The sequence below is a fragment of the Phycisphaerae bacterium genome, assembly GCA_028714855.1.
Taxonomy (GTDB): Bacteria; Planctomycetota; Phycisphaerae; order Sedimentisphaerales; family Anaerobacaceae; genus CAIYOL01.
The window spans coordinates 1-57,671 of sequence record JAQTLP010000006.1 but is presented as its reverse complement, the minus strand read 5'-3'; the positions used below and the strand labels follow the sequence as shown (position 1 = coordinate 57,671).

Sequence of the window (57,671 nt, the reverse complement as noted above, 5' to 3'; positions counted from 1 at the left end):
GTAAAACTCTTCGCTGCTGGTGCAGCCGGCCAATTGAATTAAAAGCAGCATACACAGCACAGGCAAAACGTGTTTTAGTTGTTCGTTTTTCATGTTTTCTGCTTGTTTTCTCATATAGTTTTTTCGCCTGCACAAGCCCGAATCCCGGCCGCCGAAAATTTGATAATATGATCAATCATTTCAGCAAAATCAAAAATCGGCAGGTTGCTTCCGTTACTTTGGCCAAACATAGTTCTTATCCTTACTGCGTGTATCAGTTGCCCGACAATTGAAAATACTATCAGAGCTACTCGTGATTCATCCAGGCCGGGGCAGGTTTTAAGCAGAGCTTTCTGCATGGCGCCCAAAGTGGGTTTAATCACCTCATCGGCGAACATATTCGGCGGCAGGTGTCTATCCAGCATTTCCCGCATCATAAGTTTGAGGAGTCGGCTACTTCCGGTTTTGTTCACTAATGGGCCGATGAATGTTTCTGCGAAGGACTTCAACAGGTCTTCCAGACTGGGAGAACTCTGGTTATTTGACATTACTTTTTCGATGCCTGCGAGCTGGTTGTTTCGCAGCAAAAGTAGATTACGACGCCAGACATCGGCATACAATTTTTCTTTGCTGCCGAAATGGTAATTGACCGCAGCGACATTGCAGTTGGCCTCAGCGGTTATATCACGGACACTGGTATCAGCGAAGCCGTGTTCACTGAACAATTTCTCAGCTGCATCGAGTAGCCGGTCTCGTATATCCTTTGTCACAACCTCATTTTCAGTCTGAAAACTGGCATTTTGGTCTGCCATGAGATTCTCCTTAAACGGTCGTTTCAAACTAAAGTATAAAACAAATGTTTGGTTTGGTCAAGCGTTTTTTGAATATTTTTGGATAATTCAAAAAAGTGGGTTTTTGGGGCGAGGAGGTGGCAGAAATTTGATTTGACTGGGCGGAAAAGATTGATTATTTTAAAGGGCAGATGGTTTAATGTGGAACGGGAAAACAGGCTAATTGAGGTAAAAAATGGATATTACATATAAAATACTTATTGGAGTGGTAGCAATATTAATAGTGGGGTGGATAGGATATGGAATATGGTGGTATAGAGTGCTGCAGGAAGAGAAAAAACAGCCGAATAGGAAGACGGAACACTTGGAAAAGGTGAAAAAGTCGTTCGAAGATTATGCAAAAAAGATGGCGGAGTATAAATTAAAGCCGCATGAACGAAAAGAGAAGGACCCTCACGACTGGAGTTGAGATGTTAAAAGGGGACATTTAGGCAGTGTGGGGTAGCATCAAACGCGCAAGTTTACGTTTTTAGGCGGGTGTAAAATGGTAGAAATTGCTAAAAAGCGCTGAAAATGCGCGCAAAAGTGAGACAAAATGCGCGGGAAATGGTTGAAAATGGTAGGCAATTTCTTACCCCCCTGCGCATTTGATTGAAATTTTTTGTCGGCCACAAAAAGGCACAAAAAACGCGCAGAAAATTGACCACAGATGGACACGGATTGACACAGATTTTTGGATGCTGATCGCGATGGTTACGCAGAGGGATCTTCGTGGATCTTAGAGCCTAAGCGCAGCGTAGTGAGCAGGCCAGCAATAAAGCCAAATAAAAAAGTGAGCATTAACAAAAATGCTATCGGCATAGTAGTCTTGGCAAAAAGGATCTTGGTCTCCACAGACTGAGTGTTTTGTAAAGTGACTATCAGGACCAACAGTAATACAACCGCAATCGCAATTATTTTAAACTTTTTCATCGTCGGCCTTTCTTGAAATTTCCGCTTTGTTTCGAGGCATAAAAGTATAAGATAAGATAATAAGATGAGCAAGGTAAATCATCAATAATTATTAGTATGTAAGGTGTGAGAGCACAAGGCGGTTTAGTCGTTAGTTGAAGGAACCGCCGGGGGCGGTTTTTTTCAGTAGGTGGTAATGCCATATAGCGCCGATACCATTGGTGGGGGTTTTGAAAGCCATATATTTTCACTATGTGTCAATGCCATATAGCGCCGATACCATTGGTGGGGTTTTGAAAGCCATATATTTTCACTATGTGGCAATGCCATATAGCGCGGACAGTCGTTGAGGATTTTAAGATGCCGGGATTTCAGTAGGTGGCAATGCCATATAGTGAGGATAGACGCATAGATTTTTTTGACGCGGATTTTGGAGTTTGTGGGTTTTCGAGGTCAGGAAGATTCATTTATGATTTACGATTTATGATTTTGGATTTTGGGAGGAATTGGTTTGAAAGGTGTGAAAGGATTTAAGATTTAAAATTTGAGATTTCAGGGCAACCGGCAATAAACCCTGCCATCAAGATGGCAGGGCTAACCAAACCATAGATTCCAGATAACGACTTTCTTGGGTCTTTGCTGCGCTACGAGGGTCGAAACAGGGGTTTTAAGGGCTAAAACACACAATATCAGGTAAAAACCGGCTAAAGGTGCATAAAATAATAGCCGACTAAATCGAAAAGAGCCGCAAAGCGAAAACGGCTCGCAGTATGTTATGGGGGTAGAACAGGGGGTCTGTGGCTATACGCGATATTAAGACTTGCGCCTGTTTTCCTGTCATTTAGATAGAACAAGGGGGTCAATATGGTTATGCGCGAAATCACCGACAAACAAGTGGAGGAGATGCTGCGTGAAAGCGAGGAAAGGTTAAGAGAGGCCCAGAAAATGGCGTATTTGGGCTATTGGGTATGGGATATCAAAACAGGTAATGTGCAATGGTCGGAAGAAGTATTCCGAATTTTTCATCTCGACCCGAAAGAATTCACTCCCCAAATCGATTCGATTATGAAATTATCCCCATGGCCAGAGGACCACAATCGCGACAAGGAATTGATTGAAAAGGCGACGAAAAGTCGTGAAATCGGCACTTACGAACAACGGTTTCTTTATCCGGATAAAAGTATCGGATATTACTACTCAACTTTCCAGGGCAGGTATGATGCCGAAGGCAATCTTACAGTCATTGTCGGCACTGTTCAGGATATCACCGAACGCAAGCGTGCGGAAGACTTACTTAAAGACAGCGAAGTGAGATTCAGAGAACTGTTCGAACATATGAGCAGCGCCGTCGCGGTATACGAGCCGGAAAACGACGGAGACGATTTTATTTTTAAAGACTGCAACCAGGCTCTTTTGAACATTGAAAAAGTCAATAAGGAAGAGATCATAGGAAGAAGGGTAACGGAGGTTTTCCCGAGCGTAAAAGAGTTTGGGATATTCGAGGTATTTAAACGAGTATATATCACAGGAAATGCGGAGCATTTTCCAGTCGGCTTATACAAGGATGAGAGGATTTCCGGCTGGAAAGAAAACTATATTTACAAATTACCATGCGGGGAAATAGTTGCTGTTTATGATGATGTTACCGAGCGCAAGCAGGCGGAAGAGGCGATGAAAACCTCGGAGGTCCGGTATCGCCGGCTCTTTGAGACGGCGCAAGACGGAATTTTGATACTCAATGCCGAGACGGGGACGATAGTAGATGTGAATCCGTTCCTGGTCGAGATGCTGGGCTTCTCGCACGAACAGTTTGTGGGAAAGGCAATCTGGGAGATAGGTCTTTTTAAGGATATCGCCTCCAACAAAGACAAATTCGCGGAATTGCAGCAGAAGAAATACGTCCGTTACGAGGATTTGCCTCTGGAGACGGCTGGCGGGCAGCAGATTGAGGTGGAGTTCGTCAGCAACATCTATACAGTGGACCACCATAAGGTGATACAGTGCAACATCCGGGACATCACCGAGCGCAAGCAACTGGAAAAAGAGCTAAAAGACAATGTAGAGATGAAATCGAAGTTTATCTCTATGGCTTCACATGAACTGCGAAGCCCACTCGGCGTTATCAAAGAGGGCATAAATCTTGTTTTAGAGGGCTTGGCAGGGGGTGTTAATGATGAGCAGAGGGACCTTCTGGCTACCGCGAAAAGGAACACCGACAGACTGGGACGCCTGATAAATAATGTTTTGGATTTTCAGAAAATAGATTCGGGGAAAATGGGGTTTGATACCCGGGAAAACGATATTAATGAAGCGGTGCTGGAAGTCAATAAAACCATGAGTCTTGCGGCAAAAGAAAAGGGCCTGGATTTGGTGGTAGTCGCAGACAACGGCATACCCAGGACAGAGTTTGACAAAGACAAGATTATTCAGGTGCTTACTAATTTGGTGAGTAATGCCATAAAATATACTGAAAAGGGAAGCATTACTATCAGCACGAAGCAGGAAGATAATGCGGTGCATGTAATCGTGCAGGATACCGGCATTGGTATTAAAGCCGAAGATATACAAAAGCTTTTTCAGGCCTTCGAGCAATTAGACAGCACGAGAGACAAAAAAGGAGGCGGTACGGGCCTGGGGCTGGCGATTTCTAAAGAGATAATTCTCGCGCACAAAGGCAGAATCTGGGCAGAGTCAGAACCCGGTAAAGGGTCGGCATTTCATTTTAGTATTCCCATGAAGATTGAGGAGAAAAAGAAAATCGGAGAGATTCTTGTCGAAGAAGGAAAAATCAGCGAAGGCGATTTAAAAAAGGTATTGGAAAAGCAAGAAAAGCAGGAATGATTTTTGTTTGTCGTATGCCGTAAAAATATTAAGCGAACAGGATTGGCTATTTCATAAAAAGGAGAATTCTATGTATAAAAAGATACTGGTTGTTGACGACGAGAACGACCTGCTGAAAGTTACATTACTTAGATTAAAGAAGACAGGTTATGAGGTATTCGGCTGTGCAGACGGGCAGGGGGTATTGGATATGGCGCGCCAAATTATACCCGATTTGATAATTCTTGATGTATATCTTCCGGTGATTAACGGCGACGATGTTGCCAGGATATTGAGGAAGGACGACGAGTTAAAGCATATCCCTGTAATTTTAATCTCTGCCAGCACCAGGGCTCTTGACGAAAAAGCATGGGGGTGCGGAGCGGACGCTTATCTTACCAAACCGTTTGAACCTGAAGAGCTGGTCGGCCTGGTAAAAGAGGTTCTGGCATAAGATGGGGGCAAAATAAACAAGCTGAAATACCAGTGTAAGAACTAAAAATTAACAAGGATTTAACCGGAAAGGTGATATTACGAGGAAATCGCTTATTCTTATTGTCGACGACGACGAAGACGCCCTGCAGATGCTTGGTAAAAGATTAACATCTGAAGGGTATTCTGTTATTACTGCGGCTAACGGCACGAACGCGATAGCTTTAGCAAAATCGCAGCACCCTGACATTATTATACTTGATATGCTATTGCCGGATATCCACGCGGGAGAAGTAACTGCGATACTCAAGGATGAAGAGCAAACCAGAGACATCCCAATAATATTTTTAAGCGGCTTTTTTTCAAAGGCGGAAGAGGCGAAAAAAGGGCACTTAATAAACGGTCAAATGATGTTCGCCAAGCCATATGACATCCAGGAATTGCGAATCGCCATTGAAGAGCTTGTACAGGAAAAGAAAACATCCTTAAAGGACGAGAAACAACCTTCAAAGGACATAAAGATACTGCTTGTCGATGATGAAAAAGATTTTTTGCACGTGTTAGATTCGCGATTAAAGGCGAGCGGCTATGATTTGGCTTTCGCAATGGACGGCCTGTCGGCAATTACCGTTGCGAAGGAAGAAACACCAGACCTGATTATTCTCGATATTGGTTTACCCGCGGGAGACGGCTTTTATGTTATGCAGCGGCTGTCCGCGATTGCTCAAACAGCTTTCATACCTGTAATAATCGCCACTAGTCAAGATGATCCAGCCGTCAGGAAGCGTGCACTTGAAGCCGGAGCAAAGGCCTTCCTGCAGAAACCTATCGATAAAGATGAGCTTTTAGATGCTATTGAAAAGGTGTTCGCCGCTCAGAAAGAATACTGAAGAATTGTTGAGCCATGTATAGGGAAGAAAGCCAGGTTTTACTGTTCGAACCGGATGAGATGATGCAGAATTTAGCCGACTACATCTCGTCAGTAGAGAGGGTACACCTTAATATCACTGACAACATAGACATGAGAATAGCCAGAATGCTGCCTGAATATATAGCAAAACGGTTCTGTCTTGTTGCGGTCCGAGAGAAGGAAAACCGCGTTGTAGTAGCTATGGCAAATCCTCTCGATTTGGTTGCGTGTGATACGGTTAGAATAAAGCTTAACCGCGAAATTACAATTGCCGTCAGTTCCAAGGAGGAAATTCTTAATGCCATAGAAGCGATTTATCATGACATTGATATGGAAGAGCAGCAATTGCATAGTTTGACAAAACCCGAAGAAAGAAAATGCGATGCCATAGAAGCTGTTAGAATCGAAGCAGAGGCGATGAAATCGCCCGTTATTCAGTTTGTTGATTTAATGTTAAAACGAGCGGTCAAAAATCGGGCAAGCGATATACATATCGAACCTCAGGCAAATTCAATGATTATTCGCATGCGAATCGATGGTGCGCTTCGGAAAACGGCAGTGCCTCCGGAGGAGATGCAAGCGGCGGTGGTTGTCAGGATAAAAGTTTTATCCAACATGAATATTGCCGAGCGCAGGCTGCCGCAGGACGGGAGATTTAAGGTGAAAGTGAAGGATAGAGAGATAGATATAAGGGTCGCAACAATCCCTGCAAAATACGGGGAAAAAGTCGTTATGAGACTGCTGGACCCGACGGCGGTAAAGCTCGATATAAATCAACTCGGATTTGAATCTAAACTTCTTGAAGAATTTAAGGGCGCATTGTCCCAGCCGCACGGCATTATAATTGTTACAGGGCCTACCGGCAGCGGCAAAAGCACCACATTATATTCGGCATTGAATTACCTCAAAAATCCGAAGAAGAATATTACTACTGTCGAAGACCCCATTGAGTACAGCATGCCCGAGATTAACCAAGTCCAGGTGAAGCCGGAAATCGGGCTTGATTTTGCATCGAGCCTGCGTGCCATCCTGAGACAAGACCCCGATATTATCCTGATAGGCGAAATTAGAGACAAAGAAACAGTTGATATTGCTATACAAGCATCTTTAACGGGGCACCTGGTTTTAAGCACGTTTCATACAAACGACGCACCGGCCGCGATAACAAGATTGATATTTATGGGTGCAGAGCCGTATTTGCTGTCTTCCTCACTGAATCTAATCATTGCTCAACGACTTATAAGGAAAATTTGTGAGCATTGCAAAATTCAGATAGAGCTTCCTGAAGAAGTTATAAAACAATTAAAGATTACACCTGAACAAACCAGCAGCGCCGTATTTTGTCGAGGCAGAGGCTGCAAAACATGTGAGGGGACAGGCTTTCTTGGCAGATTACCGATATTCGAGTTTTTACCCATAGATGATGATATGAGGATGGAGCTGCTTGGCCGTGCAGATGAGTCAGAAATGAGAGCCCTGGCTCTCAGAAAAGGTTACGGCGGATTATTTGAGGATGGAATCAGTAAAGTGTTACAGGGCCTTACTACCGTCGAAGAAGTGCTTGGCGCGGTACACACAAAAGGCATGAATGTTTAAGGGATTTTCGCTCAAGGAGCAAAGTTATGAAGAAGATATTGGTTGTCGATGATGAAAAAGATATGTTGTTAGTACTTGAGAAAAGATTAATAGCTGAGGGCTACTCCGTTATCACCACCACTAAAGGCAGGAACGCTGTAAGTTTAGCAAAATCGCACCATCCTGATCTTGTTATACTTGATGTGGTAATGCCGGGAATGGATGGCGGGGAGGTGGCGGAGAAACTGAAGGAGCATCCATTAACCAGAAGTATTCCCGTGATATTCTTAACGGCACTGCTGACAAAAACGGAGGAATTCCGGGGAGACCACACAATTAGCAACAATATCACTTTTGCAAAACCCGTTAATATAGCAGAATTGCTGGCTCGAATAAAAGAGCTTCTATGCAGTGCGGCGACCTCGTAAGTTAAGTACGCCGGGCGGTCAATTGATTATGCAAAGGTAGAAGTATCTTCGAGCAGTTTTCTTGTGAAGTCGAGGAACTGAGCGGCATAAGCGCCGTTTGCAATTTTGTGGTCCACCGAAAGCGTCATATTCATTAACTTTCGTATCGAAACATTACCATTATCCGGGACGCAGACGTTGGTTGTTTGGCCGATGCCGAGGATGCTGCACTGGCCGGGGATGACTATCGGAATAAAGGAGTATATTCCAAAAGCACCGAGATTGCTGATGGTAATGCATGCGCCTTCGAGGTCGGTGAGCAGTAATTTTTCGTTGCGGGCCTTTTCGATAAGGGCGGCTGAGTCCGCGGCGATTTGCATTATATTCTTTTTCTGAACGTCTTTTATAACAGGGACGACGAGGCCATCCGGGGTCGAAACGGCCAGCCCAATATTAATGGAAGGGGGGAGATTTATGGCATTGCCGGCCAATTGGCCTGTCATAAGCGGAAATTTCTGCAGCCCCGTTGCAACGGCTTTTATAATAAAATCATTATAGGTAATTTTCATGTCGGCGGATTTGTTTAATTGGTCCCGCAGCTCGACCATGGCGGTAACATCGGCCCTTGCGGTCAGATAGAAGCAGGGGAGCTCTCTTTTCGATTTGAGCATTCTATCGGCGATTAATTTTTGCTTCTTTGTCAGGGGTATTATTTTTCCGACTTTGACTTCTGCCTTAATGTCGGGTGTTCCAGCAGTTGCAGCGGGGGCGTAGACGGGCTGCGTGGCTGGTTTTGCGGCAACGGCGGTTTTGAGTGAATCAAGAAAACTATGGGGGACCTTCTCATCTTTACCGCCGAGCACAATTAGCGGCTCACCGACAGGGACAGTCCGGCCGACTTCGACAAGAATATATTTTACAAAGCCGTCGGCGGGTGATTCCATCTCGAGGGTCGTTTTGTCGATTTCTATCTCGAAAACACAATCGCCTTTCCTGACCTCGTCGCCGATTTTGACGGGGCAGTCAACAATCGTCCCTTCTTCCATCGTTTGGCCGAATTGTGGTAGTCTGATTTCCTTTGCCATTTATCAAACCTCGTATTACGTATTAGTTATACAACAGGAGAGGCATCATTTGCCAGTTTTTTTCGGAAAGCATCGGCCTCCCAGCGGTTAATAAAGTCCTGCTCAGGTTTATTCAAAGCGAGAATGCCGCCGAAACGGGACGCATTGGTGCGGATAACGAAGGAGTTTTTAACAATGTCCCTGACGGCAGGAGCGATTTTATCTATTGCAGCAACGAACAGTCCGGCGCCTTTAACCAGAAAAGCAGCAGGGGGATTTTTACCTTTTTTGATTAACCGGTTCAATCTGCGTGCGATTCTTTTCGGATTACAATCCTCTATCCACATTGCCGGGCCGTTGGCGTAAAGCAATTCATCAGGCGTCAAGGCCGGCGGAGAAAGCCGCTTCCGTGCATTTTTTTTGTGCCAAAACGCCGCGATTTCGTCGTCGTAAAAATAACTTATCGCAGCGCAGCAGCCGGTCGCATTATAGAGCGCATCGTGAATACACGATTTTATTTCAGCAATGATTTGCTGATTTGGCGGTTTTGTCCTCGTGGCTTTGGGGTATTTTAATTTGCCGGCACATCGATTTATGACTCTGCGCAGCAGTCGCAGAGCGGCGTTGGGGCTATCGGCGGAAATAATAAGTCCATGCTTCTGCAGAAAAAGGACGGAAGGTTTTACGCCGAATCGATTCTGATAATCAGCGTTCAATTTCGCAAATTTATTTGCGAGTGTAAAGCCGGGGTGTGCATAAGGGACCCAAAGGGGAGGAAACTTTTCATTTTTAAACAGTTTTTCGAGCTCGGCCCGGCCGTTTTTGGCACAGGCGAAAGACAAGACCGCAACGGGATGCAAATGAATCACGCACTTGCCGAGCATAGCGTGCAGGTGCGCTTCGACTGACGGACGGGAGCCGGCGGAGGCCTTGCCGTCGCAGGCGAGCAGCAGGCGTTTGACGATTTTAGTTTCCCTTGCCTGGATGCCGAGTTTGGCTATTGATTTATCCTTTATAATAGCGAGGACCGGAGCCGGCCGCAGCTTGCACCAGCCGGCGTGTTTATTCATATCCTTCAAATCAGTACCGCTGGCCTTGATATACATGAACCTGCCGTCCGCCGTTTTTACGGACGTGTTGCCGCCTCCGCCCTGAATAAGGGCAGAATCTTTGCCAGTGATGTTTGATATACTTATCAAATCCGCTAATGCTTTATTTATCGAAGTCAAACCGTGAAACTTTCCAGCAATTTTTCTTCTGCCTGCTTTGTCCACAATCCATTATTGAGACACTCAGCGACCTGCGGCATTTTTTCTTTTAACTTTGCCAGCGGCGTAAGAGCTAAACCTTTGCAGGCCGGGTATACGATAATTTTACCAGTTATCGACCTGTTTTCAACCGCTCGAATTCCATCAATCGCGCCATCGAGTCCGCAAACAGCTCCGACGGAGACATTGGTGTCGAGCCGGCCGGATTCGGCTTTGGCCAGCATTCGTTTCATATCTTCGAGAACGGAGCCGCTGGTGCCGACAAAATACAATTGCTTTTCTATGTAAACGTCGAGATTGATTTTTGCAGTAACCGTCGCAGGCAGACCTGCGAATATGTTTATAATGCCCCCCTTAGCGGCGTTTTTAACCGAATCGGCCAGCAGTTCGGGGAGAGGCGCCATCAATACTGTATAATCAAAAGCATCTTCGACTTTGACCTTTGCCGGATTGTAAGGTTTATACGTGACGTTGTTCTTTTCGGCAAGAGGCGCAACTATTTCAGAAAGGGCGGCCAGCCTGTCTTCATCTGTATCGGCGGCAAAAACGCTAACGTCTTTGACTTGCTGACAGATATTTCGAATGACGTGCATTGTTCCCATAGGCCCGCCTGCACCGATACAATTGATTTTGTCGTCCGGGCGGATTTCGGCGGCGGCCGGGATATGCTTCATAGATTCAGCGGGGTCCGAGCCGGTGGTGCCGATTATTCGAATGTTACTGTAATGGACTCGGCCGACCATAGTGACAATGTCTCTGCGAAGGCTGCCGCCGCAAAGAACAATATTGAAAAGGCCATAAGGAGCGACTTTTGCAAATAAAGCTTCGACTGCTTCCGGCTCAGACCCGAAATAAATTACATCATCATAGGCGGTATCGGGAAGCTGCGATATTTTTTTTGCGTTGGTTTTTATAACATTCAGCCCCGCCTGCGCCGGGAACTTCGAGAGCCAGGTTATTTGCGCCGGACGTCCATAGTGATTAAACAAGCCGGTAAAAATATCTTCAGCAACGCCGACGCCGGCAACAACCAGCATCCGGCCGTCCGATTTTAATTTTCGCCGTTCCGGGGCGGCGTAGGCGTCTTCGACACAGGCCCATGGCTCCACCAAAGCTATCGCTGAGGCGGAAAGCTCTTCTGAAACCGGTAGTAACATCGATTCGCCCTTTGGGGAAGTGATAATTCTCTGGTCCATCAGCACATATTCCTGGAGAGCGCCTTCGAAGTTGTAGCCGAAGGCGGCGTTTGAGCCGGCGGTGCGCAGCCAGCGGTAATCGGTCTGAACCAGATATCGCTGACCGCATTTAAAATTTTTCACGCCCGGACCAACTGCTGCTATTCTCACCACTGTTTCGTGACCCGGCACAGCGGGCGCCTCATTGGGGACATAACTGGGAATTTCTCTAAGTACGGCGGAATCAATGCCGGAGATTATTTTGCTCTTGCGGACGTGCGAGGAAAATTGCTTGAGCAATTTAAGGTCGGAAAAACACAGGCCGACCGCCTCAACCCTGCAAAGAATCTGGCCTCTGCCGGGTGTGAAAACCTCTTTGCGTTTATTAAAGACCAGTTTGTCTTTACCAATTAGTTGCACGGCGTGCTGTGTCGGCGGCAGATAGGCTGAGTTTTGTGTTTTCATAGTCAATAGAGTCGCACTCTCAAATACCATGCTTTTTTCGAAACTGAAAGCCGGATTATACCCGAAATGAATACAAAGTTGAATCTGCTTTTGCTAAAAGAAATCGACATCCGGAGCCGGATTTGGATGCCTTGTGAGTGTATTTATAAGACTTTTTTGCAGGAACACCGTTGCGAAATACCTGCAGGGCGCTATTTCAGGTATTTTCTTGCTCTTTTTGTGCAAAAGATTATAGTCTATGTGCGCTACAAAGGAAACGGAAGGGGTAAATTGCTATGCCGTATAATATACGAATAGTGAGCACATATCCGCCACGCAGGTGCGGGATAGGTACGTTTTCCCGGGATTTGGCCAATGCCTTGGAGCATTTCACGGGTGAAGTCGGCCATATAAGGGTCAGTGCAATCGATAACGAAGGCCTGCCTTATGATATTCCGGTGGACCTGGTTATTGACCAGAACAATCCTGGCTCGTGGAACCATGCCATAAAGGACATTCTGTCCAGGACAGTCGAGAGCACAAATCCTACTATTATAATATTACAACACGAGTATGGTCTTGACCCGTCCGCGAACGGAAATCCCGGCGAAGGGACTAATTTTATCGATATGGCAAAGGCATTCAGTTCCAAAGGGCTGACGACGCTGGTGTATCTGCACAGCGTTCTTGATGCACCGAACGACCACCAAAAAATGGTTATACGGGAACTTGCCAAATACAGCGACGGATTAATCGTTACGACGGAAAGCGCGATAAGGATTCTTGAGTCGCCTACATACTCAATCGACCGTTCAAAAATTAAACATATTGACCACGGTGTCAGGATGCAGCATCCATCGTATTATGACCGGTTGGCGATAAAGGAGATGTTCGGGCTGAAAGACCGCTTTTTAATTACGACATTAGGACTTCTGTCGCCCGACAAAGGATTAGAATACAGCATTCGGGGCTACGGCAGGTTTTTGCAGGAATCATGCACGGAGGAGCAGAGGAAGCATATCGTGTATCTAATCGGCGGGGAATACCACCCTGAATTTGTAAAGGCAGGAGGCGGTGAAGCGTACCGAAGGCATCAGGATGTGATAGACAAGGCTCTGGAAGAAACTAAGCTGAACTGGTGTAAGGTCAAAGAGCTTAGAAACGCAGACTTCGAGACATACGATGTTGTCTTTCTCGACACGTTTCTGGATGAGAAGACTTTGCTGAGACTTTACGGGGCAACGAATGCTATGGTGCTGCCGTACCTGGATATGCAGCAAATATCGAGCGGTGTTCTGGCGGACACGCTCGGTTCAGGCAGGGTTGCTGTAGCAACAAAATTCAGATACGCACTGGAACTGATACTTTCAAACAGGGATTGTCCTGCGGGCCTTGTCCTGGGACGGCATACGCGGGGTATTTTGGTTGACCCCGGCGAGCCGTCGGTCGAGCAGATAGCCCAGGCTCTTGATTATCTGGTCTTCAATAAAGATAAACGCCTTTCAATGGAAAAGCAGGCGCACCAGAGAGGTTACCAGATGAGGTGGCAAAATACGGGCTGGGCATTGCTTCAGCATATCGAGTTTGTCAGAGAGGACAAGGAGATAATAACCGGCAGAGGGATAAAATTCAAAAGGGAAAAGCCGTCGGTATTAGAGAAGAAAGAACATTAGCAGCAGGCGGATAGTTTTATGGTAGGGATTGTCGGCAAGCCTGGGACTCGCGAGAAACTGGAAATACTCAGCACCGATGCGCAGTATGATTTGGCGTGCGCATGCGGCAGCACTAAAGAAGAGCACAGGAGGCGGAGCGGCGAGGGGAAATGGATATACCCCATAACGCTTCCAAACGGGGGTAAAAGTGTGCTGTTTAAGACGCTGATTTCGAACCTCTGCACTAATGACTGCAAATACTGTCCGTTGAGAGAAAAGGAAAACATCCGGCGGTGCAGCCTCGGAGCGGAAGAAACGGCAAAGGTGTTTCTGGATTATTACGATAGAAGAAAAGTTTTCGGGCTATTTTTAAGCTCCGGTGTGTTTGGGTCGGCTGACACTACGATGGAAAGGCTTAACCTTGTGGCCAGACTCCTGCGTGAGAAACATCGTTTCCGCGGGTATATCCATCTGAAGGTCATACCCGGGGCGAGTGATGCGGCGATTGAGGACGCGGTTTCGCTGGCAAGTGCCGTATCGCTGAATATCGAGACGCCGGGAGAAATGAACCTGGCGAAACTGTCGAATAAGAAAAATTATATCCGGGATATTATCAATCCAATAAAACTGATAAGCAGATTGACCGGGCGCGGGGCAAAGTATGAAAGGGTCAAGCAGACGACGCAGTTTATCGTTGGTGCTGCGGGAGAATCGGATACGGAAATTGTGAAATATATGTGGGGACTGTATGACAGGTTGAAAATGCACAGGGTGTATTTCAGCGCCTATCAGAAAGGCCTGGGAAATGAGTCTATACCGGGTGAAAAGGCCAGGCTCGAAGAGCCGGAGGATATGTTTGTGCGGGAGCATCGGCTTTACCAGGTGGATTTCCTGATGCGTAAATACGGGTTTAAGGAGTCGGACATTGTTTTTAACAACGACGGTAATTTATCTCTCTCCTGCGACCCCAAAGAAGCGTGGGCGCAAAGGCATCCTGAGACGTTTCCGGTGAATGTTAACCGTGCGTCGAAGTGGGAGCTTTTGAGAGTGCCGGGACTTGGACCGGTTACAGTAAAGACAATCTTGGAACGGCGACGGCAATGCCGTCTAAGCCGGATTGAAGAATTAGGCAAAGTTGGGGTAAGGCTTGGAAAAGCGAGCAATTATGTGGTTTTTTGAAAGCATTGACGATTATGACAAATGAAAGTTCCGGGCCTGATAAGGGTATGTTTGATGCGGCGGTGTTTGCCAATAAGCACATCAAGGGGAAGTTCTATCGGCTTGGATTGGAATTTTATGGGGATGGAGCGGCGGCTTTTGCCAAAGCCAGGCCCGGGCAATTCGCCGAGCTGGACCTTGCTGGTATCCCTCTGCCGCCGACGGATGCAATAGCGGAAGATTTGCGGGACGCGTCCGAGCGAAAGATATTGCTGCGGAGGCCGTTTAGTTTTTGCGACGTCAGCAGCCGTAAAGATAAAATCAGAGTTGAAATTCTTTATTGCGCGCTGGGGCCGGCTACTTTGCGGATGACGTCGTTATCACCGGGCAAATCCGTCAGCGTAATCGGGCCTTTGGGAAACGGTTTCCAGTCACCGGCGGATAAAAAGACGGCCTTGCTCGTAAGCGGCGGAATGGGGGCGGGGCCTTTAATTCATCTGGCAAAGACGCTTGCGGCTGATTACCCTAAAATGGGAATAATCGCCTTTGCCGGCGCAAAGTCGAAAACCGAACTGCCCTTCGAGAGGCCGACGGATGAGATTTCACAGCAATTGGGTTTCGCTCTGCACGAATTTGCCAGAGTCGGTGTAGAATCGCAGCTTGCGACGGATGACGGCTCGGCGGGATACGAGGGGTTTGTAACGGATTGCTTTACAAAGTGGCTTGGGCGGAGCAGCTTGGCGGTGAAGGACACTATTATTTATAGCTGCGGTCCGGAGGTGATGCTTGCGCGGATGGCCAAAATTGCGGAAGATAAAAAAATCGATTGCCAGATAAGTATGGAGCGGATGATGGCCTGCGGCTTCGGCCTCTGCCAGAGCTGCGCGGTTAAATGCAAAGTTAATGGTTCAAGTGAAACCATTTATAAGTTATGCTGTAAAGATGGACCTGTTTTTGATAGCAGAGAGGTGGCATTCGAATTATGACAGAGACTATAGATATATCGGTTGAATTTGGAAAGTTAAAACTGGCTAATCCCGTGTTCACGGCGTCGGGGACGTGCGGGTATGCGGATGAATTGGCTGATTTTACCAACATAAATCTGCTTGGCGGTTTTATAACAAAGAGTATTACCGCGAAGCCCCGGCAAGGCAACGTTCCGCCCCGGGTTGCTGAAACTGATTCCGGGATGCTTAACGCGATAGGCCTCGCTAATATCGGGCTGGACGCATTCATCCAGGAGAAATTGCCTCTTATCGCCAAGCTCACGGTGCCGGTTTTTGTTAATGTGGCTGGCGAAACGATTGATGAGTATGTGGCGGTTGTGCAGCGGCTGGCTGCCGAGCAGGCGATAGCGGGGTTCGAGTTGAATATCAGTTGTCCCAATGTCGCTAAAGGCGGATTAAGTTTCGGCACTGACCCTGCTTTAGTTGCGGAGATTACTTCCGCGGCTAAAAAGGCGGCTGGGGACAAAGTCTTGATGGTCAAGCTCTCGCCCTGTGTTACGGATATAAGCGTGATAGCCCGCGCGGCAGTTGAAGCAGGCGCTGATGCGCTTAGCTTGATAAATACTTTTACGGCGATGGTTATCGATATTGAAACCCGCAAGCCTGTCCTGGCTAATAAGACAGGCGGAATATCTGGGCCGGTGATAAAGCCAATCGCGGTGTATCTGGTTAATAAGGTATATAACGAGGTCGCTAAAGAACGCGGCATACCGATTTTAGGTTTAGGCGGAATAAGAACTGCCTCCGATGCCGTCGAATTTATTATCGCCGGCGCCTCGGCGGTCGCGGTCGGCACGGCCAATTTCGTCGAGCCGAACTGCACGGTTAAAATCATCGATGGCATAAAGAAATATTGTGCCGGCCATAATATAACAAATATAAAAGACCTGACCGGCTCACTTGGCCGGGAGATAATCAATCCACCTTCACCTCCGCTGCCAGCACAACCTTCGCCTCCGCCTTCTGATTCAACCCCTTCGACTGGTTCGACAGGCACACCATAAATTGGCTTTGATTGGGTTTGTTTTGGCTTTGTTTTTCCATTATCGAAAAGTCTGAATTTCTCATATAATATCTTGCAGTATAATGGGTTATATTCATTTTGGGGGTTTTGAAAATTGGGTTCGTTTTGCATATTTTTGTTGTTTTGATTGATTTTTCCGCTTAGCGCAGAAAACAAGCGCTTCCGCCGAATGCGGACGAAAGACGACTGACGACAGAGACAAGCGAAAAATTCTAAATCTAAGTCATAAACACAAATCCTGAACTCTGAATACTAAACACAAGAGGGGCAGAATATGTCCCTTCTACAATTGGACGAACTTGCGCGATTGATGCGAAAACTCGATTCAGCCTGAGGCGGATAAATCTCGTAAGTCGATGTGGGAAAAGGAATAAAAAAAATTACAAAATTTCAGGATTTGTCGCAGGGTACCAACGTTTTTGATTGAAAAATTTCTGTAAACCACGGATGAACACGGATTTACACGGTTTTTTGCCACATTTTTCCTTGTTTGCCAAGATTGAATAAAGTATTATTTTCCATGTCAGTTCTGTAAGAATTTTGTTTGAAAGACAGGGAGAATGAGAAAACTAAATCTGATATTAATCTGTGCAGTGATAGCAGGTTCTACTATTGCAAACGCCGACGAAAAACTCGTAGATTTAGTTAAAAAGACAAGGCCAAGTGTTGTTCTTATAGAAACCTTCGACAAAGATAACAAGCCAATTGGTCAAGGAAGCGGATTTTTCATAGATAATAAAGGCAAGCTTATCACAAACTATCATGTAATCAAAGGCGCTTATTCGGCTACAATTAAAACATCAACAGGTGAAGAATATCCAGTGGATGGTATTGTTGCCAAAGACACCGAAGCTGATATTGTCAAACTTGTCGTGAATCTATCGGATGCTAATGTAACATTCTTAAACCTTAACGTGAATGTACCTTCTGAAGGTGAAGACATCGTTGTCATAGGCAATCCTTTGGGTCTTGAATCAACCGTATCAACCGGCATCGTATCAGGAGTTCGAGACATTCCCGTCTTTGGTAAAATACTTCAAATAACCGCTCCCATTTCACGTGGTTCGAGCGGAAGTCCGGTTATAAATAGCAAAGGTGAGGTAATAGGCATTGCAACTCTTGTCTTAAAAGAAGGTCAGAATCTTAACTTTGCAATTCCCAGTGATAAAGTCATTACCCTCAAAGAAACTTCCAAGACCACCTTACGTGAATCATATAATACGACGATTGCTGATTCAAATGATGCTCAATTTTCTTATAATAAAGGATTAAAGGAATCATGGGTACCAGACCAAAATAGCGTTATTTTGGGAGTCGAAATTGCAACCGTTGATAAAGAGATTCGTAGAGTATTCATCGAAGAAGGAATTGCCCTACCACCACGAGTACAGGGTATTATTATCAGCCAAATAATCGAAAATGGTCCGGCCGAAAAAGCAGGACTAAAAAAATTAGACTTTTTATTCAAAATAAACGGTCAACCAGTACACAACACAAATGAACTCGCTGTAGTACTAAATGAGGTAGGTGCTGGTAATCGAGTTTTGGTTGATTATTTTAGGCTAGTTCAGTTACAAGCAGGAAAGGCAGAGTGGAAGAGACAAAAGGCCTTCCTAATACCGGTAGCGGCCCGCGAGATTGCATGTCAACCAGGGCAATGTCCTCTTCAAATCAATGGAGCTATTATTACGGATAATTCCATTGATGAACCAGTTTTGAATGTGCAACTTTTAAATACCGGCACTATTGATATAGAAGCATACGCCGTAGAGATTTTATGTTTTAATAAATTCGATGAACCTGTATCGGGTCTGGACAAATCGAACCGCATATCGGCCATCGGACAAGACACAATCAAATCATTCGAAAAAACAACCCAGGCTATAACACTCCATTTTCGAGAGACAGTCGGGAAGGTAAAAATATCCATAACAAGAATAAAATTTAAGAATGGCGACCAATGGAATTGCAACCCAAAGAATATTTCTTATTACATCGTAGAGAAATAACATTTTTTTGTGGCAATAAAAGGACTCACCTCAAATCGCCATTGTTACAACGGCAAAAATTAGGGAAGAAAGGGGATTTACGATTTTCGATTTATGATTTGGAATTGAATTTTAAGCGTTCCTCACGTGGGCAACCCCAGGGAAATAAACTCCCAACATAAAGTTGGGAGCTTTAGGATTGAGAAAAGGGACCCCCGAAGTACAAGACTTCGGGGGCTAAATATTTTTGAGATTGCCGCGCTGCGCTCGCAATGACCAACCCGCCGTGAAACGGCGGGCTAAATATTCATTGAATACGGCTACTGATTCCATTACATTTATGCGATTATGAGCAAGAAAGCAGTCAAGCCGCGATTAATAGCCTTTGAAGTTACCCGTCGATGCCGGTATAGCTGTCTTCACTGCCGGGCAAACGCCGGCGAGGCCGATGAAAAAGACCTGACTACAAGCGAGTGCAAAAAAATCATCAAAGCAATAGCCAAGTATAGTAAATGCATTCTGATATTCACCGGCGGGGAGCCGATGGAACGGGCTGATATTTATGAGCTTATCCGATATGCACGTAAGACGGGACTGCGAGTAGTAATGGCCACGTGCGGTTATCTGATTGACGAGAAGACAATAGCAAAATTGAAAAAGGCGGGGGTAATGGCCTTGTCTTTTTCTATTGACGGCGCCAGCGCGGATACCCACGATAGATTCAGGGACACTAAAGGCGCTTTCGATTCGACGATTAACGCCGCTAAAATAGCCCGCGAGGCGCGTGTTCGTTTTCAGATTAATACCACAATCAGCAGAATTAATGCTGACGAGGTCATCGGCATAGCAAAATTGGCAAAGAATATAGGCGCATATTGCTTCAATCCGTTTATTCTTGTTCCGACCGGCAGAGGGGAGAGAATCGCCGATGAGATTCTCGACCCTGTGGAGTATGAAGTATTGCTGAATGAGCTGCTGCGGATAAAGCTTAAATCAGAAATTAAAGTTAGGGTCACGTGCGGGCCGCAATTTGCGCGGGTATGCAGGCAGGCAGAAACCAAAGGATTGACGGAGGATGTGCCCGGCTGTATGGGCGGGGCGGGGTTCGGGTTTATAAGCTATCGCGGCGACGTGCAGACCTGCGGCTTCCTTGATGTGCCGGCGGGCAATCTGGTCGAGAACAATTTCGATTTCAAAAAGATTTGGGAGGAATCGGAATTCCTGAAAGAGATTCGCAACGTATCGAATTACAAGGGAATCTGTGGGAAATGCGAATACGCAGGCATCTGCGGGGGGTGCAGGGCGAGGGCATATGCGGCCAGCGGAGATTATATGGGCGAGGACCCGGCTTGTAATTACAAAAAATAACCACGAATGGACACGAATTAACGCCGATTAGATAAAAAATGACAAGCATGCAATTAACGAAATTACAGAAACAATTGTGCAACGTGTTTCAGGACGGGCTGCCGATATGTAGCAAGCCGTATGACGATTTGGCAAGATATTTGGATAGTGATGAAGAAACAATTTTGCGGGAAATCAGGGGGCTTAAGGAATCGGGAGTCATTCGGCGGATTTGCGCGATAATAAACAGCAGGGCGCTTGGGCTGGCGAGCACTTTGGTCGCGGCGCATATCCCGGAGGAAAATCTGCGAGAGGCTGCTGAAGCGGTTAACAATCTGGAAAATGTTTCCCATAATTATTTGAGAAAGCACCATTACAATTTATGGTTCACATTACAGGCCGAGTCGCCTAAAGAAATCGAGGTTACGGTATTAAATCTTTCAGGCCGATTCGGAATTGATTTTTACAGCCTGCCTGTTGAGCGTGTTTTTAAGCTTGATGTTCGCTTTGATGCCGAGGGCGAAGGGCAATTCAGCAATGCCGGCCCGCCTAAAGGCGAGGTCTCGCCCGCCTCACCGAAGACGGCGAGTCGAGGTGGACTGAAGGCGGAACAGATTCCAAAAGATGAAAAGGCGGAGTTAAATGAAACGGAGAAACAGATACTGCGGAAGTTAGAAAACGACCTGGAAGTGATTTCGGAACCATTTGATTTTTTGTGCAGTAAAGAGTTGGAAATTGAGAAGGTTTTGCAGGTGATACAGGGGCTGATTGATAAGGGGGTCATTAAGCGCATAGCGGCGGCAGTTGACCATCGCAAATTGGGATTTGTCGCGAATGTCCTATTTTGCAGCAAGGTCGCGCAAAACAAAATCATCGAAGCGGGCGAGGCGTTGGCACGTTTCGGGATGGTGAGCCACTGCTACGAGAGGAAACCGGTTGAAAATTGGCCTTATAATTTGTATGCGATGATGCACGGCAAGAGTATGGGTGAGATTCAGCATTTGGTAAACAAATTTACCGAGGCGGAAAGAATAGATTCATTTGAATTGCTGCCGACCGCAACGGAGCTGAAAAAGGAGCCTATTAAACATCGATTCAATTAGACATTAAATCTGAAATTGATAATGTCGCCATCCTGAACGATGTAGGTTTTTCCTTCGATTCGGGTTTTGCCTGCGGCCTTGACGGCCTTTTCACTGCCGAGCTGTTTTATATCCTCGAAGCCGAAGGTTTCCGCGCGTATGAAGCCGCGTTTGATATCGGAGTGGACTTTGCCGGCGGCATCGAGGGCAGATGTACCCTGTTTTATCGGCCAGGCGCGGACCTCATCTGAGCCGACGGTGATAAAGCTAATCAGTCCCAGTGCGCGATAGCAGGCGCGGGCGAGTTTTGCGGCCGCCGATTCGGTTATGCCCAAATCGGCCATAAATTGCGTCCTGCTGTCGGCATCAAGCTGCGACAATTCGTATTCGAGTTTTGCGCAGACGGTGACCATCGCGGACGGGTCGATTCGGCCGGCGAAATCGAATTTTTTATCCTGCCGATCTTCGCCGACGTTTACGGCGACGACCATCGGCTTTAAGGTCAGGAAGCCGAGGGGTTTTATCATTTCAAGCTCGGCGTCGTTTGCGATTGCGGAACGGATGGGTTTTTCCTGCTCAATGGCGGCCTGGAGCTTTTTCTGCAATTCAAGTTCAGCTTTGTAATTGGGCTGGACCTTGGTGGATTTATTAAGCTGTTTTTCGAGATTTTCAATTCGCGTAGTTACAAGGGCCAAATCGGCAAGGAGCAATTCGGTGTTGAGGTCGGTCAGGTCTTTGGCGGGGTCAGCGGAGTTTTCAAATGCGCCTATGACAAGCGCGAGCATATCGACAGTCCTGACCTGGTCGATGAGGCGTCTTGCGGCGGCCCGGCCGTGCTCATCGGCAAAACTAAGGCCGGGGACGTCGAGACAGTCTATTGTTCCATATATTGTTTTTTCCGGCTTATAGAGTTTGCTGAGCCAGTCAATTCTGGCGTCGGGAACCGGCACAATGGCCTCTTCGATTTTGGTCGAGCCGACCGGCGGGATTGCTTTGCCGCTGAGACCAGCCAGAATGGTGCTCTTGCCTGACTGCAATAAGCCGATTAATGCGACTTTCAAGGGAATATCTCCTGCGTTTTATAATTTTAGCGACGATTATAGAGAAGTTGCGGACGGAAAACAAGCATTAACACCAGCGGCGGAAAAACGGTTTTTATCTTGCCAGTTTTTCCGGAATCTGTAAAATTAAGCGGCAGAAGTGTAAAATAGAGTACGGCGTAACTTGGAAAGGATAACGTATGGCTAAAAGTCATGATACAAAAAAAGAAAACAAAAAGAAACCTCAGAGAACACTAAAAGAGAAACGTCTTGCCAAACAAGCCAAAAGGATGGGCCTGCCACAAATATAGAACCTGCCCCAGGCGGACGAACGCCGAATCACTTATAAATAGTGTTCCCGTGAGAGTCGTAAGCAACAATAGCGGGAAAATCGACGACCTGCAGTTTTCTGACGGCTTCGGTCCCCAAATCTTCGTAAGCGATTACCTCTGCGGAAATAATGTGTTTGCTAAGCAATGCTCCAGCTCCGCCGACAGCAGAAAGATGGACGGCGCCGTATTTTTTCAATGCATTTCTAACCTCGGCGCCGCGATAACCTTTTCCAATCATCGCTTTTAGACCTTTGGCAATAAGAGTTGGACTGAAAGAATCCATTCTTGATGAGGTAGTTGGGCCGGCGGAGCCGATTACCCTACCGGGGCGGGCGGGCGTAGGGCCGACAAAATAAATAACCGAGCCTTCGAGCTGAAGGGGGAGTTTCTTTCCGGCGTCTATCGCTTCGCACAATCTTTTATGGGCCATATCGCGAGCGGTATAGATTACCCCGGAGATGAGGACCTCATCGCCTGCTTTCAGCGAACGCACGGCGGAATCGGTCAGAGGCGGCTGTAATTTTTTTATTTGGCTCATATCTTTTTTATTTTTCCTGCCAGATAGAACACAGAAAGTGTACAATATATCAGCGTTTTTTGCGAATTGAAAAGCTTAGAATTTTCTTTGAATTGCGGAGATGGCGGATACAATACTACTATCATGGCTAAATATCCCATATTTCTCGAGCTTGGCGGTCGTCGTGCAGTCATAGTAGGGGGCGGGGTTGTAGCGGCACGAAAGGCCCAGATGCTGCTGGCGGCAGGGGCGAGACTGGTGGTGGTATCCAAAGACGTAGATGATGCACTGGCTGTTCTTTGTCAGGACGCCAACGCCGAATTGATAAAATCCAGATATTCCAAAAATTATATCGCAGAAGCAGTGCTGGTTATAGCTGCAACGAACGATGAGCGGCTCAACGAGCAAATCTATAAAGATTGTCAGGAGCTGGAGATTTTATGTAATGTCGTCGATGCGCCGCAGCTCAGCGATTTTACTAGCCCTGCTGTCGTGAAGCGCGGCGACCTGCAAATAGCCATCGGCACCGAAGGACATTGCCCTGCCTACGCCGGTCATTTGCGGAAGAAATTAGAGCAGACCATAACCATCCAACACGGCGAATTTCTGGCTGAGCTGGAAAACCTGCGCAAATGCATTATTGAAGATGTGCCGGGCGAGGCAGAGCGTAAGGTACTGTTAGGCGAACTGGTTGATGATAAGTCGTTCGAGTATTTTGTTCAAAACGGCCCCGCTAAATGGCGGGAGTATGCTGATAAATTAATATCAATGGGAAATAAGAACTAATCCGCTTTCACGAAGGCTAAGCCGGTTGTCAGCTTAGGCCTCTATCTTGTCGATTTTTACCTGCAGGAACTTTTGGCGGTGGCCGATACGCCTTCTTGTGTTTTTGCGCCTGGTGAAGTACATCGGATGGAGCTTCTTGTCTTTAACGACGGCGTCTTCTGCGGAGGTCTTAAATGAGGCAATAACCTTTGCGCCTTTTACCAGGGGTGTGCCGATTTTGACTTTTTTGCCGTCACTTACAAGCAAAACTTTATTCAGCTCGATTGTCTCGGCATCAGGCGAGACGTCGGTCAATTCGATATTTACGCAGTCGCCATCGGCGAGCTTATACTGCTTTCCACCTTGTTCAATCACTGCATACATTCCAAAAACTCCTGAAGTTTATCTTTAAAAATTCGAATAGTTGAGGTATTCTATGTGCTCTTTTCTTTGTTGTAAAGCAAATTATCGGATATTTTTGTATCCAGTGAAAAGATAACTGCGACTTTTGGAGCTATTTATGCAGTTGGCTATGATAGACGATAAAATCGTGCCGCTGGCCGAGCTTGAGCCGATTTACAACGACCGCGGAACATACTTCGGCGACGGGGTTTACGAAGTCCTGCGAAGCTACAACGGCAAAATCTTTGCACTGGAAGAGCACCTGCAAAGACTCACCAGAAGCCTGTCTGAAATCAGGATAGTCAATGTTGACATCGACCAAATTCGCTCCCGAATAGAAAAGGCTTTTGAGGCAGCAGGTATTTCCGATGCCAGGATATATTTTCATATTACCCGCGGTTCTGTGCCTCGCAGCCATACCTGGACGGCTGACCTTAAGCCCAACTTTTTTCTGACTATTATAGCACAGCCCGACGACACAGAAGAAAAGAGCAAAGGTATCGCTGTGTCGACCCATCCTGACTGGCGATGGAAAAGATGCGACATAAAATCGCTGAACCTGCTGGCAAATGTTCTTGCCCGTCAGGATGCGGAGGAAAAAGGCTGTGCCGAGGCTGTTTTTGTCGATGACGCGGGATTGGTAACCGAAGGGGCCGGCTCGGCGTTTTTTGCAGTTTTCGGACAGTCGTTGCAAACTGCTCCGCTTACGGCCAATATCCTGCCTTCGGTCACGCGCAAATTCGTAATCAAAGCTGCAGAAAATATCGGATTGGAAGTAGTTGAAAAATCGCTGACGCCGCAACAGTCAAAAGATGCGGACGAACTTTTTATCGCAGTAACCACTAGAGATATTATTCCCGTAGTGAAATTTGACGGCGAGACAATCGGAGACGGCAGGCCCGGCAGATATACGAAACAGCTTATGCAGCAGTTCCGCTCGTTTACTCGGTAGGTCTTTCTTGTTTTCATCACAGCGAGTTTAAAACTGGTCAACTCCAAACCCCACAAATCAAGGCAAAACTACGACCGATAATAAAGCTGCTGTATCGGTCTATGTGTTCCAAATCGACTGTTTTATCGCGGGTATCGATAGAGGTAATCAGCGGGAATACTGCGTAAAAGTAGGACGGTAAAATCACCGAATAAACCTGATATAAGCGTGAAGGGAATATATATGGCGGATAAGCAGCTCGACTGCAAAAACCTCAGATGCCCTATGCCGATTGTAAAGGTCAGCAAGGCGATGAAGGAAATAAATATAGGACAGACATTATACGTAGAAGCAACGGATTTTGCATTCAAAGCTGACATAGAGGCCTGGACCCAAAAAATGGGGCATAAGATAGTGCAATTTACAGACGGCCCGACAAAGCAGGTGGTGATTGAAAGATGTAATTGAAAAGGCACATTATGAATAACCGCGATACAAAAGAAGTAAGTCAGTCACTGCTCAGTTATATTAACGAAACCGTTGATGCTAAAGTGTCGGAGAAATTTGACGGCTTGCACTCGCAAATAGAACAGGCATTAAGAAGCTGTCAGCACGGCGAAAAACAGACAAGTAATCGCGTTACTATTGTGGCGTTCAGCGGTGAGATGGATAAGCTGCTTGCCGCGTTTATCATAGCGACCGGTGCTGCAGCAATGGGGATGGAAGTTTCGATATACTTTACTTTCTGGGGCCTGGCGGCGCTGAAGAAGAAAACAATTTTTAAAGGCAAGTCTATCACGGAAAAGCTTATGGGCGTTATGCTCCCTTCCGGGCCAAGTCATTTGGGTACCTCAAAGATGAATATGCTCGGCATGGGACCGGCTTTCTTTAAATACATAATGAAAAAGAAAAACATAGAGACGCTTCCGGGCCTGATTGCACTGGCGAAGGATATGGGTATACGAATGATTGCATGCGAGATGTCGATGGAGATGATGGGAATCAGCGAAGATGAGCTTATTGATGACATAGACCATGGCGGAGTGGCTACATATCTGGCTGATGCCGGGGACTCCAAAATAACGCTTTTTATATGAAGAGGAAATCACAATCAGTAAGAACAAGGACAATTATGACTTGCAGGTGTTAATAGTTTCAGGGCCGGAAAGTTTCTCGCGGGCAGTAGTGGGGTTTGCCTTTGCAGCCGCGGCTGCCATTTCAGGCATAAAGGTCCTGACTGTTTTGGCGGGCGAGGCGGCCGGCTGGGTTAAAAAAGACGAACCCCGTGCTCAGGAAAAATTGACCGGATTTAGTTCGGTCTCGGAATATATGGGCATTATTATTGAGAATGATAGTAATATCTGTCTATGCTCGGCATGCGCGGAGCACTGTTTTTCTGAGGATGAAATAAATCACAAAATTTTATCTGAGATTTGCTACAGCGGCCTTACGGAATTTGCGATAGATGCTTCCAAAAATTCAGTGAAAACGATCGTATTTTAGTTAATGAAAAGCATATAAAAAGCGGATTAGGATGTCTGAAAAACCAAACAAGTCAGGTCAAAGCGATAACCCGGGCTTAACGGCGATAAAAGCTGAAAACGAACGGCTGCGCCGGGAGAATGAGCAGCTTCGACTGCAGGCCGACAGTCTTGCTACAGCTAATGCCAATGCCGTTGAATTGATGGTAGAGCTTGAGAAACTCAATGATAATCTCCAGGCAGAAGTAAAAAAACGTGAGCAGACTGAAAAAGAGTTAGAAGAGCATCAGCATCATCTTGAGAATCTGGTTGCCGAGCGTACCAGTGATCTAAAAGAAATTAACTCAGAACTTCTGCAAGAGATTTACGAACATGAGCAAACAGAAAAAAGGCTGGCACAAGCCGGCGAACGTGCTAAAGCTGTGAGTGAAGTCCTGGCTATCTTAAATAAAGACTTAAAGGCAACTGTAGAACAATTGACTATAGCAAACCGTGAGCTTGTGGATTTCACTCACGTAATTGCTCATGACCTTAGGAGGCCGCTGCGGGGGATTGGCATTTTGGCTGAATGGATAGTGACTGACTATGCAGACAAACTCGATGAAGAGGGCAAGAAACAAATCGAATTGCTTATGAATAGGGTGCAACTAATGTACAATCAGATTACAAGCATTAGCACTTATTCAAAGATTGGATGGGGAATATATGAGGACGAGGAAATAGACTCGAACAGACTGGTTAAAGAGATAATTAGAAAAATTGCCACGCCGGAAAATATTCAAATCATCGTTTCTGATAAACTTCCTACTTTTGTTTATAAGAAAGTATACCTTGCCCAGATATTTCAAAATTTGTTGAGCAACGCCGTTAAATATATGGACAAGTCCAACGGCCGGATTACTGTGGACTGCGTAGAGGAAGAAGACTTTTGGAAGTTCAGTATCGCCGACAATGGCATCGGAATAGAAGGGAAGTATTTCAACAAGATTTTTAAAATCTTTCAGACACTTCCCCAGGGAGAACAGCAGGAAGGCATCGGCGTCGGCCTTGCCATCGTTAAAAAAGCCGTCGAGAAAAGTAACGGCAGGGTTTGGGTGGAGTCAACGCCCGGTAAAGGAACTACATTTTTCTTTACTCTGCAAAAACATAAAGCAGCGGTAGAAACGGCAGCTGTCGTATAAACTTTTCCTGAAAAACAATATTAGCCTGCCCTGGTTTTTTATTCTCAATTGACAGTTTTTTGCGAAGCTGTTATTTTATAGCAAGTCGCATGTTGTTGCGCCCGTAGCTCAATTGGATAGAGTGATGGGCTTCGAACCCATAGGTTGCAGGTCCGAGTCCTGCCGGGCGCGGTTTTTTAAGCAGCTCTTCAGCCCATTACAGTAGAATCAGGCTTAGGACCCAAACGACCAGACCTGAAGTTACTCCTATAATCAAAGTGGCAACAGTATGGAGTTTGTAACCGGTTTTGACATCCATCCTTGACATTTGCGTAACTACCCAGAAAAAGCTGTCGTTTGCATGAGAAACAACCATTGCCCCAGCTGATATGGATGCTACCACCAGTGCTTTGGCAATTGCAGACTCAAAACCTAAAGGCGACATCAACGGCGTCATCAAAGATGCCGTTGTAATCAGTGCAACTGTAGATGACCCTTGGGCGGTTTTTAGGGCTGCGGCGATAATAAACGGCAGCCAAATGCCCAGGTTGGCGTGTGATAGAGAGCTACTGAGCACATCGGCAATCGGAGAATTCCGCAGAACCGTTCCAAATGCCCCGCCTGCCCCGGTAATCATAATTATAATGGCTGAACCCATTAGAGATTGTCCCACCCAGCCGGTAGTGGACAACATCTGCTTGTCAAGTTTTCTCGGAAGCCGGAAAGCCAGAAGTGTCCCAATCATTAGTGCTATGACCGGTTCTCCAATAAAGCTCACAATATTTCTAAAATTGCCATCCCCGAATGGGTGCGTCGGAAAATCAGAAATAGATTTCACTACGATTAGGAACATCGGTAATATAATCGGAGTAAATGCCTTAAACGCAGACGGCGCTTCTTTGAGCTGGTCTTCTATATCTGCTTCCGACAGTTCCGGATTGGGGTCGATATAAGTTTTCGATGCGAATTTGGTGGCGAACAGCCATCCTACCGCAACTGCAAACGCGCTTATAATCAGGCCGAATAAAATAACCAGTCCGAGGTCGGCACCGAGTATGCCTGCTGCGGCTATCGGCCCCGGTGTCGGCGGCACTAAGCAATGCGTAGCTGTAAGGCCTACCGCCAAAGCTATTGCCGCTCCTGCCAAGGATATTTTGGCTCTCTTGGCGAGCGCTTTATTCAGCGGAGAGAGAATAACAAAGCCTGAATCCGAAAAAACCGGTATGGAGACAATGTAGCCGATAATAGCCATCGCCAGAGGGACATGTTTTTGGCCGACAATTTTCAGGATTCTTTCGGCTATCGCAAAGGCCCCGCCCGAACGCTCAAGGAATGTTCCGATGATGACTCCTGCGATGATTACGATTCCAATTTTATTAAGAGTGTCGCCGAATCCGCCGTTGATTGATTTGACAATTTCCGCAAGCGGCATCTGGGCAAACAGACCGAAGCCTATAGCGGCAAATATAAGGGCAAGAAACGGGTGAAGCTGGAATTTGACCGTCGAGATGATAATAAAAAGTACACTGACGACAAGAAGAAGAATCAGGAGCATAAACAGAATCCTTTCATTATTTTTAGTGCCTGACCTCCGCTTTGGCTAATTTCTCGTAGAACTGGATAATTCCGCCGTGGTCATCGCCTGCTTTTCCGTCGACCTTAAGCGCCTGCATAATCTCCATTACGCCGCCGGTCAAAGGCACAGGCACACCGACCGAATGAGCGGTGTCCAGGGCATTTGCCAAATCCTTGATATGCAGCTCAATCCTGAAACCCGGCTTGAAATTGCCGTCCAGAACCAACGGCATTTTTGCATTGAGGACGGTGCTACCGGCCAGTCCTCCACGAATGGCCTGAAAGACTTTTTCCGGATCCACGCCTGCCTTTGTCGCCAGCACCATTGCCTCGGACATCGCTGCGATATTCAGCGCCACGATTATCTGGTTCGCAAGCTTTGTCATATTTCCGCTGCCGATGTCCCCGACAAGGACTGCCGATGAGCCCATACACTTTAAGATTGCCTCAATCTGCTCAAAGACTTCTTTCTTGCCGCCGACCATAATTGAAAGCGTCCCATCTTTAGCCTTCGGCTCGCCGCCGCTGACCGGCGCATCGAGCATCTCAAAGCCTTTTTTCTGGACCTCTGCTGCGACCTCTTTTGCAACCAAGGGGGCGATAGAACTCATATCAACCAAAATCATCCCTGCCTGCGCGCCCTCTAAAACGCCGTTTTTCCCGAGCACGGCCTCCTTTACATCAGGCGAATTGGGCAGCATCGTAATTACGACTTCGCTTTGTGCGGCGACATCTTTGCTTGATTTGCCTTCTTTGGCCCCGGCCGCTACGACTTCTTTTACCGTCTCTCGCCTGATATCGTAAACTGTTAGGCCGTAACCTGTCTTAATCAGGTTCATTGCCATGGGCTTACCCATTATCCCCAATCCGATAAATCCTATTTTCTTCATTTTTCTTGTCCTGAAAAATTAACAACAATACCTTAATCAATCGGCGTCAAAACCACCTTCATCGCCTTTTTACTTTCTACCAGCTCGAACGCCTCTTCCCATTTGTCAATCGGCAGTTCGTGTGTCACTAACTGCTCCAAGTCAACCTGTCCCTTGCTCATAAGCGTAAGGCATTTTTCCCATACGTCCCAGGTGTGGCTGAAATGCCCCTTAAGGGTGACAGATTTGGCAATCAGCGGGTCTAAGCTGAAGTTCACCGGCTTCGGTCCCCAGCCGATTTTGGTAATCTGGCCGTTCGGACGCACAGCGTTCATTGATAATTTCAGCGTCTCGGCAGGACCCGCAGTGTCCACGATTAAATCTGCGCCGTAGCCGTCGCCCAAAGACATTATCTTCGGCAGGGCGTCTTCCTTGCTGCCGTTAATGGCTATGCTAGCGCCGAATTCCTTCGATAATTCCAGCCGTTCGTCGTCGCCCTCTGCACCGATGGCGACGATTTCACTCGCCCCACAAAGCTGTGCCATCTTCATACACAGCAGGCCTATCGGCCCCGGTCCAATCACGACCACCGTATCGCCTGGGTTCACTGTGCTGTTGCATATAACGGATTTATACGCCACGCAAAATGGCTCTGTTACCGACGCCGCCTTCAGCGAAACGCTCTCAGGCACCCTGTGCAGAATCCTGCCCGGTACCTTGACATATTTCGTAAACGCCCCGTCTAAGTGAAAACCGAATCCTTTTCGTCCCCTGCAGAGATGATAATTGTTGCTTCGGCAAAGTGCGCAATGCCCGCAGTAGTCCGCGTGCGTTTCAGAGGTGACCCTGTCGCCGACCTTGAACTTTGTTATTTGCTTGCCGGTCTTGACTATCTTGCCTGCGAATTCGTGTCCGAGAATAAAAGGGCAGTTAAAATTGAATACCACCGTGCCTTTGTGCATATGCGGGTCTGTGCCGCAGACGCCGACGTATGCCACTTCCACTAATACGTCGCTCTCACCGATTTCAGGTATAGGCACTTCCCGCAGTTCCGTCGCATTGGGTTTGTTTTCATATTTGACTACGGCCTTCATCGTTTTCATAAGAGTTATCCTAAAACTTTTTTGACCGCCTTGACAATTGCCGTATCAGTCAGGCCGTAATGTTCCAGCAGCTGCTCATAATTCAATGCCGACTGGCCGAAACAATCCTGCACGGCGACCGCCTCTATCGGTGTGGCCGTTCCTCTAAGTATAAAAGCAATTGCGCTGGCAAGTCCGCCGATTATCGTGTGCTCCTCGACCGTTACGACCCCTTTTACTCCGCTTGCTAATTTCTTAATCTCTTTCTCGTCAATCGGCTTCAAAGTGCTGACATTTACTATCCGTAGGGACACGCCCTCTTTTTCCAATGTTTCAGCGGCCTTGAGCGCCTTATAAATCATATAGCCGTGAGCGAAGACAGTAATGTCCGAACCTTCCCGTATCATGGAGGGTTTGCCGATTTTAAATTCCTGCTTTTCATCGGTAACGTCCGGCACGTCGTTGCGAAGGATGCGCATATACACCGGGCCTTCATGCTCGGCCGCCGCTCTTGTCATCTTTCTTGTTTCTATGCCGTCGGCAGGGGACAATACCGTCATGTTCGGTAATGCCCGCATAATGGCGACGTCCTCGATGCCCTGATGTGTAGCCCCGTCTCCGAAATCCGAAAGCCCGCAGCTTGAGCCGACTATCTTAACGTTTAACTCGCCGATACAGCTGACGCGAATCTGGTCGTAAGGCCGCCCGGTGGCGAATACTGCGAAGGAATTCGCAAATGCGATTTTTCCCGATAGCGCTAGGCCGGCCGCGGTGGAAATCATATTCTGTTCGCCGATACCCATCTCAAAGAACCGCCCGGGAAATTCCTTCTCGAAAAACTTCGTCATCGTGGTCTTGCCAAGGTCTGCTTCCAATACCACGATTCGCTCGTTCTCTTTGCCTAACTCAACTAAGGTTTCGCCGTATACCGTTCTGCAGTTTTGCATACCCATTAATTTATCCTTACTCCTCGAATAGTTGTCTCGCTGTTTTGTGCTGTTCTTCCGTCATTATCCCGTGATGGAACTCTGCCTTGCCCTCGGCAAAAGGCACTCCCTTGCTCTTTATCGTCCGTGCGACAATCATAACGGGCTTGTCCTTGACTTTGTCTGCGTCGTCCAGCGCATCGGCTATTTGCTTGATATCGTGTCCGTCGATTTCAAAAACCTCCCAGCCGAACGCCTTCCATTTTTCCACGTGCGGATTCGTATCGTATCGCTCGACGATAGGCCCCGTTGCTTGGACAAGGTTTTTGTCGAAAATGGCAACGAGGTTGTCCAGCTTATAAAAGGCCGCCGTCATCGACGCCTCCCATATCTGGCCTTCTGCTATTTCTCCGTCTCCGACTATACAGTAAACCTTGTAATTTTTCTTATCAATCTTTCCTGCCATCGCCATTCCGCATGCGACGCTCAGTCCCTGCCCCAATGATCCTGTGTATGCCTCGATGCCCGGCATCCTTCGCATTTCAGGGTGTCCCTGCACTATAGTGCCGAGTTCTTTCAGAGTGCTTAACTCTTTTTTCGGGAAATATCCGCACTCGGCCAGTGCTGCGTATTGTGCCAGAGCTGCGTGACCTTTACTCAGTACGAACCTGTCCCTGTCCGGAAATTTCGGCTCCTTCGGGTTATGACGCATCTTGTGAAAATAAAACACAGCGACAATATCAGCGATTGAGCACGATCCGCCCAAATGGCCGGGCTTACCCGTCCCAATCATCATCACGATATCATAGCGCAGCCTCTTCGCTGCCTTTTCCAGTTCTTTTATCTCTTTAGCGGAAATTGCCATATTTGCCCTTCTCTTAAACCTGTCAAACCTTCCTATCGAAGATTTGCGATAATACCAAACTAAATTGTGATGTGCAATGAAACTTTTTAGCCCCTTGCATCGCCCTATACCCCGGTTGAAACCGTGTTTTTGCGAATATTGCCGGGGTTTTGGGCTAAAAACGAGGCTTTGAAGCATAAGTTCCAGAGATTCTCAATGGCCATAACTTTTTGCTTGATATTATGGGGCGGACGGGGTAAAATTGAGTGGCTTGGTAGGCTGTTGGTTTGGCCTGCACGAAGAGGTTGGAGTGATGGAGAGAAGCATATCTGATACGGTTTGCGCACGTGCTTTTCGTTGTCCATTCACTCAGGTTCTCTGTAAATAAGGCTCGGTAGATTTTGAGGAGGAGATAGTATGAGAAGATTGCTAATTGTTTGTATAATTGCCTGCCTTTCAATTACGGCGGCAAACAGTTTTGCTACAGTGTCCGGCGACCCCACATCTGACGGCTGGACGTTCGGCGGAAACTCGCTGGCAAATGGGTTGTATTCAAACGGCAGCGCGAATTACAGCTATAATGCTTACTCATCCGTGTTTGCTGTCACAGCCGGTTCTTCGCTTGTCATCGATGACGGTGACTATTCGTGGCAGGCAGGTGACACTGTCATCGGCGCCGGCGGCCAATTCGTCTCTATCACCGCTGACGAGGCCGGCTGGTCTGCCTTTACCGGTAACAACGTTAATTCTCAATTATCGCAGGAATACGGCCCGAAACTTCAGGTCAAGCTTGGCACTGACAGTGCTGCCTGGACAACCAGCACCACTGCACCAGGCGCAGGAAACGGCGGCAGCAGCACCAGCAACGGCGGCGTAGGCACCGTGCATTTCAGAACTTCAGGATGGTTTCACGCGACAACTCCGCTGTCAGAACAGGTAACTGATACGACATGGATTGGAAATTCGGGCGAGCTTATGCTGCTCGACAAGGATGACCATATCCGCAGAGTTGATGTGGGCGGATACATCTATCCGGACAAACGTGTCGCAAGAGTAATCTGGCAGTATGATGAAGAAGCGGGACATGTCGGCAGCTGGGAGTTATTACTGAATACATCATTGCTCGACCGGGTGGCCCCGGAAGGCTTTACAGGTTCTACACCCGCCGCGGGAAATATAGCTGTTTTCTCCGTTCAGGACCGTGACAGCGCTTATACGGATTGTCTTGTTGTCACCGCTCCTGAGCCGGCGACGATTTGTCTGCTCGGTTTCGGTGCTTTGAGTCTGTTGAGAAAACGCGGGGCATAAGCTGATTTTTGTATTGTTCAATAATGGGCTGTGAGTAAAATGCTCACAGCTCTTTTTGTTTCTGATGTCTAATTTTTAAGGTTCGCTTGCGCAAACTTCTTCGCCGCATCAGCTAACAAATTTTTGGTATGGGCAATTGCATAAGTCAGGTTCATCGTCTTATCTGAAAGAGTAATCGCATCTGTAATTCCAAAATCCCGCCACTTACTTTTAGGTAACTCAACCCTTCCAGCGATGATGCAAACCTTTTTATGGCTTAGTTTTGCGGCTTTTGTTACGCCGGATACGACTTTGCCCCGCAGCGATTGTGAGTCGAATCGTCCCTCGCCTGTAATGACCCAGTCCGCATCGCTGATTTCTTTTTCTAACCCGCTCTCCCGTATAACCGTCTCCACGCCGCTGACTAACTTTGCGCCCATAAATGCAAATGCACCGGCTGATAACCCTCCGGCAGCGCCGCTTCCGGGAATTTTGTCTATTTCTGTTCCTAATTTCTTTTTAACTATCTTTGCAAGGTGATTTAATCCCGCTTCGAGCTGTTCGACCATTTCGGGGGTAGCGCCTTTTTGCGGGGCAAATACCCTGGCTGCCCCATCTTTGCCCACGAGTGGGTTATCAACGTCGCAGAGGACTTTGATTTCGGGCAAATTTATTTTCCCAGGCTTGATTATCTTCGCAATGCGTTCCAATTGTCCGCCGCCAAAGCCAATCGGTTTGCCTTTTGAATTCAGAAACTTCCATCCGAGCGCTTGTGCTGCACCGACTCCGCCATCTACGGTTGCGCTTCCGCCGACCGCCAGCAGAATCTTGACGGCTCCATAGTTCGTCGCCGCCTGAATAAGCTGTCCTGTTCCGAACGTGGTTGTGTTGATGGGGTCGAACTGTTTCGGACTCAATAATTCCAGGCCGCTTGCCTTTGCCATTTCCACTAAAGCGACCTTTGTATCGAGGAAAAGAGCGAACCCTGCTTTGACTTTCATCTCCGGCAGCGGACCCATAGTTTGGACGTTAATCCACTTTCCTCTGCGTGCGGCCATCAGTGCTTCTGCCGTTCCTTCTCCGCCGTCAGCCATTGGGATACTGGCAATAGTAAGTTCAGGATTAATAGATAACAGCGTGTCTCTGATAATCTTGCAGGCAGAAAGCGCGCTTATGCTTGACTTAAACGAATCCATTGCAACTACGATTTTCAATTTATCCTCCATAGAATAAAAGCATTAACATAACAAGAATGCCGGAATAATTCAACTGTCTAAGGATAATATAGGTCTATAATCAAGTCTTGACAGAAGAGGTGTAAAATGCTACAATAAGCGAAATTGAGGTAGGGGTTTTTGCCTTCAGCCTTTGTATTTAATGCTAACTTTGTAGGATCTGGCACAGCATTGATACACACCAGATCCACCATAAGGAGAGTAGTTTCAGTGCGAAAAAGAGTGTTGATTATATTACTGGCCTTGGGTTTGGGAACAACGGCGGGATGTTCTATCCGCACCACAGGTTTCAATACCGAGAGTCTAACAAATAGACCCGGTATAAGCTTGATAGACCCGAATAATGGGCCATATTCAATAAAAGTTATGTCCAGGAACGACGGGGGCTTGGATTATTTTTGGGAAATAGACAGTCAGATAGAGCAAGCCAGGCCTTGCAGGGTCAAATACCACAGGTTGTATTCCACGAGAGGTTTTATGGTGGTTGAAGGTCGAGTGGGAGAGGGCGGGAGGATGTATCCGGTCGTGTTGGATACAGGGGCGTCGCAATCTATTTTTGTTAAAGATACCCATGTCTTAGACAATAAGCTGCCAATTTATCCGATGCAAACCGGCAAAGCAGGTTTGAATGGTTTCGATTTGGGACTCTGTTATCTTCCTGAATTACAGATAGGGAACATGGCGTTAGTTGATTGGCCTTGCTTATATCTGGAGCGGCATGCAAAGCCTGAATTGTTTGGATTGTCGATTGCCCATGACGATATTAAAGATGATACTATCATCGTAGGACTGCCTGTGCTGCAGGAATTCAAATATGTTTTGTTTGATAACGTTGGAAAAGAAGCGGAGTTTTCATATAACGAACCCTTTGAACCCGGGGAGACGAGGCTGTGGGAGCGATACCCGCTTTCAATTGAAGAAGATTTTCGCGGTAATGCTTTTCTTTTTGTGAGTATTCCCATGTGTGGAGAGGAGATTGAACTGCAGCTCGATACCGGCAGCGGAAGGGGACTGGCGGTCCGGGAAGAGTTGTGGGAAAAGATGAGCGAGAAAATCCGCAACGTCAACCTCAAGAACGGCAGAGACTTATACCCGTACATCGGGTTGCTGCCCTGTGAGCGGGGCATTATTAGAGAATTTGAGATGGGAGAGAGAGTGGTTAAGAATTTGGAGATTTCGGTTTTCCCAAACGATAGCCCGCTTGTGAAGGGCTGCCGGGGATTACTGGGGGTACAGTGTTTTCAAGATACCGTGATGGTGCTGGATTTTGAAAACAAACTGATGTGGATTAAGAATCCGCAAAGATGACATCCTATAAAAATCGGGGCGACAGGACTCGAACCTGCGACCCCTTGCACCCCATGCAAGTGCGCTAGCCAAACTGCGCCACGCCCCGTATAAACAACGATATTTTAGCATAAATGGAGAGATTTTCAAATATATAAATGAAAAATATCGTTCGGTCTTTACCGCTGCACTGCCAGTTTTACAGCGGCTAACAGCTCTTGGCCGGTGCGGCTTTGAAAGTCGGATTTGCCGAATAACTGGTGCTTGTCTAAAATCTGCGGCTCGTAATCGTAATATCGTTGCACCGCTTCGAGGCCGCCTTCAGCAGCACCGGCTGTTTTATAGTCGCCATCTAAAAGCCAAACGCTTATTTCCTCGTCATACTCAGCAGGATAAATCAGAGCGGTGACAAGTTTTTCCTCGGAGTATTCAGCCAGATGCACCTTGGCTCGGCAGGGCGGAGCGGTTTTGACAGCTAAATTAACCAGCCCTTTGAAATCCCGCTTGGCGGTTTTGAGGTCGCCTGAGTAGAAGAACATCCCTGCCTCGAGCTGGAAAATCTCTGCCCGCATACCTTTTAGCTCAAGTTTGCCGTCGGGATATGCTTTGTGTATTTTGTAGGCCTTGCAGTTTTTATGCTTTTCACTTTCGAAAAGCTCGGCGACTTCTTCAGCGGTAAAGCCAACGCCGCAATGGTCGCCAAAGTCGAAAACATATAGGCCGACATACTTTTCGCCATTTTTAAGTTCCGGCAGTTTCATAATTTTATTCTAACCGCAGATTCCACAAATTGCACGGATTTTTTGATGCAGAAAATCCTGTCTTGACACAGCCGGCAACAGGGTTAGAATCTAAGACAAAAACAGGAGGTAATAAAATGTGCAAATTCGGCAATAAGATACTTATTATGTTTTGTGCAGCATTGCCATTATTGCTCACAACGTCTTGTGCTCCGAGCCTGGCCGGCCGGGTCAAAGAGTTCCAAAAAGCTGCCAACAGCGGCGATGTTGAAAAATCGCTGTCTTTCTATGCAGATGATGTCAGATTTGAGATAGTGGGAACGCCGATGGTAATAGAAGGTAAAGAGAATTTGCGTAAGCCGATTGAAGAGCACTTCATACTTAACGGCCGTCTAACGTTCACAGATACCAAAGTAAAGGGTAATACAGCGACTTATAAGGTTAGAGAGCAAAATGACTGGCTGAAAGCCGCGGGAATAGATGCGTTAGATTATGAATACGACCAAATAATCTTTGAGAACGGATTGATAAAAAAAGAGATTGCCAAGCCCACACAGAAAAGCATGGAAATTATGGGTGAGTTTCAGGAGACCTTCGAAAAGTGGGCAACAGAAAAGCATGGTCAGGAATGGGCCAAATTGAAATCCGAAGGTATTACCAGAGAAAATGTCGGTAGGTGGCTGGTTATAATACGGCAGTGGCGGGAAAGACTTCCAAATGATAGGGAGTAAGTGAAAATGACAAGTTTTAAGGGAGAATCAAAATGAAAAAGAAACCTGGTATGGAATGGAGATTGTTAGCTGTTGTTGTGTTTTGTCTGTTGGTGGTTTCCGGATGCGACTTGTGCCCGGAGCCGATAACCCGGCACGATTTTGGTAATGTGTATGTCGGCACTACAGCAGAGACGCCGCAGGTCTGCTGGAGAAATCACAGCAAAAATGCTTTAGAGGTGGTGGGCATACCTTTGTCCCCATTAGGTGAGCCTTTTGATATGAATCTCGGCAGGCCGTTCCAAAGCTTTATAGTACAGAACGGCAATTGTTCACCGTATTATACTTTTACGTTCACGCCTGTACGGGCTGGTACGGTTACCGGTGAGGCCATGCCGCAGCTTATAAGCGGAGAGGGAAGACCGCAAGCTCTCGAGCTTTCGGGGGTCGGAGTTTATCAAATCGCTGTGGGGGGGCTAATCATAGGTGGGGGGCATATAAATGCAGGCGATGCTCTTGATTTTGGTTCCGTTATTTTCCCCCGGGGTGCTGCTAGTCAGCGGAGGTTTAATCTGGTCAATATGACGAATCAACAAATGCAGGTAAACGCCGTTTGGTCAAAAGGTTCGCAGGGGTTCTCGGTAGTGCAGCCTGCCGGGCCGATAACTGTCCCGCCGCTCGGTCGAGTGCAAGTCACTCTGCAGTTTGCTCCACCGGCGGTCGGAATATTTACTGATGGAGTTACCTTTGTTGACCAGGCTAATGCGCAGAATATGGCCGGAACTGCGGTCAGAGGAGAGGGCGTAGAGTCAGATTGATAAAACTAACCAGGATTGGACTTCTGGCGGTCGTGCTCTAATTTATTTTTAGTTTGGCGAATTTTCGTTTGCCGACTTGGATAATCATTCCATCGGCGGGCGTAATCATAGTATTGGGGTCGTCGACTTTCTTTTTGTCAATCTCAACCGCCCCTTGTTTTATCATCCTTTTTGCTTCACTGCCGGATGGCACAAGCTTGCATGTAACCAGCAGTTTGCTTGCCATAATCGGCTCCGCTGGCATTTTGACTTCCGGGATGTCATCGGGCAGTTGGCCCTGAGCGAAGACCTTGTCAAATTCGGCAGCGGCGGCGTCAGCGGTTTTTTCGTCATAAAGCTGAACCATGATTGTTTTAGCCAGGAGGACTTTTGCTTCTTTCGGGTGTGTTTTATCCGCCTTGACAAGTTCGGTTATCTTTTCGGCCGGCAAATCGGTTAAAAGCGTAAAATAATTTTCCATCATCTCGTCGGAGATGCTCATAACCTTGCCGAACATATCGTTAGGCTGGTCGGTTACGCCGATGTAGTTGCCTTTCGATTTGCTCATTTTTTCTTTGCCGTCCAGACCGACAAGAATCGGCACAGTAATTACAATCTGCGGCTGCTGTCCGTACGCCCGCTGAATGTCACGCCCGACAAGGTTATTGAATGTCTGGTCTGTGCCGCCTAATTCGACGTCGCTTTTTACCGCCACGGAGTCATATCCCTGCATCAAAGGATAAATAAATTCGTGGGTATAAACGTCTATGTCGTTCTGCAGCCGCAGCTTGAAACTGTCCCTTTGAAGCATCTGTGCAACGGTCTTTTTCGCAGCAAGCTGTATAAGCTCCATCAGCGTCATTGTTTCGAGCCATTCGCTGTTATGTCTTACTTCGAGTTTATCTTTTGAAGTGTCGAGTATTTTTCCTGCCTGTGCGAGATAGGTTCTCGCGTTTTCTTCAATCTGCTCGGGTGACAGCATCGGCCTTGTTGCGTTTTGTCCGGTTGGGTCGCCGATTCGTGCGGTATAGTCACCGATTATCAGGACCGCTTTATGCCCGAGGTCTTGGAACTGGCGCATTTTTCGTAGTACTACCGTATGGCCAAGGTGTATATCGGGGCTGGTCGGGTCCAGGCCGAGCTTGATACGAAGCTGCCTGCCTGTTTTGACGGCATCGGTGAGCTTTTTGGTCAGCTCGTCCTCGCTGAAAATTTCGACCGTGCCCCGTTTTAGAAGCTTAATCTGTTCTGCAATTGTCTTTGCCATAGATTTTTCTTTATCCCGTAAGGGATGGCTTACGCCATAAATTGAGAATTTCTAAACGGCAGGATTATAAAGCAAAAACCAAAAAGAAGCAAGGATTGCCTGTAAGTTATACTGAGTTCTGCATTTGCTTTTTTTTCTTAAGATATGAGACTGCCGTAAAGGCATAGATAACAGCAGCGGCAATAAGAAAGCCAATGCACACTATTTCTACCTGTTCCTGGCTTAACAGCCGCCACAATGGTTTTGCCTTGCTCGGCCAGAATATTCGCACATCCCAGTGATAAATGGCGTCGATAACAGCGTGAAGCCAGACGCCAAGAACGCCGGAGACGACCATTTTCCAGAAACCAGTCCGGTAGGGGATTAGAAGTATTCGCATCATTTTTTCAAAGAAATGCCGCAATGGATACGCCGCAATGCCCCAGAATACTCCGACTGCCGCACCAATCAGAAGGGTATGAAAATATTCGTGTACCGTCCAACCATGACCAAGATATCTTGCGAGCAGTACTTCGAGGTCAACGATAACATTCGCGAGGACAAATACAGGGACGTCGAGCCACTTTCTAAGAGTAAGCCCGACAAAAACACTCGGCCCAAAATGATATGGCGTAAAAGGCATAGAATTAATGTGTTGCTGGTTTGCTGTCCTGGCCTTGTCCTGACACGCCGCCGGAGACAATAAAGGCCATTACTTCCGCGCTATCGATATTCAACGGCTGGATTGCCTGCTTAGGCAGCAGAACGACGTTGCCGGCCCAGTTGTAAGACTGAGGAAGGTAAACTGCCGCATAATCGTTCAGGCCAAGATTAGCCAGCTCTTCCTTTGTAACAAAGCCAACCACCTTCATGTTTGTATTTGCGATGGTCGCAAGCACAGGTTTGTCGAATTTTTTCTTGTCGCCTGCAAATGCCTCCACAAGGTCTTTGATTGAGTTGTACAACAGCCTGACAATCGGAACTTTTTTCAAAACTTTGTCCAGCCATTCAAAGAGTTTTCGGCCGATAACATTGGAAGTTAGAACACCTATTATTGTTATCAATACGATAGTTGCAGCCAGTCCCGCTCCCGGAATTTTAATTCTCAGTATATTTCGCAATAGAGCGTCTATGCTCGTAAATGCCCAGACGAATACAAATGCAGTTGCTGTTACCGGCAAAAATACCAAAAGTCCCTTAAGGAAATAACCCAAAAGTTTCTTCATTTTTACCTGCCCTTCGTTTTTTCCGTGTTGGAATTATGCGTCACGATAGCCTGTTCGGTCTGATATGGCGTAATCGGCATAAGTATCTAACAAAGTCTACTTGATTAATTCTCCCAACTCTTTTTCCCATTTCCCAATGAAGTAATTAAAGCTTTTGCAAATAGGCTCAGGTGATTGGTGGAGGGTTAGTAAATCTCTTTTACCTGTATAGTATTTCTGCAAATCTAAAACATGATGGTATTTCTGTTGATAATCTCGAAAACTAAACTGGGGCTTGTATGTGGTTTTTCCAGTTATATAATCTCTTAAACACACTTTGTTATTTTCCATAACTTCAATGTCATGACTAAGGTTTTTTACAAATTCTATGACCTCTATATCTTCACCTAACAGCATCAACCTTTGCAAAAAAGGTTTCGCGGTTATATGAACAGGTTGGAATATTGTGCTTCCTTCTCTTCTCCATTTTTCAAAGCATCGCAAAAGAGCCGAGACATTGCTCCAATATTCAAGTTGAAGCATCCTCATGAATTCCATATTGGTTTTAACCTCTTTGATTCTCTGTTCATTGTGGAATATATTGCGATCGCCAATAAAGTCTCGGACAGGATTGTCTGATCTATCAGGGTTATCAAGTACCTCGTCAATCGCAATATGAAGTTCTTTTTCAAACTCCAGATAATATTTATTGAATTCGCAAGACACTTCGGGATATGTATATTCCATTGCAATATAATTGGATAGGTCAGCGGCTAATTCTTTCTTGTTTTGTGTAAGCATCAAAGTACCACACTTAAGCGTATGTCTAATACCCAGCTCATAAAATACGTTGTGATTCAGTCCAGTTAAATCGGCCATAACCAAGTCAGCGGTATCTAAATGACTTATAATACCTTTAACAAAGTTACCCCTTTGGCTTGTGTATCTATTGGCAGTAAAATGCACGTTGTTGTGATCGTAGCTTTCAACCGCCCTTTTGAAGAGGTGCTTGTAGATGTTAGACAATTTCTTTTCCGAAAGAGTTTTGTTTTTATTTCCAGAAGCTTTGAACTTAATATCAGAAAAGGGCATTATGATAAAACATGTTAGCTCTTTTAGCTTCGTTTGGTTCTTTACATTCTTTTTCGTCGCCATCCTTATTTGCCCTCCAGATATTCACCTTTCTGCAGATAGTTTTGAACATAGTCTTTTATTGCGTCTTCGAGGGAAGCGATTTGTTTTTTATAGCCGGCTTTGCGGAGTTTGGTCATGTCGGCCTGCGTGAAGTATTGATACTGATTGCGAATTGAATCGGGCATTTCGATATATTCGATGTTCACGCTTTTATCCATTGCGGCGAAAACTGCTTTTACAAGGTCGTTCCACGTGCGGGCCTTGCCGGCGCCGATGTTGAATAAGCCGTTTATCTTCGGGTTGTCGTAGAAAAATAGCGTCATATCAACAGCGTCATTTATGTAAAGAAAATCCCGTTTGTATTCGCCATCGGCGTAATCGCTGTTTTTGGATTTGAAGAGGCGGACTTTGCCGGTTGCGTTTATCTGCTCGAACGCCTTTAGGATAAAGCTTCGCATATTGCCCTTGTGGTATTCGTTCGGGCCGAAGACATTGAAGTATTTTAAGCCGACGATTTTTTTCAACAGGCCGTTTTCCCTCGCCCACAGATCGAAAAGCTGCTTGGAATTACCGTAAAGATTCAAAGGCTGGAGCTGCTCGATTTTTCCTTCGTCGTCAGAAAAGCCTTTTGAACCGTCGCCGTAGGTGGCTGCGCTCGAGGCATAGATAAAGCGGATATTAGCGTCAGTTGCCCACTTGGCCAGCAGCGTGGAGTATTCGTAGTTATTTTTTTTAAGGTATTCAGCGTCTGTTTCGGTTGTATCTGAACAGGCGCCCATATGGAAAACCGCTTCGATGCCAGAACCCGGTTTTTTCTCGGAGACTTTTTTAAGAAAGTCGGTTTTCTCGGTATAGTCGGCGAAGGATAAATCCACGAGATTTTTACACTTATCTTTACCTCGCTCGTCAACCGCTAAAATATCGGTAATACCCCGTTTGTTCAAGGCAGCAATTAGTGCTGAGCCGATAAAGCCTGCTCCGCCGGTAACTATTATCATTTACAAATTCCTTACAGAAGTCTCTTAGGTCCGTAAGCTTAATTCGGCGTTTCGAGCGTGTCAATGTTTAATGGATTTGAAGCGCATAAAAAAACCGCCCAAAGCTGAGCGGTTTAAGAAACTAAAGAAGTCCGGCGATTTCTAACACATAGCAATATAACTTGCAATTGCGAGAATTAGGATTCGCCTTTTTGTGAATGTGAACGGCAACCAGATTTCATAATAAAATTTTTTCATCCCCCACCCCAAAAAAATAGAACCATCAAAAACTATTTTATTATGTGTTTATTATACCCTAAAAGCAGGGGGGAAATCAAGAAAAATCACCCCCTGGCAGATGTAACTCCTTGTTGATAAAGCAGTTACGCTTGATAAATCCGCAAGATTTTTAGACAATTCAAATACAGGTTTTTGGGCAAAACCTGTCAGCCGAAGCCATCTAATATGCTATCTTTGAAATACCGGTTAGGCCAATTTGCCGACCGCTTCGGCAACCAGTTTGCCTATGGGCAAACGCTGCGGGCAGCGGGCTTCCGCGAGGCTGTAATCGGTATTGAGCAGTTCGTTTCTTACATTGCTGGGAATTTGAGCAAACAACTCTCTTGCTTCTTGGCGATTGCCATAGCTGTTGTAGTACATCAAATACCGCATAATATCACTGGTATATGGCAGGTTCGGCAGGGCCGCGTCGCAGATATCCGCACAGCCGGCGCAATAACCGCCGCAGGATTCTGCGGCGTATTTCTTTAAGACGTCCGTATCTGCCTGCGTAAGACTGGTTTTGTCGAGGACAGCAGCGACGTTTGAACGAAGCAAGGTAACATTTTCCATCCTTAAGCAGGCTGCGGTGATGCGTTTATCTTCGAGGACGGCTTTTATCAGGGCCTGCTCGCGCGTGTAGCCTTTATCGAGAAAATGAGTAACCATTCTATCTTCTGCCTCGGCTTGTTTCTTCTGGACGCCGAGCAGTACCTTCATCGCGATAAGGCCGACGCCGGCGTCGCTGCAGGCCTGGATGGCTTCCTGCATTTGCTGGTTCTGCATTACTGAGACATTGCAGGTTGTCATTATCGCGTCAATCCATTTGAGCTTGGACGCGGCCATCAGGCATTTTTCCATATTTTTATGTGTGCTGAATCCGAAGTAGCGTATGAGCTTGCGCTTCTTTGCGCCCTCCGCCCATTTCTGCAGCTCTGCGGTGAGCTGAGAATCCGGGTTGTCGCAGCCGTGAACGCCGTAATACAAATCAATGTAATCGGTATTCATCCTTTTCAGAGATTCTTGAAGGCGCGCTTCGACATCTTCCGGAGTGTAAGCTCTTGATGCTTTGGTGACGATGAACAGTTTCTTTCGAACCTCCGGATTTTTGCCGAGAAACGTTCCTATGCCGATTTCGCTGGTTCCGTTGAAGTAACCGCTGGCGGTGTCCCAATAGGTGACGTTGTGCTGAAGATTGGCCCTTAAGATAAGCTGGTTTTCGGTTATGTCGAACATCAACCCGTTGGACAGAATCGGGATTTCGATACCGGTTTTACCGAGTTTTCGCCGCGGAAGCTCGGGAAATTTTGCTCCTTCCGCTTTCTGCGCAGCGTTCGGCTCATTCGGGTCGGCTTTTAACTGAGATGAAGCGAAAACAGAGCCCAGCCCCGCAGCTCCTATTGTTTTTAAGAAATTTCTTCTGTTGATTTTATCGTGTTTTTCTTTCATTTTATTTCACTCCGGTAATTTCAGCGTTTAAGTAACAGTTTTCTATCCGTGCTCCTTGTTTCACCTTCTGCGGAAACCCTTATAGCTTTTCTACCGCTAACAGGGCATTCGTGTTCGCAGACTCCGCAGCCGATGCATTTTTCAATATCAACATAAGGCCTTTGCAGCCGCACTTTAACCTCGATTTTACTGCCTTCAGAGGGTATTTTTTCAAAATGCCTTTCCGGAGAAATTTTAATTAAATTTTCTGTGTTTGCCGCGATTTTCCTGCGTTCATTGCCTTCGGTAACGCAATAATAATCGCCCGTGGCAAACCTGTCAAGCGGAAGGTTGTTCTCGACAGTTTCTATCGTATTACCTGATACCTTTTTTACCGTTAAGATACCGTCTCTAACCGTGTTGAAGTATTCCCGCGTATAAATTGCCTTTGGGCTGACCGGACAGTTCTCCTCGCATACTATGCAGGGTTTATCCATCGCCCATGGCAGGCACCTGTCGCGGTCGAAAAATGCCGTTCCCAATTTGATTGGCCCGGCCTCGGCAAATTCGCCGGTTCCGAGTTTCTCTGAAAGGCTAATCGGCCTGATGGCTGACGTTGGGCAGACCTGCCCGCAGGCGACGCAGTTCAACTGACAGCCGCTTGAGCCGATTTTATTGTTCAGCACTGGCGTCCAGAGATTTTCCAGCCCGCCTTCGATTCCGCCGGGCTGAATAACATTCGTAGGACATATCCGCATACACTGTCCGCATTTGATGCATCTCTTCAGAAATTCTTCCTCAGCCAACGCTCCCGGCGGCCGGATAACTTTATTATACCAGTTGCCGGCTAATTTGCCGCTGAGTCGAATCGCCGGTATCGCCAAAACGCCGCTCGCCAGCGAAATCATAAATCCTCTTCGCGAAATATCCGGATTCGTGATTTCGCCCGCAAGTGACGGCACGGTCTGATAAGCAATGAGATCGTGGTTGCAGTCATCCCGGCAATTAAAACAAAGCACGCATTCACTTATTCTTATGTTACCCGCGGGCTCGCAGCCGCCCTCACAGGCCTTTTCACACATCTTGCAATTGATGCACTCGCTTCTGGTCTTGCCGATGCGCCAAATCGAAAATCGGTTTATAATTCCTAAAAAAGCGCCAAGCGGGCAGATAAACCGGCAGTAAAATCTCGGTATAACAAGATTCAGCAGGACTGCCGCGGCAAATACCGCAAATATCAGCCAGCCATATTCGTAATAGCGAACATTGACCGAGGTCAAATACGTCCCCCTGTCAAAAATGGGAAGCAGCACAAGTTGAAAGCTGCGCGTCACCAGCGGGATGGGGTCGAGCAGGCCTGTTTGCAGGCTGGCTGCAATCGATGGAAACGCCGCCGCAGAAAGAAAGAATGCAAGTACTAAGTATTTTATGCCCTGTGCTTTTCGGTATTTATTAAGCTGAATTTTTTGTGGTGCAGATTTTTTTCGGTTGCCTATGTAGCCGACGAATTGATGAATCGCGCCGAACGGGCATATCCAGCCGCAGAAAAACCGCCCGAAGATTATCGTTATGACGACTGTCCCCAGCGCACAATGTAAAGGCCAGTAAAATTTGCCTGTCGAGAGTATCGTGCCGAGAGCAACGAGCGGGTCCAGCTGCAAAATCCAGTTAACAGGCCAATTCCGGATTTGCCAGAACTCCTCCCCGACTGTGGTGACGATGCAAAACCACACAAACAGGACAAAAATGAACAACTGATGTATTCGTCGAACTGTCGTGATTCTCATATTATTTTCAAGTTACCTCTGTTCTTAATGGCTTTAACGATTCGTAATCGGATGTCCCGGCGCCTGCTTTTTCAGCCTTCGCAAGGTAGGACAAATCCGAGACCTTCATATCCAGCAGGGTACAGCCGTATGAATCAGCCGCCACGCAGTCGGTGCTTGCGATTAAAGTATTTGTGCGTTTTAAATCCGAAGTCGACCCTCCAGTTGGGCCGTTCGTCATCATAACTTCTGTCCCATCGAGTATAACCAAGCTCGGCCTTACCATCATAGCCAGCTCAGCAATAATGGTGTTAATATCCTGATGAAAGATATTCCGCCGTCCGCCCAGAAGACCATACCAGTTTTTCATGGTCATTGAAGCGCCCGCCCTGTGATGGTTTTTAACCGGGGCAATACCAATCACCTTGTCAGCTTTTGCGAATGGCTCGAAGAAGATGGGGCAATCTTTAATAAGCTCGCCACCCGGCAGTGTCGTATCTCTGAAGAGGTTCGCTTTCGGCAATACTACTTCCGCCCCCGCATCGCTTGCCGCCTTGCCTATGCCGCTTAATGTAAAACAGCTCGCGGGGTCGTTAATCGGATTATCTGTAACGATGACTTTTTTTGCCTTGCCCCTGCTGTAACACAGCCGCACCACCTCAGCCACAAGTTCCGGATTAGTCGTGGCGCATAACATCGCAGGCGTTGCAAATGCGACATTGGGTTTTATTACGACCGTCTCGCCGGCTTTTACAAATCTTTCTATCCCGCCGAGCAATTCTATCGCCTTATCGACTGTTGCTGTCCTGTCCTCACCCTTAACAACGCTTATTGTTTGTCCCGGACGCTGCTGCACCGAGAAATTCTTTAATGTCACTTTTTTTTCGCCTTCGACATTGGCTTTCGGCCCCTCGGCATCAAAAAGCAGTCTCGCGATAGCCCCTGCAGCGGCAATTGAAATCCCCGCCTTGCCTGCCCTCGCCAGTAATTGCCGCCGGCTTAATTTTTTATCATTTTGCTCATTCATTGTTTAGTGATTTAAGTTTGTTAATCAATATCTCCGCTGTTTTTTCCGCCGCTTGCTGGTCTTCTGCCTCGTGAATACCTGACACAAAAGGCCCGACCGTAAAAACGATTTCGGTCGTGCCGTAGGAGTCCAGAATCTTACCTGCGAGCGTTTTATTGTCTGTGTTTTTTGCTACCGCTCCATTTTCAATCAAAAAGCTGCGATAGCTTTCTGCGATTGCCTCAGCTTCTTTCAAATCTGCCCGTTTACCTATAAAGGCGGTAACGTTTTCTTCTCCGACTTTGTATCTTGCGGTAAAAATGTCGGTTAATTTCTCAAAGCCGAAGGCGCTTACCAGGTAAAGCTTAAAACTGCCCGGAACCAAATTCTCCTGCGGGAAAAATGCAAATTCAGTTATGCCTCCACCGGGTTCAATGGCTAAATTCGCCTGGGTATTCTGTGCCAGTTTCATTATTGCCCTGACCATTTTATCTGATTCGGCCGAACCGATTATTTCCACATAATATTTGCCGTGCACGAGATACATAGAATTGCTGGTTCCGTATGCTAACGGCATGGACTCAGATGCCTCCGCCTCGGCTCTTTTCTGCACGCTGTAAACGCAAAAGCCGTTTCGGATATTGCCCATATCATAGATGTAAAGCTCCATCCATAAATTCGGGTCGCTTTTACTTACAAATCGCTGGGTGGTCAGTTCCTTAAAGCCTGCTTCAAGATATAACGGTGCCTTGCCGTCAATCTTCTCATAGAGACTGTCGGCGTTATAACTTTCAGCTTTCGAAAGCGTTTCAAAACCGGCGGGGGCTAAAGTGCTTAATTCAAAACCAGTTTCAGCTTTGGAATTTTGAATTTCTGTTTTTGATACGGCAGCGGCGTCCATCCCGTATCGGCTTATATCATAATTGGATTGCCTTATGAATATGCCAACGCCGGTAAGAGCAAGAATCACTAACAGGCAGATGCCTATAACCGATTCAAGTCGTTTCGCTCGCTTGGGAACTGAACCCATAAAAAACTCCATTTAACCCGCAATAGACTATACTCTCAACCGCCCATTGTCAATTATTTAGCCCCACCCACCACAGAGCCGCGACAGTTATGGAGCGGTAAATTCCGCCCAATCTGTTAGCCCTGCCATCTTGATGGCAGGGTTTATTGCCGTGGGGTGCAGGCGCGAGGAATGCTTTATCTTTATTGCCTCTTGCAAATTATCCGGCAGGGTTTACACTAATGGCCTATGGAGAAGAAAAACAAATCCAATCCCCCCTTACCGTCAAAGACATCCTCGACGAACAAATCGCCTACAAACTGGCGTAATAAAAGTGATGTAATGTTGAGTTCTTGTCCATATTCTTTAGTATTGTAATCGTTTTTGGAGTTGATGTCCGTATGTCAAAAACTAATATCAAGCAACAGTATCAATACAAAGTCGATGATGCTTGGCGGGCAGTCGAGCCAACTAATGCGGATGACTGCTGGGAACGATTCATTAAATTGTCAATCTCGGGAAAGGTTGAGTGCCACGGCGTGCCTCAGGATTGGAAATGTATACGCTCCAGCTTTGACTTCCGCTGTGAAAACAAAATTCCCGCAGAAAAACGAACAGAGGTAGAAACAAGCTTGCTCGAATCCTTCAGGAAAGAGGCAGATCCGCATCCGCACTTTCCTCCAGAAGCGCGTCGTTTCCTTGATGTAGCTAATTCGAAATGGAGAAAGTTTCGTAATACCGGAACGGTCTTTGTTGGTCGGCACTACGGCCTGCCAACACGATGCGTCGATTGGACCTCTGACCCCTTCATTGCTCTTTTCTTTGCCTGCCGGCACAATCCCGAAGAGCCTGGCGTTGTCTGGTGGATGGATTACAATGTTTTCTCGTATGCCATTGCAACTCAATGGATGCCTTTCTACGGAAAGTATGAATTCGTAACGGATGATTTTGAAAAGGATTTCACCAACGGTGAGGATAAAGAGATACTAATCAGGTTCCACTATCTGTGTTTGTTGGAGCGTCCGATTAAACAGAAGGCGTGGATAATCATGTCCGGGCAATACGATGTTCATCACGATAAGGAGATCCACCGTCTGGGTGTTCGAAAATGCGGACGTTTTATAATTAGCCCACAAATGAAATCAGACCTCCTGAAAAAACTGGACCGATGGGGAATAAATTGCGCAACACTCGGAATCCACGAAGGCGATTTATGCTTGGAAAAAATTGCCGCTGACATATCTAATAAGCATGGGCTATCCCCACCGATTATTTTATAATATTCTTCCCGCCATTTATATTTTAATTAAGGACAGTCACCTATTAAATCAGGGCTATCGTGGCTGCTGAAAAACTTGTCCGCCTCAAGGAAAATTTATATTCGTTCCTGTTAAAATAGAAAATAGAAAATAATAAATAGCAACTTACCCGCCTATGGCGGGGCGAAACTTTCGCGCAGCAGCTTGCCCCGTGAGATGCCACACCTATCTCATCGGGGTCTCTGTTTTACAACAAAATTTCCAGCACAATTTTTAACTTTAAAACCATTCTGTCCTCTGTGAACTCTGTGGCCCCAACTTTCAATCAAAAGCGCAGCTACCTGCACATCAAAAACAGAAAAATCAGAAAAATTTTTACTCCTTTTCTCATATCGAGTTACGAGGGCCGAGCCACGAGCGACGGCTAAAATTTTCGCATCATTCGCGCATGTTCCTCCAATTATAGAGAGGCGGTCTCTCTTGAAAGGAATTACCAATGAGCGGTTACCAATAACCAATTAATACTGTTTATAATTTACTTCTCTTTTTTTCTCTGTGGCCGGAACTGCGACAACGGAGATTTTCTATTTATAGCGGAAAAATCAATCAAAAATGATTAATTATGCAAAACGAACCCAATTTCCGAAACCACTAAAATGAATATAACTTTAATAACAGTAACAACTAACAACCACGAACAACGAACTATGAACTACTCAAAACAAACCCAAACAAAGCCAATTTTTTGTCAATTGACAGGACTGTTTGGATGGCGTTATAATGCTTCGAATATAAAAGGAGACCGAAATGGCTGAAAATTTACGATATATACTGGCGGCGTGGATGCCGCAGGGTTGGGAGTGGCTGGTTATCCTCGTTGTTGCTTTGATTATATTCGGCAAACGGCTTCCGGAAGTCGCCCGAAGCATAGGCAAGAGCTTGACCGAGTTTAAAAAAGGCATCAAGGAAGGTGAACAAGCCAAGGATGAGCTGGAAAACGACGTTAAAAAAATCAAAGACGACGTAGTTAACGAAACCAAAAAGGCCGGAGGCACAGACGACTCCGACCTCAACGTTTAACTCACGGCAAACAAACCTGCCAAAATGAGCAAGACCAGAAAGAAAGAAGACCACCTCGAGAACTCTATGAGTCTCGGCGACCACCTTGAGGAATTGCGTGCTCGGCTTATCCTTGTGATATTAGGTCTGGTGGCAACCCTTATTGTGTGCCTGGCCTTCGGCAAGTGGATAATATCGTTTATTGAACAGCCCTACATCAAAGTGATGGGGCAGGAAGCACGCCTCCAGAGCATCGCTCCGACCGACGGATTCACCAGCTATATGGAAATATCGATGATTGCAGCAGTGGTGATAGCATCGCCCTGGGTTTTTTATCAGTTGTGGCTGTTCATTTCCGCAGGACTTTACCCGCATGAAAAACGGTATATCTATCTCGCAGTGCCTTTTTCAACGATTTTGTTCGTTGCTGGCGCTTTGTTTTTTGTCTTTATCATAGCGCCGTTAACTCTGCGTTTTCTTGTGCGTTTCAATATGAGTGTTTTGGGGGTTGCTTCCAATTTCACCTTCAAGAACTATGTGTCATTCGTGGCTACAATGATGCTGGTCTTCGGCCTTGCGTTTCAGACGCCGGTAGCTATTTTCTTCTTGAATAAAACCGGGCTGGTTTCAATTGAGACCCTGCGTAAATCAAGAAAATACGTGGTACTGGGTGTTGTTATCGTGGCTGCAGCCGCTACGCCCGGTTCAGACCTTGTTTCCTTGTTTGCCCTGTCGATTCCGATGTATCTGCTGTTTGAATTGGGAATACTGCTTAGTTACTTTGCGAATCGCAGAAAAAGGTAAAACTGGGCGATACAGGACTCGAACCTGTGACCCCGTGCGTGTAAAGCACGTGCTCTAGCCAACTGAGCTAATCGCCCTTAGACTATAAAGATACAGGTTTTTAGTCCTTGCGTCAATGTTTTGGAAGCTTTATATTTATGTAAACGAGTGAGACTATTGATGAATTTTATAGAGGCGCTTTATGGCTGTGCTTGAAGTTATTCGTAAACGATATTCCTGCAGGGCGTATTTAGATAAGCCAATAGAAAAGGAAAAGCTCGAGCAACTCTTTGAGGCGGCGAGACTTGCGCCATCGGCAAAGAATCTGCAGGATTGGCGCTTCGTGGTGGTTAGCGAAAAGGATAAAAAACAGCAGGTAGCTGCAAGCACTAATCATCCGGAAGTTTTTGGAAAAGCAGGAGTTATGATAGCTGCGTGCAGCAACAGCAACTATGTTATGAAATGCGGGCAGGCGGTGTCGCCTATCGATGTGGCAATCGCGATGGAACATATCTCCTTGCAGGCAACGCAGTTACAGTTGGCAACGTGCTGGATAGGGTCGTTCGAGCCGGAAACGGTCAGAAAGGCATTGGGAATACCACAAGATATTGCTGTAATTGAACTTATGGCGGTTGGCTACCCGGCTGACCAGGCGAAAACCCCAAGCCGGGAGCCGATAGAAAATATTGTCTGCTATGATAAGTGGCAGTTTTAAGATGTTGATTTGTAAAGAGTTAGGGGACGTGGTGTAACGGGAACACACTGCAATCGCATTGCAGGAATGAGGGTTCGATTCCCTCCGTCTCCATTATTTTTTGTCCAGCCGAGATATTAAGATGGGGGATTTAGGGGACATAGGATAGCATCAAACGCGCAAGTTTGCGTTTTTGGGTGGGTGTAAAGTGGTAGAAATTGCTAAAAAGCGCTAAAAATGCGCGCAAAAGTGAGAGAAAATGCGCGAAAAATGGTTGAAAATGGCAGGCAATTTTTTACCCCCCTGCGCGAATTGTTCGAAGCGAACAAGTCTCGCAGTTTTGAGTTCTTAGTTCATAGTTCGTAGAGAAGTTCAGCCAAAGGTTACCTAAATTCCTTCGACAGGCTAAGGACAAGTAACAGGGAGAAAGAGTGGGGGAGGGGACAGGAAGAAAATTTAATTGCGGATTACACGATGTTTCTCAAGAATTTTCTTGACAACGAGGGGCAAGAACATATAATCCAGATAATACGAAAGCGAGAGTATTTTCCAATCTCTTCTGAAAACAGGAGGCAGTGTTGGAAAGGTGCGGATTATCATTTCAGTTTTTTGCGAATTTATTAAGCGCTGAGGGTGCATAAAGTCTGCGCCGTGAAAATAAGGACTTTTTGAATTGTTAGTATGAATACGCTAATAAGCCAGTTATCTGCTGTGGAGTATAAATTACTGAACGACTGTGTCGCTTGGCATATCCGACCACACCGACAGGTGTTTCTCGAGGGATTAGCCGTCATATCAAAATCTCTTCGCTTCGACAATCTGAACGTGCTCGAACTAGGCGCCACTGCCCGGTCAACATTGAGTCTTTTTTTAGTTGCTCGTGGCGCAAAATCAATGGTGACATGTTACTCCAATGGCGAACTTTCCAAACTCGATAAGGCATTGTCGCTGCTGGCCCAGCAGTATGGACTTATGAGGGAAAGACTCCTCGTCGGGCAAGCAGGCATTTTTGCATTGGACCAAAAGACCAGATTCGATTTGGTCATGTTGAAGGACGTTCTGGGAGGAGTCAACCGCCAACACAGCCATGCTGAGTTCCGCAAGGCGGTCAGCAATTGCTTGTCGATCCTGAATCCCAACGGACATCTCTTGATAATCGATAAAGCCCACTCCCTAAAGATCATCTACTTGATACTCAGAAAACTGGGTTCGGCAGGCAGGAATGGATGGCACTATTTCACATTCAATGAACTCAAACAGATGATTCCCATAAGGTCTTTCGAGACTTTTTTCGCCGCGCACGGTGTTCTGAGTTTTGGCAATTTTGGTGACGGAATACTTCAAAAGGCGGCTGATTTTCTTGATGAACATTGTGTGGAAATGTTTGTTTCTTTAGAGAAACGGGTCGTGTTCTCACTTGTTTGCGTAGCAAAAGTGAGAGAAAATGCGCAGAAAATGGTAGGCAATTTTTTACCCCCCTGCGCATTTGATTGATTTTTAATTAGCCACAGAAAACACAGAGTTCACAGAGAATTTTTAGTTTGTAGTTCATAGAAAAGTTCAGGCATAAATTGCCTGACTAACATGGATTTTTTGGCGGGGGTTTAGCAAGTGCAAGGTTTAAAAACTATAACTCTCTCGCATTAAGCTGCGGCCAAAGGAGTGTCACCAACCGCATTCTGGCGAGGCACTTACAATTGGCGACAAGTCTTTCGCCAATTGCTTCGGTGTTTTCGAGGTTGGGGGGGTGCTTCGCGAGAAAGTAGAACAGTTGAATAGTAGAGCAGTGGAAAACGGGGAAGGTTTGAAAGGTGGGAAGGTGAGAAGAAGATTTGAGATTTGAAATTTCAGAGCACAAACTTGTGGATTCCGCATCCCCAGCCAACGGAATACTGGGACAGGCAAGTGCGGAATGACAAAAGCAATACTCACTCCTGCACCCCGCCGGCGAAGCCGGGGGCTATATACGCCGCTGGCGAGGCCAGCGGTTTGGGTGTAAAATCCAAATATGGCAAAGACGTGAGAATATTATGTGTATATACTGGCGAGTAAGAGGAATGGGACGCTATATGTTGGGATGACAAAGGACATAGCGAAGCGGATCATAAGACATAAGGGACGGCGAGCCAATGAGTTCACAGCGAAATATGATGTGCTAAAACTTGTGTATTATGAAAAGCACAAAAGTTTGGAGGAAGCGGTCAAACGGGAAAAGCAATTGAAGAAGTGGCGGCGACAGTGGGAAATGATACTTATTGAGAAGCAGAACCAAGAATGGCATGATTTATTCAGTGAAGTTATAAATACTGGATTCCCTGTTGCGAAACCAAAGTAGTAACTTCTCGGGGACAGGCAGGGCTAAATATTTTCTTGATTTTGGGGCGGTGATGTTATATGCCAGTGAGCGGTTTAGTCATTGAGTCGGCAATAATTTGAGGGTTTGAGAATGAAGAAGATTTTTCTTTTGGTGATAATAGTCTGCTGGCTGGCAGCCGGGACGGTATGGGCTAAAGCCGTTACTATCGTCTACGAAAAAAAGGTTCCGCAGGCATCGTATGCCGCACGAAAATTGGGCGAAGCACTGGCAGGACAAGGTTACAAAGTGAAGTCTAAGCGGACCAAGGACAACTACCTAATCAATCTGGCGGTGCAACCGGGCAAGCTGCAGGCGGAGGCATTTTCTATTATTCCAGAGGGGAAGGTTATCACTATCTACGGCGGGGATAACCGCGGGATGATATACGGGGCACTGGCACTGGCGGAGATGGTGCGGAACGGGACGGCACTGGAGGAGGTCAAGGCGGTGGAAGAAAAGCCGAAGCTGGCGTTTCGCGGGATTAAATACAACCTGCCATGGGACACATACCGGCCGAGTTCGGCGCTGGACCAGCATTATAAGACGGCGCGCGACCTGAAGTATTGGGAGGCATTTCTGGACATGATGGTGGAGAACCGGTTCAACGTCATCAGTTTGTGGAATCTGCATCCGTACACATATATGATTCGGCCGAAGAATTTTCCAGAGGCGAGCCCGTGGTCGAGAAAAGAGTTCGCAGAGTGGCAGCGGCTTTATCGAGAGGTTTTCCGGATGGCGAAAGAACGGGGGCTGGACACATACATTGTTCACTGGAACATCTTCGTGAGCGAGAAGTTTGCCAAGGCGCACAATGTGGCGAAGGAGAATTTTTACCCGCACTATTACGTGCCCGGTGATACGTCGGAGATAGTTCGCCGGTATCTGCGCGAGAGCGTTAAGCAAGTGCTTGAGGAATACCCGGACTTGGACGGCATCGGCGTGTCCCACGGCGAGGGGATGGCGGGGATGACGCCGCTGGAGCGTCAGCAATGGATTGACGATGTAATCATAGCCGGGATGCTTGAGGCCAATCGACCTGTGAAGCTGATTCATCGCGTGCCGTTCTCCTCGGGGACCTCGTCGGAGCCGGGAGTGAGCAAGAACGTCGAGGAGGTTACGCGCGAAGCAATGGAGCGATTAGAAAATCGTTTCGACGGCCCAATCTGGGTCGAGATAAAATTCAACTGGTCTCACGCACATTCAACCCCAAAGCTGGAAAAGGTTCACGGAGGGAAACTTGGGGACACCTATTTCGTGCCCGAGCCAAAGAACTACAAGATAGTCTGGCAGGCGCGCAACGAGGATTTCTTTGCGCTTCGCTGGGGTGTGCCCGATTTCATCCGCAAACACATCGCACTTAACGGCGGGGCAGATTACGTCGGCGGGTATTTCGTGGGGTCGGAAACCTACATCCCTGCGCTGGATTATTTTACCGCGGTCAAGGAACCGGTCAACTGGAAATGGGCATTTCAGCGGCAATGGCTGTTCTATAAACTGTGGGGCCGATTGCTCTATAATCCGGAGACGGCTGACGCGGTATTCCAGGCCGAGTTCAACCGGCGCTACGGGGCGAAGGGTGACAATCTTCTACAGGCCTATTCGCTTGCCTCGTCTACCCAATTGCGGCTGGCCTGCCTCTACGATTCTAAGTGGGATTTCACACTTTACAGTGAGGGATTTCTGGCGCTACAGGGCGACTACACGAAATACATCTCGGTGGACCAGCTCATTAGTCAGCCGACGATGGCGTCAGAATATGTTTCTGTGAAGGAGTATGTGGAGACAGTCCTTAACGGGGGCTCATTCGAAGATGGTCGCATCACGCCGCCTATTTTGGCAGAGATGCTCGAGCGCGACAATCGGGAGGCACTGCGCCTGGTGAAGGACATCAATACATCCGGGAATGCAACGCTTATGTATGAAGCGGCGGACGTGAAAATCTGGGCAAATCTCGGCTTACATCTGGCGGAGAAACTGAAGGGCGCAATCTCGCTGCACACCTATCGATTGACCGGTGACGAAGCGAATAAACAGAATGCCATCGGACACTTGCAAGAGGGGCTAAAATATTGGGATGAGGTGATCAAAATCACGCGTCCAATTTACCGTGATATGCGGCTGACGCACTACAACCGCAATTTGTTTAACGCGAACAATGATAACCTATTTCACTGGGCCCTGGTCCGAGACGAAGTCGCGAGGGATGTAGAAATCGCACGAAGCAGTCAAAAGAGGTAATAGCGGGACTAAATATCAACAAGATATACAGCCTCAAAGTTGACCCCACGTGAACAACTTTTTGCGCCAAGTGATATAAGTCCTTGCGCCCTAAGAAATTCGCCTTCATAATACTCCTGAATAGAATTCCTTTGAAAGGAGATGTTATGGAAGGCGAATTATGGAAGCGATTGTACGG

General features: G+C 46.8%; 56 protein-coding genes and 4 tRNA genes (1 of these 60 running past the window's edge). 33 read left to right on the top strand and 27 right to left on the bottom strand.

Features of this window, described 5'->3' with window-relative positions:
- On the bottom strand, positions 1 to 114 hold the beginning of the coding sequence (locus PHG53_06090; GenBank protein MDD5381188.1) for a TolC family protein. The gene continues 1,407 nt to the left of window position 1, outside the view; the window shows 114 of its 1,521 coding nt (coding positions 1-114); its start codon is at positions 112 to 114; the stop codon falls past the left edge of the window.
- Positions 111 to 791, bottom strand: coding sequence for a CerR family C-terminal domain-containing protein (locus tag PHG53_06085; protein ID MDD5381187.1), 681 nt, complete (start codon positions 789 to 791; stop codon positions 111 to 113). The genes PHG53_06090 and PHG53_06085 overlap by 4 nt, the downstream gene beginning before the upstream one ends.
- 214 nt (positions 792 to 1,005) lie before the next feature.
- Here PHG53_06085 and PHG53_06080 point away from each other — a divergent pair, with 214 nt between their 5' ends.
- A complete protein-coding gene (locus PHG53_06080; protein ID MDD5381186.1) occupies positions 1,006 to 1,239 on the top strand; it encodes a hypothetical protein in 234 nt (77 codons plus the stop codon).
- 284 nt (positions 1,240 to 1,523) lie between these two features.
- Here the strand turns inward: PHG53_06080 and PHG53_06075 are convergent, their stop codons facing one another.
- Positions 1,524 to 1,742 (bottom strand): LapA family protein, encoded by a 219-nt coding sequence (locus PHG53_06075; protein MDD5381185.1) that lies wholly within the window; start codon positions 1,740 to 1,742, stop codon positions 1,524 to 1,526.
- Between the two features lie 843 nt (positions 1,743 to 2,585).
- On the opposite strand from PHG53_06075, the gene PHG53_06070 reads away from it, so the two are divergent.
- The 5 genes from PHG53_06070 (at position 2,586) to PHG53_06050 (ending at position 7,886) form a co-directional block, all read left to right on the top strand.
- A complete protein-coding gene (locus tag PHG53_06070; protein MDD5381184.1) occupies positions 2,586 to 4,562 on the top strand; it encodes a PAS domain S-box protein in 1,977 nt (658 codons plus the stop codon).
- 70 nt (positions 4,563 to 4,632) lie between these two features.
- The gene (locus tag PHG53_06065) at positions 4,633 to 4,995 is read left to right on the top strand and encodes a response regulator (protein MDD5381183.1); all 363 of its coding nucleotides are present in this window, start codon (positions 4,633 to 4,635) and stop codon (positions 4,993 to 4,995) included.
- 100 nt (positions 4,996 to 5,095) lie between these two features.
- The gene (locus tag PHG53_06060; protein ID MDD5381182.1) at positions 5,096 to 5,863 is read left to right on the top strand and encodes a response regulator; all 768 of its coding nucleotides are present in this window, start codon (positions 5,096 to 5,098) and stop codon (positions 5,861 to 5,863) included.
- 14 nt (positions 5,864 to 5,877) lie between these two features.
- Positions 5,878 to 7,479, top strand: a complete 1,602-nt coding sequence (locus PHG53_06055) for a GspE/PulE family protein (GenBank protein MDD5381181.1) — start codon at positions 5,878 to 5,880, stop codon at positions 7,477 to 7,479.
- Positions 7,480 to 7,505: 26 nt separating this feature from the next.
- A complete protein-coding gene (locus PHG53_06050) occupies positions 7,506 to 7,886 on the top strand; it encodes a response regulator (protein ID MDD5381180.1) in 381 nt (126 codons plus the stop codon).
- A gap of 26 nt (positions 7,887 to 7,912) precedes the next feature.
- Here the strand turns inward: PHG53_06050 and PHG53_06045 are convergent, their stop codons facing one another.
- The 3 genes from PHG53_06045 to PHG53_06035 are packed head-to-tail and all read right to left on the bottom strand — an operon-like array spanning position 7,913 to position 11,837.
- A complete protein-coding gene (locus tag PHG53_06045) occupies positions 7,913 to 8,950 on the bottom strand; it encodes a dihydrolipoamide acetyltransferase family protein (GenBank protein MDD5381179.1) in 1,038 nt (345 codons plus the stop codon).
- A 26-nt stretch (positions 8,951 to 8,976) separates the two neighbouring features.
- The gene (locus PHG53_06040; GenBank protein MDD5381178.1) at positions 8,977 to 10,158 is read right to left on the bottom strand and encodes a class II aldolase/adducin family protein; all 1,182 of its coding nucleotides are present in this window, start codon (positions 10,156 to 10,158) and stop codon (positions 8,977 to 8,979) included.
- Positions 10,155 to 11,837, bottom strand: a complete 1,683-nt coding sequence (locus tag PHG53_06035) for an alcohol dehydrogenase catalytic domain-containing protein (protein MDD5381177.1) — start codon at positions 11,835 to 11,837, stop codon at positions 10,155 to 10,157. Before PHG53_06035 ends, PHG53_06040 begins: the two co-directional genes overlap by 4 nt.
- 275 nt (positions 11,838 to 12,112) lie before the next feature.
- Between PHG53_06035 and PHG53_06030 the strand changes: the two genes are divergently transcribed.
- The 7 genes from PHG53_06030 to PHG53_06000 all read left to right on the top strand — a co-directional run bounded on the left by PHG53_06030 (position 12,113) and on the right by PHG53_06000 (position 21,095).
- The gene (locus tag PHG53_06030) at positions 12,113 to 13,489 is read left to right on the top strand and encodes a hypothetical protein (GenBank protein MDD5381176.1); all 1,377 of its coding nucleotides are present in this window, start codon (positions 12,113 to 12,115) and stop codon (positions 13,487 to 13,489) included.
- An 18-nt stretch (positions 13,490 to 13,507) separates the two neighbouring features.
- A complete protein-coding gene (locus PHG53_06025; protein ID MDD5381175.1) occupies positions 13,508 to 14,647 on the top strand; it encodes a helix-hairpin-helix domain-containing protein in 1,140 nt (379 codons plus the stop codon).
- A gap of 14 nt (positions 14,648 to 14,661) precedes the next feature.
- The gene (locus PHG53_06020) at positions 14,662 to 15,612 is read left to right on the top strand and encodes a dihydroorotate dehydrogenase electron transfer subunit (GenBank protein MDD5381174.1); all 951 of its coding nucleotides are present in this window, start codon (positions 14,662 to 14,664) and stop codon (positions 15,610 to 15,612) included.
- A complete protein-coding gene (locus tag PHG53_06015; protein ID MDD5381173.1) occupies positions 15,609 to 16,637 on the top strand; it encodes a dihydroorotate dehydrogenase in 1,029 nt (342 codons plus the stop codon). The genes PHG53_06020 and PHG53_06015 overlap by 4 nt, the downstream gene beginning before the upstream one ends.
- A gap of 580 nt (positions 16,638 to 17,217) precedes the next feature.
- Positions 17,218 to 18,666, top strand: coding sequence for a trypsin-like peptidase domain-containing protein (locus PHG53_06010; protein MDD5381172.1), 1,449 nt, complete (start codon positions 17,218 to 17,220; stop codon positions 18,664 to 18,666).
- A 327-nt stretch (positions 18,667 to 18,993) separates the two neighbouring features.
- Complete coding sequence (locus PHG53_06005) at positions 18,994 to 20,013, top strand: radical SAM protein (GenBank protein ID MDD5381171.1); 1,020 nt, start codon at positions 18,994 to 18,996, stop codon at positions 20,011 to 20,013.
- 38 nt (positions 20,014 to 20,051) lie between these two features.
- Positions 20,052 to 21,095, top strand: coding sequence for a hypothetical protein (locus PHG53_06000; GenBank protein MDD5381170.1), 1,044 nt, complete (start codon positions 20,052 to 20,054; stop codon positions 21,093 to 21,095).
- On the opposite strand, the gene PHG53_05995 is transcribed toward PHG53_06000, so the two are convergent.
- Together PHG53_05995 and PHG53_05990 are read right to left on the bottom strand one after the other, a co-directional pair.
- A complete protein-coding gene (locus PHG53_05995; protein ID MDD5381169.1) occupies positions 21,092 to 22,135 on the bottom strand; it encodes a DUF933 domain-containing protein in 1,044 nt (347 codons plus the stop codon). The two genes, PHG53_06000 and PHG53_05995, sit on opposite strands and share 4 nt — an antisense overlap.
- 318 nt (positions 22,136 to 22,453) lie before the next feature.
- Positions 22,454 to 23,029 carry a Fe-S-containing hydro-lyase gene (locus tag PHG53_05990; protein MDD5381168.1) on the bottom strand — a complete coding sequence of 192 codons (576 nt, stop codon included), beginning with the start codon at positions 23,027 to 23,029 and terminating at the stop codon, positions 22,454 to 22,456.
- A gap of 78 nt (positions 23,030 to 23,107) precedes the next feature.
- On the opposite strand from PHG53_05990, the gene PHG53_05985 reads away from it, so the two are divergent.
- Positions 23,108 to 23,749 carry a bifunctional precorrin-2 dehydrogenase/sirohydrochlorin ferrochelatase gene (locus tag PHG53_05985; protein MDD5381167.1) on the top strand — a complete coding sequence of 214 codons (642 nt, stop codon included), beginning with the start codon at positions 23,108 to 23,110 and terminating at the stop codon, positions 23,747 to 23,749.
- A 33-nt stretch (positions 23,750 to 23,782) separates the two neighbouring features.
- Here the strand turns inward: PHG53_05985 and rplU are convergent, their stop codons facing one another.
- Positions 23,783 to 24,112 (bottom strand): 50S ribosomal protein L21, encoded by a 330-nt coding sequence (gene rplU / locus PHG53_05980; GenBank protein MDD5381166.1) that lies wholly within the window; start codon positions 24,110 to 24,112, stop codon positions 23,783 to 23,785.
- A 148-nt stretch (positions 24,113 to 24,260) separates the two neighbouring features.
- On the opposite strand from rplU, the gene PHG53_05975 reads away from it, so the two are divergent.
- From PHG53_05975 to PHG53_05950, 6 genes are all read left to right on the top strand, one after another.
- On the top strand, positions 24,261 to 25,082 hold the full coding sequence (locus PHG53_05975) for an aminotransferase class IV (protein MDD5381165.1): 822 nt from the start codon (positions 24,261 to 24,263) through the stop codon (positions 25,080 to 25,082).
- A 222-nt stretch (positions 25,083 to 25,304) separates the two neighbouring features.
- A complete protein-coding gene (locus PHG53_05970; protein MDD5381164.1) occupies positions 25,305 to 25,529 on the top strand; it encodes a sulfurtransferase TusA family protein in 225 nt (74 codons plus the stop codon).
- An 11-nt stretch (positions 25,530 to 25,540) separates the two neighbouring features.
- The gene (locus tag PHG53_05965; GenBank protein ID MDD5381163.1) at positions 25,541 to 26,158 is read left to right on the top strand and encodes a DsrE/DsrF/DrsH-like family protein; all 618 of its coding nucleotides are present in this window, start codon (positions 25,541 to 25,543) and stop codon (positions 26,156 to 26,158) included.
- 46 nt (positions 26,159 to 26,204) lie between these two features.
- Positions 26,205 to 26,564, top strand: a complete 360-nt coding sequence (locus PHG53_05960) for a DsrE family protein (protein ID MDD5381162.1) — start codon at positions 26,205 to 26,207, stop codon at positions 26,562 to 26,564.
- A 31-nt stretch (positions 26,565 to 26,595) separates the two neighbouring features.
- A complete protein-coding gene (locus PHG53_05955) occupies positions 26,596 to 27,723 on the top strand; it encodes an ATP-binding protein (protein MDD5381161.1) in 1,128 nt (375 codons plus the stop codon).
- A 97-nt stretch (positions 27,724 to 27,820) separates the two neighbouring features.
- Positions 27,821 to 27,894: transfer RNA gene (locus tag PHG53_05950), tRNA-Arg, on the top strand.
- A 25-nt stretch (positions 27,895 to 27,919) separates the two neighbouring features.
- On the opposite strand, the gene PHG53_05945 is transcribed toward PHG53_05950, so the two are convergent.
- The 5 genes from PHG53_05945 to PHG53_05925 are packed head-to-tail and all read right to left on the bottom strand — an operon-like array spanning position 27,920 to position 33,019.
- Positions 27,920 to 29,257, bottom strand: a complete 1,338-nt coding sequence (locus PHG53_05945; protein MDD5381160.1) for a GntP family permease — start codon at positions 29,255 to 29,257, stop codon at positions 27,920 to 27,922.
- A gap of 22 nt (positions 29,258 to 29,279) precedes the next feature.
- The gene (gene garR / locus PHG53_05940) at positions 29,280 to 30,167 is read right to left on the bottom strand and encodes a 2-hydroxy-3-oxopropionate reductase (protein MDD5381159.1); all 888 of its coding nucleotides are present in this window, start codon (positions 30,165 to 30,167) and stop codon (positions 29,280 to 29,282) included.
- Between the two features lie 32 nt (positions 30,168 to 30,199).
- Positions 30,200 to 31,249: a zinc-binding dehydrogenase gene (locus PHG53_05935; GenBank protein ID MDD5381158.1), complete on the bottom strand. Its 1,050-nt coding sequence runs from the start codon at positions 31,247 to 31,249 to the stop codon at positions 30,200 to 30,202.
- Between the two features lie 5 nt (positions 31,250 to 31,254).
- Positions 31,255 to 32,181 carry a transketolase C-terminal domain-containing protein gene (locus tag PHG53_05930; protein ID MDD5381157.1) on the bottom strand — a complete coding sequence of 309 codons (927 nt, stop codon included), beginning with the start codon at positions 32,179 to 32,181 and terminating at the stop codon, positions 31,255 to 31,257.
- A gap of 10 nt (positions 32,182 to 32,191) precedes the next feature.
- Entirely contained in the window at positions 32,192 to 33,019 is an 828-nt protein-coding gene (locus PHG53_05925; protein MDD5381156.1) for a transketolase, read from the bottom strand.
- Between the two features lie 396 nt (positions 33,020 to 33,415).
- Here PHG53_05925 and PHG53_05920 point away from each other — a divergent pair, with 396 nt between their 5' ends.
- Positions 33,416 to 34,306 carry a PEP-CTERM sorting domain-containing protein gene (locus tag PHG53_05920; GenBank protein MDD5381155.1) on the top strand — a complete coding sequence of 297 codons (891 nt, stop codon included), beginning with the start codon at positions 33,416 to 33,418 and terminating at the stop codon, positions 34,304 to 34,306.
- Between the two features lie 68 nt (positions 34,307 to 34,374).
- Here the strand turns inward: PHG53_05920 and PHG53_05915 are convergent, their stop codons facing one another.
- Positions 34,375 to 35,499 carry a glycerate kinase gene (locus PHG53_05915; protein MDD5381154.1) on the bottom strand — a complete coding sequence of 375 codons (1,125 nt, stop codon included), beginning with the start codon at positions 35,497 to 35,499 and terminating at the stop codon, positions 34,375 to 34,377.
- Positions 35,500 to 35,730: 231 nt separating this feature from the next.
- Between PHG53_05915 and PHG53_05910 the strand changes: the two genes are divergently transcribed.
- Positions 35,731 to 36,828 carry a hypothetical protein gene (locus tag PHG53_05910; GenBank protein MDD5381153.1) on the top strand — a complete coding sequence of 366 codons (1,098 nt, stop codon included), beginning with the start codon at positions 35,731 to 35,733 and terminating at the stop codon, positions 36,826 to 36,828.
- Between the two features lie 13 nt (positions 36,829 to 36,841).
- Here PHG53_05910 and PHG53_05905 read toward each other — a convergent pair.
- Positions 36,842 to 36,916: transfer RNA gene (locus tag PHG53_05905), tRNA-Pro, on the bottom strand.
- A gap of 70 nt (positions 36,917 to 36,986) precedes the next feature.
- The gene (locus tag PHG53_05900) at positions 36,987 to 37,568 is read right to left on the bottom strand and encodes a hypothetical protein (GenBank protein MDD5381152.1); all 582 of its coding nucleotides are present in this window, start codon (positions 37,566 to 37,568) and stop codon (positions 36,987 to 36,989) included.
- Between the two features lie 116 nt (positions 37,569 to 37,684).
- Between PHG53_05900 and PHG53_05895 the strand changes: the two genes are divergently transcribed.
- Together PHG53_05895 and PHG53_05890 are read left to right on the top strand one after the other, a co-directional pair.
- Positions 37,685 to 38,278 (top strand): nuclear transport factor 2 family protein, encoded by a 594-nt coding sequence (locus PHG53_05895; GenBank protein MDD5381151.1) that lies wholly within the window; start codon positions 37,685 to 37,687, stop codon positions 38,276 to 38,278.
- Positions 38,279 to 38,310: 32 nt separating this feature from the next.
- Positions 38,311 to 39,075, top strand: a complete 765-nt coding sequence (locus tag PHG53_05890) for a choice-of-anchor D domain-containing protein (protein MDD5381150.1) — start codon at positions 38,311 to 38,313, stop codon at positions 39,073 to 39,075.
- A 37-nt stretch (positions 39,076 to 39,112) separates the two neighbouring features.
- Here the strand turns inward: PHG53_05890 and tyrS are convergent, their stop codons facing one another.
- The 9 genes from tyrS to PHG53_05845 form a co-directional block, all read right to left on the bottom strand.
- The gene (gene tyrS, locus PHG53_05885) at positions 39,113 to 40,321 is read right to left on the bottom strand and encodes a tyrosine--tRNA ligase (GenBank protein ID MDD5381149.1); all 1,209 of its coding nucleotides are present in this window, start codon (positions 40,319 to 40,321) and stop codon (positions 39,113 to 39,115) included.
- 106 nt (positions 40,322 to 40,427) lie between these two features.
- A complete protein-coding gene (locus PHG53_05880) occupies positions 40,428 to 40,943 on the bottom strand; it encodes a hypothetical protein (GenBank protein MDD5381148.1) in 516 nt (171 codons plus the stop codon).
- A 4-nt stretch (positions 40,944 to 40,947) separates the two neighbouring features.
- Entirely contained in the window at positions 40,948 to 41,526 is a 579-nt protein-coding gene (locus PHG53_05875) for a DUF502 domain-containing protein (GenBank protein MDD5381147.1), read from the bottom strand.
- A gap of 96 nt (positions 41,527 to 41,622) precedes the next feature.
- A complete protein-coding gene (locus PHG53_05870) occupies positions 41,623 to 42,660 on the bottom strand; it encodes a hypothetical protein (protein MDD5381146.1) in 1,038 nt (345 codons plus the stop codon).
- Between the two features lie 2 nt (positions 42,661 to 42,662).
- Positions 42,663 to 43,637, bottom strand: a complete 975-nt coding sequence (gene rfaD / locus PHG53_05865; GenBank protein MDD5381145.1) for an ADP-glyceromanno-heptose 6-epimerase — start codon at positions 43,635 to 43,637, stop codon at positions 42,663 to 42,665.
- Between the two features lie 465 nt (positions 43,638 to 44,102).
- Positions 44,103 to 45,344 carry an aldo/keto reductase gene (locus PHG53_05860; protein ID MDD5381144.1) on the bottom strand — a complete coding sequence of 414 codons (1,242 nt, stop codon included), beginning with the start codon at positions 45,342 to 45,344 and terminating at the stop codon, positions 44,103 to 44,105.
- 20 nt (positions 45,345 to 45,364) lie between these two features.
- Positions 45,365 to 47,110: a 4Fe-4S binding protein gene (locus tag PHG53_05855; protein MDD5381143.1), complete on the bottom strand. Its 1,746-nt coding sequence runs from the start codon at positions 47,108 to 47,110 to the stop codon at positions 45,365 to 45,367.
- A 7-nt stretch (positions 47,111 to 47,117) separates the two neighbouring features.
- A complete protein-coding gene (locus PHG53_05850; protein ID MDD5381142.1) occupies positions 47,118 to 48,116 on the bottom strand; it encodes a DUF362 domain-containing protein in 999 nt (332 codons plus the stop codon).
- Positions 48,109 to 49,125, bottom strand: a complete 1,017-nt coding sequence (locus PHG53_05845; GenBank protein ID MDD5381141.1) for a hypothetical protein — start codon at positions 49,123 to 49,125, stop codon at positions 48,109 to 48,111. The genes PHG53_05850 and PHG53_05845 overlap by 8 nt, the downstream gene beginning before the upstream one ends.
- A 185-nt stretch (positions 49,126 to 49,310) precedes the next feature.
- Here PHG53_05845 and PHG53_05840 point away from each other — a divergent pair, with 185 nt between their 5' ends.
- The 4 genes from PHG53_05840 (at position 49,311) to tatC (ending at position 52,226) form a co-directional block, all read left to right on the top strand.
- A complete protein-coding gene (locus tag PHG53_05840; protein MDD5381140.1) occupies positions 49,311 to 49,433 on the top strand; it encodes a hypothetical protein in 123 nt (40 codons plus the stop codon).
- Positions 49,434 to 49,505: 72 nt separating this feature from the next.
- On the top strand, positions 49,506 to 50,384 hold the full coding sequence (locus tag PHG53_05835) for an FRG domain-containing protein (protein ID MDD5381139.1): 879 nt from the start codon (positions 49,506 to 49,508) through the stop codon (positions 50,382 to 50,384).
- Positions 50,385 to 51,170: 786 nt separating this feature from the next.
- Positions 51,171 to 51,443: a twin-arginine translocase TatA/TatE family subunit gene (locus PHG53_05830; GenBank protein ID MDD5381138.1), complete on the top strand. Its 273-nt coding sequence runs from the start codon at positions 51,171 to 51,173 to the stop codon at positions 51,441 to 51,443.
- 24 nt (positions 51,444 to 51,467) lie between these two features.
- Positions 51,468 to 52,226, top strand: coding sequence for a twin-arginine translocase subunit TatC (tatC, locus tag PHG53_05825; protein MDD5381137.1), 759 nt, complete (start codon positions 51,468 to 51,470; stop codon positions 52,224 to 52,226).
- 3 nt (positions 52,227 to 52,229) lie between these two features.
- Here tatC and PHG53_05820 read toward each other — a convergent pair.
- Positions 52,230 to 52,303: transfer RNA gene (locus tag PHG53_05820), tRNA-Val, on the bottom strand.
- A 104-nt stretch (positions 52,304 to 52,407) separates the two neighbouring features.
- Here PHG53_05820 and PHG53_05815 point away from each other — a divergent pair.
- The 5 genes from PHG53_05815 (at position 52,408) to PHG53_05795 (ending at position 57,493) form a co-directional block, all read left to right on the top strand.
- A complete protein-coding gene (locus PHG53_05815; GenBank protein MDD5381136.1) occupies positions 52,408 to 52,920 on the top strand; it encodes a nitroreductase family protein in 513 nt (170 codons plus the stop codon).
- Between the two features lie 22 nt (positions 52,921 to 52,942).
- Positions 52,943 to 53,013: transfer RNA gene (locus PHG53_05810), tRNA-Ala, on the top strand.
- A 567-nt stretch (positions 53,014 to 53,580) separates the two neighbouring features.
- Positions 53,581 to 54,393 carry a hypothetical protein gene (locus tag PHG53_05805; protein ID MDD5381135.1) on the top strand — a complete coding sequence of 271 codons (813 nt, stop codon included), beginning with the start codon at positions 53,581 to 53,583 and terminating at the stop codon, positions 54,391 to 54,393.
- 538 nt (positions 54,394 to 54,931) lie between these two features.
- Positions 54,932 to 55,234, top strand: a complete 303-nt coding sequence (locus PHG53_05800; GenBank protein ID MDD5381134.1) for a GIY-YIG nuclease family protein — start codon at positions 54,932 to 54,934, stop codon at positions 55,232 to 55,234.
- Positions 55,235 to 55,345: 111 nt separating this feature from the next.
- Positions 55,346 to 57,493, top strand: coding sequence for a glycoside hydrolase family 20 zincin-like fold domain-containing protein (locus PHG53_05795; protein MDD5381133.1), 2,148 nt, complete (start codon positions 55,346 to 55,348; stop codon positions 57,491 to 57,493).
- Positions 57,494 to 57,671: the final 178 nt, after the last annotated feature.

Coding starts and splice junctions, on each gene's coding strand:
- PHG53_06085 (MDD5381187.1), bottom strand. CDS start 791: ATGGCAGACCAAAATGCCAGTTTTCAGACTGAAAATGAGGTTGTGACA.
- PHG53_06025 (MDD5381175.1), top strand. CDS start 13,508: ATGGTAGGGATTGTCGGCAAGCCTGGGACTCGCGAGAAACTGGAAATA.
- PHG53_05845 (MDD5381141.1), bottom strand. CDS start 49,125: ATGGGTTCAGTTCCCAAGCGAGCGAAACGACTTGAATCGGTTATAGGC.
- PHG53_06050 (MDD5381180.1), top strand. CDS start 7,506: ATGAAGAAGATATTGGTTGTCGATGATGAAAAAGATATGTTGTTAGTA.
- PHG53_06020 (MDD5381174.1), top strand. CDS start 14,662: ATGACAAATGAAAGTTCCGGGCCTGATAAGGGTATGTTTGATGCGGCG.
- PHG53_06055 (MDD5381181.1), top strand. CDS start 5,878: ATGTATAGGGAAGAAAGCCAGGTTTTACTGTTCGAACCGGATGAGATG.
- PHG53_05805 (MDD5381135.1), top strand. CDS start 53,581: ATGAATACGCTAATAAGCCAGTTATCTGCTGTGGAGTATAAATTACTG.
- PHG53_06070 (MDD5381184.1), top strand. CDS start 2,586: ATGGTTATGCGCGAAATCACCGACAAACAAGTGGAGGAGATGCTGCGT.
- PHG53_05925 (MDD5381156.1), bottom strand. CDS start 33,019: ATGGCAATTTCCGCTAAAGAGATAAAAGAACTGGAAAAGGCAGCGAAG.
- PHG53_06035 (MDD5381177.1), bottom strand. CDS start 11,837: ATGAAAACACAAAACTCAGCCTATCTGCCGCCGACACAGCACGCCGTG.
- PHG53_05890 (MDD5381150.1), top strand. CDS start 38,311: ATGAAAAAGAAACCTGGTATGGAATGGAGATTGTTAGCTGTTGTTGTG.
- PHG53_05935 (MDD5381158.1), bottom strand. CDS start 31,249: ATGAAAACGATGAAGGCCGTAGTCAAATATGAAAACAAACCCAATGCG.
- PHG53_05815 (MDD5381136.1), top strand. CDS start 52,408: ATGGCTGTGCTTGAAGTTATTCGTAAACGATATTCCTGCAGGGCGTAT.
- PHG53_05955 (MDD5381161.1), top strand. CDS start 26,596: ATGTCTGAAAAACCAAACAAGTCAGGTCAAAGCGATAACCCGGGCTTA.
- PHG53_05930 (MDD5381157.1), bottom strand. CDS start 32,181: ATGGGTATGCAAAACTGCAGAACGGTATACGGCGAAACCTTAGTTGAG.
- PHG53_05900 (MDD5381152.1), bottom strand. CDS start 37,568: ATGAAACTGCCGGAACTTAAAAATGGCGAAAAGTATGTCGGCCTATAT.
- PHG53_05795 (MDD5381133.1), top strand. CDS start 55,346: ATGAAGAAGATTTTTCTTTTGGTGATAATAGTCTGCTGGCTGGCAGCC.
- PHG53_05830 (MDD5381138.1), top strand. CDS start 51,171: ATGGCTGAAAATTTACGATATATACTGGCGGCGTGGATGCCGCAGGGT.
- PHG53_06005 (MDD5381171.1), top strand. CDS start 18,994: ATGAGCAAGAAAGCAGTCAAGCCGCGATTAATAGCCTTTGAAGTTACC.
- PHG53_06075 (MDD5381185.1), bottom strand. CDS start 1,742: ATGAAAAAGTTTAAAATAATTGCGATTGCGGTTGTATTACTGTTGGTC.
- PHG53_05970 (MDD5381164.1), top strand. CDS start 25,305: ATGGCGGATAAGCAGCTCGACTGCAAAAACCTCAGATGCCCTATGCCG.
- garR (MDD5381159.1), bottom strand. CDS start 30,167: ATGAAGAAAATAGGATTTATCGGATTGGGGATAATGGGTAAGCCCATG.
- tyrS (MDD5381149.1), bottom strand. CDS start 40,321: ATGGCAAAGACAATTGCAGAACAGATTAAGCTTCTAAAACGGGGCACG.
- PHG53_05975 (MDD5381165.1), top strand. CDS start 24,261: ATGATAGACGATAAAATCGTGCCGCTGGCCGAGCTTGAGCCGATTTAC.
- PHG53_05835 (MDD5381139.1), top strand. CDS start 49,506: ATGTCAAAAACTAATATCAAGCAACAGTATCAATACAAAGTCGATGAT.
- PHG53_05920 (MDD5381155.1), top strand. CDS start 33,416: ATGAGAAGATTGCTAATTGTTTGTATAATTGCCTGCCTTTCAATTACG.
- PHG53_06000 (MDD5381170.1), top strand. CDS start 20,052: ATGACAAGCATGCAATTAACGAAATTACAGAAACAATTGTGCAACGTG.
- PHG53_06015 (MDD5381173.1), top strand. CDS start 15,609: ATGACAGAGACTATAGATATATCGGTTGAATTTGGAAAGTTAAAACTG.
- PHG53_05870 (MDD5381146.1), bottom strand. CDS start 42,660: ATGGCGACGAAAAAGAATGTAAAGAACCAAACGAAGCTAAAAGAGCTA.
- PHG53_05850 (MDD5381142.1), bottom strand. CDS start 48,116: ATGAATGAGCAAAATGATAAAAAATTAAGCCGGCGGCAATTACTGGCG.
- PHG53_05875 (MDD5381147.1), bottom strand. CDS start 41,526: ATGAAGAAACTTTTGGGTTATTTCCTTAAGGGACTTTTGGTATTTTTG.
- PHG53_06065 (MDD5381183.1), top strand. CDS start 4,633: ATGTATAAAAAGATACTGGTTGTTGACGACGAGAACGACCTGCTGAAA.
- rplU (MDD5381166.1), bottom strand. CDS start 24,112: ATGTATGCAGTGATTGAACAAGGTGGAAAGCAGTATAAGCTCGCCGAT.
- PHG53_05945 (MDD5381160.1), bottom strand. CDS start 29,257: ATGCTCCTGATTCTTCTTCTTGTCGTCAGTGTACTTTTTATTATCATC.
- PHG53_05965 (MDD5381163.1), top strand. CDS start 25,541: ATGAATAACCGCGATACAAAAGAAGTAAGTCAGTCACTGCTCAGTTAT.
- PHG53_05895 (MDD5381151.1), top strand. CDS start 37,685: ATGTGCAAATTCGGCAATAAGATACTTATTATGTTTTGTGCAGCATTG.
- PHG53_06010 (MDD5381172.1), top strand. CDS start 17,218: ATGAGAAAACTAAATCTGATATTAATCTGTGCAGTGATAGCAGGTTCT.
- PHG53_06030 (MDD5381176.1), top strand. CDS start 12,113: ATGCCGTATAATATACGAATAGTGAGCACATATCCGCCACGCAGGTGC.
- PHG53_05880 (MDD5381148.1), bottom strand. CDS start 40,943: ATGCCTTTTACGCCATATCATTTTGGGCCGAGTGTTTTTGTCGGGCTT.
- PHG53_05985 (MDD5381167.1), top strand. CDS start 23,108: ATGGCTAAATATCCCATATTTCTCGAGCTTGGCGGTCGTCGTGCAGTC.
- PHG53_05855 (MDD5381143.1), bottom strand. CDS start 47,110: ATGAGAATCACGACAGTTCGACGAATACATCAGTTGTTCATTTTTGTC.
- tatC (MDD5381137.1), top strand. CDS start 51,468: ATGAGCAAGACCAGAAAGAAAGAAGACCACCTCGAGAACTCTATGAGT.
- rfaD (MDD5381145.1), bottom strand. CDS start 43,637: ATGATAATAGTTACCGGCGGAGCAGGCTTTATCGGCTCAGCACTAATT.
- PHG53_05860 (MDD5381144.1), bottom strand. CDS start 45,344: ATGAAAGAAAAACACGATAAAATCAACAGAAGAAATTTCTTAAAAACA.
- PHG53_06045 (MDD5381179.1), bottom strand. CDS start 8,950: ATGGCAAAGGAAATCAGACTACCACAATTCGGCCAAACGATGGAAGAA.
- PHG53_06080 (MDD5381186.1), top strand. CDS start 1,006: ATGGATATTACATATAAAATACTTATTGGAGTGGTAGCAATATTAATA.